The following is a 57492-nucleotide window of genomic DNA, read 5'->3' as shown; positions in this document are numbered from 1 at the left end:
CGTGGTGGGCACACCGGTTGGCCTTGCGTTTAAGTGCCCCAACCATTGCTTTACTACACGAAACTAAGTACACCTCTAATGACCCTGAAGCTGACCAACCGACTCTGACCGTGCCAAGCAGCCCGCGTGAAATTACGGACTTAGGCCAAGCATTCAACGAACTATTAGTTGCTCAAAATCAACGGCTTCAGCACGAACGGCAATTCATTTCGGATGCCTCACACGAATTACGGACACCGATTGCCGCGATTCGTGGCAATCTCAGCTTAATTCGCCGCCGGGGTGACGCCCATCCAGAAGTGATTCCTGAATCACTAAGTTTCATTGATGAAGAATCACTGCGCATGCAACATTTAATTGAGAACTTGCTACACCTATCACGCGCAGATCGGGCCAAAATCGAACTCAGCGATCAAGACTTATCCTATCTAGTCTTGCAACTAGGTGAACATTACCAACCATCGTTAGCACCACAAGCGTTAAAGCTAGCTGTCGACCAAAATATTCATGTTAAGGGCAATGCCGAAATGCTGCAACAAATCATTGTGGCTCTGCTCGACAATGCTCACAAATACTCACCTCATGACCAGCCGATTACGTTGGGTTTGACGCAAACCAAGCAACAGATTCAACTGACAGTAGCGGACTTAGGTGAAGGGATTCCCGACGACCAAAAAGCAGCTGTTTTCCAACGCTTCTATCGCGTCGATCAATCACGCTCACAGGCCATTGAAGGTAGCGGACTCGGCCTAGCCATCGTGCAACAACTCGTTTCATTGAACCAAGCAACCATCAAAATCGTCAATAACCACCCGCAAGGTAGTATTTTTACGATTGTTTGGTCAAAAAACTAAAGCCAGCTAAACAGCACCAAAGCTTGACAAATCAAGCTTTGGTGCTGTTTTTGTCTAAAAATAAATTAGTTTCTAAGAAATTCTTATTTAACGCTTACGAAAACTCGATAGTTGCCAGCTCGTTTTGCCGGTAAACTATAGTCATTCAAGTCAAGCAAGGAGCGATGCAAATGTTATTAGATACCGATCCTAAGATTAAAAACATCACGGCCGTTCACTTGGTCAAGGTCTTCTACCCGATGGTGATCGCCCAGACCGAAGACGGCGACTACTTCCAAGTGAAGCTAAGCAACGATCAACTAAGCGATCCGCTATTCTGGGACACCGCCCGCGACTTATGCCGCAACCAACTTTGGGTGCCAATGGGGCGCAAGTTTCATCAACTACTGTCAAATGACTGGTTAATGCCAGCCACTAACTAAACCTAAAAATAATGACACAACTAAAAGGAGTTCGATTACAATGAAAAACTTATTGACGAAATTAACGATTACCTTAATGGCCGCCGGAACGTTATTTGCCACAACTGGGACAGCCTTAGCCGATACCAAGCCAGCCGCCCCAGCGCAAACCTCAACTACCTTAGTCACCCGCGTCAATCGAGACACCAACTTGGCAACCAAAGCAACCGTTGTCGTGAAACACGACTTAACTCCCAAAGCAACTAAACTAACTGCTAAATCTACCCAGAATTTTGTGTTAGACACCATTGATACCAGCGCTGAAAGTATCAGCAAAGCCAAATACGCCCCAACAAAATAAACCAGCAACGACTATAGTCTAGGAGGTCGCCACCATGTCAACTTTAACTGACCAAATCGAAACCCAACTTCAATTGCATCGCCAAGCTGCCCTGATCAAGAATCAAGCGCAGGGCATTTGGTATACAGGCGGTGATCTGTTAGAAGATATTGCCCTTTGTCGCACCAGCCTGCAACAGCAATCAGTCGGTGCCGGCCAACAATTGCTGATTAGTTTGGATAATACCGCTGTTTTACCAGTCTTATTAATTGCCAGTTGGAAACTAGGCATTAATGTCACCTTAGCTGCCCCAACTAAACAGCGTCCCTCATTAACCCCGGATCACTTCACCGCCATGGTCTACCCGCCGAATCAAATGCACATTCTGGCTGCCCAAGTTGACCCGCAACAAGTTAGTCTGTTAACGCTGCTCTTAAATACCGCGCCTAACTTTGCCTATTTCGTCCAAGACTTGGCCCCAGCCCTCGTTCAAACACCAGAAGCTGGTTTACAATTACCCGGTGAACCGCAAGTCTGGTCACAAGCAGCACTCCTAAAAGCCCTGCAGACCTTGCCTACGAACACGCCAATTACCGATATTTATGATTTAGAGCACGGGATCTTACCGTTACTTGCCAACTTACTGCAGCCGACTCCGTTTGCCCTGGCCTGCGCGGGATAAACAAAAAGAGCCGGTGCTGACACCAACCCCTGATTGATTATTAATAAACAATTTGTTGGACCTTTTCAGTTATTTTAGCAATTTTTGGAAAATCAACAAAGCTGGCACTGTTGCCACCATATTGACGCCAAGTTAGGACCACTAAGATGTAGCGTTGCCCATTTGGTAAGGTCACAATCCCCGCATCGCCGTTGTAATTTTGACCATAATCAGCTAAAAAACCGACTTTATCTTGCACGGTCGTCCCAGCGTTAGCCCGATCTGCTCCCGTTGGAATGCCTTTACGATAGATCTGTTGACCCATTAAGTTTAAAATTCGAGCTCGATCAGTCGCATTTTTAAACGCACGTTTACCCGTTGCTAGGTCCCGTAAGACACGCATTAAGCTATTGGCCGTCGTCACCGAATCATGATTGGCACTAAAGACACCCCCGTAATAGCCTTGTGATGCCAGCCAATGGTTAATATTGGTGCGCCCATAACGCCGTAATATACTGACCGGGTAATCATTCGCACTTTGAACAATCATCCGCTGGATACCCGCAGTATTGGCTTTCGTCCAAGAAAATCGATGTTGCTGCTTCAAGTGCATCAAATATGCCGCAATATAGAGCTTATACGTACTAGCCGAAACCGTCACTTGACTGCCATGCGCACTAACGGCTAATTTACCAGCTTGATAAACTGCCGCTTGCTTAGCTTTAGCAGCTGGACTGTCTTTTTTCGGCGTTAAGTTATAAAATGCAACTGCGGTTGTCCGTTGCTTAGTCACACTATTGAGGTAAGTTTGTAGTTTCTTTTTAATCGCAGCCTGTTGCTTAGCGACATCGTAATAAGTCCCCGCTTTTAAGTACCGATGCCAGACCCAACCCCTAACCCCTTTCTTAGTCGTGACATAAAAGTACAAGTACTTCGTCCCATGTCGATAGAAATAGCGTTGTTTCGTTGCACGATAGGTTTGCTTGGCGCTTAAGGGTTGACTGTTAACTAATTGCAGCGCCGTTGTGGGTCCCGTCATCTGGAAGAGACGGCCTTTTTTTGCTTTAATATAATTTTTAGCTCGCTTAACTTTAATCGTATCGGCTTGATAATGCCGTCCGGGTTTTAAATGATCCGCGGCAATCCAAGTTTGACCGCCATCTTTAGCATTGGTCGCTCGATAATAGCGTGCGGTGGTCCCTGCAACCAACACATCCGTTTGCGCACTCACCATCCAAGTCGTTTTGGAAGTAGTCTTTAAATCATGAGTAGCTGTCAACTGAACATGTTGATCCTGATCAATCAGTCGATACCCATGCCCCGTTCCCACTGAATAGTACGGTTTGGGCGTTAGCGGCACCGTGGCTGTCCGCGTGGTCACTGCTGAACCCGAACTTGCTACCGCTTGGCTAGTCAGTGGTGCTGACAACACCGTCAAGCCACCAATAATCCCGATCATTCCCGCGATAAGTTGTCTTTTCATCATCTACTACTCCTCCTAAGCATTAACCGCTACTCCTCCATAACAGTCGACTAAGGTTCAGTCACTTACTGAACCTTGTTAAGCATAATCTTAAAGTAATCCAGCAATAAAGTAAACGATTTCATTTTTCGATAGTGTTCCCTTAACTGCTCTTGCACAGTCAAGGCCACAAAAAAACACGCTCAAGCAATCGCTTGAACGTGTCACATTAAGTTTAAGTTCAAATTTAAACTAAGCCAACCGTTTGTAAGATTAAGTAGATATTCAAGACAATCAAAATTGCAGTAATGACCCAAGCCGTCCACTTGACCCACTCGCGGTTCTTGAAGTTCCCCATCAGTTTCTTATCACTAGTAAACATAACCAGTGGAATCATCGCAAATGGCAACGCGATACTTAAGAAGACTTGTGAGAACGTTAAGAGACTTTCAATCTTGGCTTCATTACCATGGTAGTAAATCGCGAAAGCCAAAACTGGAGCGACGGAGATTAATCGGGTCAATAACCGTTGTGCCCATAATGGCATCTTCAAACGGATGAACCCTTCCATGATAATCTGTCCGGAAAGCGTCCCAGTAATTGTGGAACTTTGACCGGAAGATAGCAAAGCGACAGCGAATAACATACTCAAGACCGGGCTTGCAATCGAGCCAACAATCTTACTGTTACCTAACGCATTGTATAAATCAACGAACCGGCCTAAATCACCCTTAGTTCCAAAGAATAATGCCGCACCCAAAATCAAGAGTAAACTATTGACCACAAAGGCCACGGATAATTGAATATTAGAATCAATCGTCGTGAACTTAACGGCTTTAGCCACTTCTTTTTCATCATTGCGATCAACTGCCCGTGTTTGCGAGATGGAAGAGCCTAGATACAAGTTATGCGGCATAACCGTTGCCCCAACAATCCCTAATGCTAAGTAAAGCATGGATTGGTTGCTGACAATTTGAGTGGTTGGCACGTAGCCTTTTAACATTTGCGGTACGTTTGGTTGGGAGATAATCACTTCATATAAGAAGACGAAGAGAATCACCGCTACCAGCGTTGCCACAATCGCTTCAATCTTACGGAAGCCTAACTTCATTAAGAGTAATAGGATCAAAACATCCGCGGTCGTAATCAAGATCCCAACAATTAATGGGAACCCAAACAACAGCTTTAACGCAATCCCTGAACCAATAATTTCAGCCACATCGGTCGCCATAATAGCTAATTCAGTAATCACCCATAGGAAAATTCCCATGCGCTTAGATGTCCGCTCGCGGGTCAATTGGGCTAAATCTTTCCCCGTTACAATCCCTAACCGGGCGGCCATCGCTTGCAGTAACATCGCAATCAAACTTGAAAGTAAGATAACCGATAACAGCGCGTACTTATATTGTGAACCCCCGGCAATCGACGTGATCCAGTTCCCTGGGTCCATATAACCGACTGCCACTAGTGCGCCTGGCCCAGTATAGGCCACCAACGTTCGCCAGAAATTGGCATTCTTCGGAACGCGCACACTCCCATTCACTTCGTCCAAGCTTTTACTATCGGTCCCAGTCGAATGGATCCCCGTACTGCCTTTCGTGGCTACCATCGCTGAACGGTCCTTCGTTTTTGCTAGTTTCATTATGAAACCCTCTCTTCTATTGGTTTAGAATTCAGGTTGTGGACTACTGTGTGATCCTCAACAGTAACGCTCAATCACCTTAAATTGAGCAGTCACTTTAATTCCACTTGGTAGTATATCATCAATGAGAAAATAGTCAACTGTTTTCATTTGTTTTATTTGGGTCACCTAAGTTTACAAAGATGCCGACTAATCCACCTGTAACGGCATTCTGCGCGGGCTTAAGCCGTTAACTAAGAAATCACTGAGATAGTGTACCGTTTGTTGATTATCATAAACATCTAAGTCTGCATACAAGACTTTTTCAACTAAATAACCGCCCAATGTTGAAAACAACAATTGTAAAATCATATGATTTGGCCAGTCAACCAGTTCACCGTCCGCTTTTAAGCGATCCATCACCTGATTGGCTTGCGTTAAAACCTCTGGTGACACCATGCCCAGTACGGCAGCACGGTCTTCCGCGTTATTGAAGAATTGGGATAAGATCACTTCCAAAGAAGCCCGATTCCGTTCCACAAAAGCAACGCGATCCGCGACTAAACTAACGATAAACATGTCTAACGTTTGACTATCTTCGTCTAAGGTCGCCTGATCCAAAGTGTTCAACATCATCGGCAAAATATGCTGCACAATTGGCTGCATAATTGCCTTTAAAATCCCGTTCTTATTAGTAAAATTATGAAAAAGTGTCCCCTCTGCAACACCCGCACGGTCTGCAATTTCCCGGGTGCCAACCTCTTCATAACTCTTTTCAGCAAACAGCGCTAACGCGGCCGATAAAATCTTGCGTTGGGTCTTGGTAATTTGGCCATCCTTGCCTAATGAAGCGGCATAATACGCCTGGATGGTTTCAAGTTCACTCATTTTAAAGCTCCTTTTTGAAGTAACTGCTCAATTTATTACCATCATCATAACCGATTTTGTAATAATAAGCAACAAATTTCTTTGAAAAGTTACATGATTATTCGAATTAGCATTAATAATTGCTTTACATATTTAGCTATCGTATAATCACAGTAATTAATATAGTTACAGGAAGTGAGTTTATGCGTGTATCAACCCGTTTGAGTGATTCCATCCATTTACTAGCGTTTCTCAATATCTATGCTGATCAACACTTAACTAGTGACCTGATTGCCAGCAGTATCGAGACCAGTCCGGTGGTGGTCCGACGGTTAATGGGCAAGTTACGGCAGGCCGGGCTTATTACAACGACCCCCGGTTCAGCACAACCAGCATTAGCCAAACCACTAAATCAGATCTCATTACTAACCATTTTTTACGCGGTCGAAGGGGATAAATCACTCTTTGCCGTTGATCTGAAAACCAATCCGGAATGCATCGTTGGCGGCAATATTCAGACCGTCTTGCAGCAATACTATCAAGACGCCCAGACCGCTGCCGAAGCTCGGTTAGCACGTACCAGCATGCAAGATATTGTCGATAACATTTTAGTCGAACAAGCTAAAAAAGACGCTTTATCGCATAACTAACAATAGTCGGAAATCCTTGATAATTTCAGGATCTCCGACTATTTTACTATTCTCGCTCAATCAGCTGATAAAACCAATTAGTTCACTTCGCTTACATAATCTTTACCGAATCCATATATGAGCTTTACATTCGAGGACTATAGTTAAGACATTCTTTTATTGGAGGGGAATCCATTGAGAAAATCAGTTATTGTGGCAATGTTAGCTTTATCGGTAGTAACACCTAGCACCAGTATCGTGACGCCTTTGTTAGCCCATGCGGCAACCAAAAAAGCAACGAAAACGGTCAAACAACCGAAAGTAAAACAGATTAAGCTCCAAGGTGCGATTAACGTCCGCGACTTAGGCGGTTACCGGACTAAAGACGGCAAAACGATTAAGAAACACAAGTTACTCCGGTCAGCAGCGCTCGGAACCTTAACCAAGGCTGATACTAAGAAATTAGTCCAAAAGTACCATCTCGCAACTGATATTGATCTCCGAACTGATGGCGAAGTTAAAAAATCGCCGGATGTTAAAATCAAAGGCGTTAAATACGTCTTTGATCCAGTCATGCATAACTTCTCCAAGATTGGCAAGACGGAATCCGGCGACAAAGTTATGGCACATACTTATAGCCAATTCGTCACAACCAAAGGCGCCCGCAACGCTTATCACAACTTATTCGAGCAACTCTTACACAACCCTAAGAATAAAGCAGTGCTCTGGCATTGCTCCGCAGGCAAAGACCGTGCCGGTATGGGTAGCGTACTGGTTTTGTCAGCGTTAGGCGTTGATCGTAAGACCATCAATCATGACTTCATGCTCTCCAATAAATTCCGCGCTAGCCTCAACAAGCAGAACTTGGCAGCCTTAACTGCCAAAGGTGTTTCGAAAAAATCACTCGACTACAAACGTAAAAAAGCAATGGATGCGGTAAAGATGACTTACATCAACACATCATATAAGTTAATCAAAAAGGACTACGGTTCAATGAACAATTTCTTGCATAAAGGAATTGGCTTGACCAACAGTGACATCACCAAATTGCGGCACATGTATTTAAAATAAGCCTCAACTCCACTTGAACCATCCTAAATCCTAGCAAGAACGCCCATTACCGGCAGTCAATGACTGTTAGTAATGGGCGTTCTATTTATTTTAAGCCTACTTGGGCTGTTCTGTATTGCTGTAATATTCTGGTTGTTGAGCTTGAATCGGATTAGCTTGCAGCCAAGTGATAATTTGTTCACCCAGCGCGGTCGTCATTGGCGCGGCCGCAGCAATCTGAGCTTTTGTAATTTGATTAACGTGAATACCAGCCGTAATCGTACAACTACCAGGTAAATAAGCCTGCAATTGTTGGGCTAGGCGTTCCGAAATAAAGTTATCTTTGTGGAAGCGACCATCATGACTTGGAAATTTGATGGTTTGTGGCGTAGTTGTCGCCGTTAGGGTGGTCACATCGCCAATGTGCGGATGACTACCACCGGTGACGACAATCAACAGGTCAAAGCCGATCACTTGGACAGTGGCCATCATTTGATACCCCGCTTGACGCGTCATAAATGTTGCCATCTAACTAATCCCCTTCCCAACGTCGATCAGTGTCGTTATGAATTTGAAAGGCATCTAAAATCTTCATCGTTTGATGATTGACTAAATCTTGAATCGTTTTTGGCTGATTATAAAACGCTGGAATCGGCGGAATAATCTGGGCACCGAGCTTCGCCAACTTCGTCAAATTTTCCAGATGGATCACACTCAACGGTGTTTCACGTGGAACAATCACTAATTTTCGTTGCTCCTTAATCGTGACATCGGCGGCTCGCGCAATCAGATTGTCACCAAAGCCATAAGCGATTCCGGCTACGGTTTTCATACTAGCGGGAACAATCACCATCCCATCATTTAAGAAAGAACCGCTGGCAATCTTAGCGCCTTGATCGTTGATATTATACGTATAATCAGCTAAGTCTTTTAACTGTTGTAAGGAATAATCCGTTTCAAGTGCTAAGTTCTTCTTAGCCCAAGTACTCATCACCAGATGCGTCTCCACATCCGGCATTGGCTTTAACTTGGCTAATAAATCGACGGCGTATATCGTTCCGGACGCCCCCGTAATCCCAACTACAATCTGTTTCATTTAATCGACCTCTTAATTTCATCTTTAGCTTCAACCTCTATCTTAAACGCCGGCTAGGTCGGGAACAACTCGACTTTTGACTAATTCATATTCCGTTATGGAATAACACAAAAACACGCCCCAAATGAGACGTGTTTCAACCTAGTTAGGATGACCTATCATTTAGCTTAAAGCTTGCTTAATTGACTGCGCATAGTTGGCTAATTGGGCTTGCAAGTCAACCGGTTGGGCGGCCATCAACTTCACAATCGCGCTCCCAATAATGATACCATCCGCTAATTGGCCAAGCTCATGCGCTTGTTGCGGTGAATGAATGCCAAACCCAATGGCGACTGGGACTGTGGTAACCGCCCGAATCTGGGCAATCGTCGTGGCCAACTGCTTCGAAAACTGCTCCCGTTGACCGGTGACGCCCATCGCTGAAACGACGTAAATAAACCCAGTTGCTTGAGCCGCAATCTTGGTGATACGCTTGCCAGAAGTCGGCGCAATCAGTGGCACTAACGCCACATGATGCTTCGTCGCAATCGCTTTTAATTCGGCATTTTCTTCTAGTGGCAGATCTGGAATCACCAAACCACTAATATCGAGTTGCTGACAGCGCTGGCAAAAGGCGTCATAACCATATTTATAAACCAAATTGACATAGGTTAATAACACAATAGGCACGGCCGTTTGTGTGCGAACCTGCTCGACGATTTCAAAGACGGTCGCCGTCTTGACCCCGGCTTTAAATGCGCGTAAGTCAGCCGCCTGAATCACGGGACCATCCGCGACGGGGTCAGAGAATGGTAATCCCAGTTCAACAACATCCGCTCCATTTTCAGCGAGTGTCACGATACTTTTTACTGTGGTCTCAACATCCGGATCATCAGCCACAATAAAAGGCATAAAAACTTTTTGTTGATCAAAAACAGCTTTTAAATTAGTCATGTAAATCAGTCCCCCGATAGCGTGCAATTGCGGCAACATCCTTATCGCCACGGCCTGACAATGTACAAATGATTGTTTGATCCGGTCGCATCGTTGGCGCCACCTTCATCACATAGGCTAAAGCGTGACAACTTTCAATCGCCGCAATAATTCCTTCCGTCTTCGCAATATATTCAAAAGCTTGCACGGCTTCTTCATCCGTAATGCCAACATAGGTCGCGCGTTTTAGCGCTGCTAATTGGGCATGTTCCGGACCAACCCCAGGATAATCCAGGCCGGCTGAGATCGAATAAACTTGATCAATCTGACCATCATCATTTTGTAAGAACAAGGACTTCATGCCGTGGAAAATCCCTGGAGTTCCCTTTTCAATCGTGGCAGCAGTTTGCCCGGTATTGACACCTTTACCCGCAGCTTCACAACCAATCAACTGCACACTAGGATCGTCGATATATTGGGCAAAACTCCCAATGGCATTACTGCCACCGCCAACACACGCCACGACCATATCTGGTAAATGATGTTCAACCGCTTGCAGCTGCGCTTTAGATTCCCGACTGATCACGCTCTGAAAATCATGCACCATCTGTGGAAACGGATAAGGTCCTACGGCTGAACCCATCACATAAAAAGTATCATCGACCCGTTGCGTCCATGCTTGTAGCGCCGCGTTGACCGCATCTTTTAACACCATTGAACCAGTCGTCACTGGATGGACTTTAGCGCCTAGTAATTCCATCCGATAGACATTCAACCGTTGACGATCCGTATCCAACTTACCCATATAGACTTCACAGTCCATGCCGAATAAGGCGGCAATTGTGGCCGTTGCCACGCCATGCTGCCCGGCCCCGGTCTCGGCAATCAGGCGGGTCTTTCCCATCCGTTTAGCAATTAAGGCTTGACCAATCACATTATTAATCTTGTGAGCACCAGTATGATTCAAATCTTCACGTTTTAAATAAATCTTGGCGCCACCCAAATCCTTGGTCATCCGCTCGGCATAGTAGAGCAATGAGGGCCGATTAGCATAGTCGTGTAATAATGTGTGTAGGTCATGCAAGAAATCTGGATCTTGCCGATAACGGTGATACGCCTTAGCCACGGCTTGTAATTCCGTCATTAAGGTTTCTGGGATGAATTGACCACCGAACTGACCGTAATAGCGATCATCGGTTGTCTGAGCTGTTGTTAGTCTTTCTGACATTTTAAAGAACTCCATTTCAGTTGAATTGATGGACTTTAGCCACCATCTGCGCGATTTTATGTGGATCCTTACGGCCAGCCGTTTCCACACCACGCGAGACATCGATAACTGCAGGCCGACTAGTTTGTAGGACAGCCGTAACATTTTTTGGCGTCAATGCGCCGGCTAAAAAGACCGGCTGACTAATCGGTAGGTTAAGCTGTGCTTGCGTTAACGGTTGCTTACTGCCTACCTGACTATCTAGCATGACATAATCCGCTGGCGTTGCCTGATACGGCCGTTCTGGCAAACGAAATGCTTGAATCACTGGGACACCAGTGCGTTGTAAGGCCCGGATGGTCGTTGCCGATTCATGGCCGTGCAGTTGCACGATGCTAATCGCCCCTTGCTGCACGGCCATCAGCATCGTCGCCAATGAGGCATCGACAAAGACTCCTACACTAGGAATCGCTGAATCCAGGTGTCGCCGCAAGTTTAAAGCTTGATCCAAGGTCAGTTGATGTCGACCAGCAGTAAATACAAAGCCGGCATAATCTGGTTTAGCGTGATTAATAGCCGCAATATCAGCGGTCGTCATTAACCCGCAGATTTTAATTTTAGTCATTAGCAATACTTCCTTTTAACTCGGCTAACTTAGCCGCTTTATCAGGGGCACGCATTAAGGTCTCACCAATCAAGACGCCATCCAGCTTAGCTGCCCGTAAGCGCGCCATATCCGTGGCAGTCCGAATCCCGCTTTCAGCAATCACGGGAATCCCCGCTGGCACCATCGGCCGTAAACTAATACTGCGATTTAAGTCAACTTTGAAATCTGTTAAATCCCGGTTATTGATCCCAATCAGCCGCGCGCCAGCTGCCAAGCCACGGGTTAATTCTGTCCGATTATGCACTTCTACAATCGCCGCTAAGCCTAAGTCATCGGCTAACGCCTGCAACTCACGCAATTGTGCATCCGTTAAGATAGCAACAATTAGTAAGACCATGTCGGCCCCTGCTAACTTCGCTCGATACAGCATGCTTGGTGCTAACGTAAAATCTTTTCGTAAGACTGGAACATCAACCTTATTAGCAATCGTTTGCAAATAAGCCAAGTCACCGTGAAAATAATCTGGTTCGGTCAACACGGAAATCGCATCAATTCCGGCTGCGACATAAGCCTGTGCAATTTGTAAATACGGAAAATTCGTTACAATCTGGCCTTTCGATGGCGACGCTTGTTTGACTTCGCCAATCACTTGTAAGCCGGGGTGTCGAAACCGATTCAAGACGGCGTCGACATTACCTTTAGGCCTTGCCAGGGCTTGCTGTCGCAAGATCGCTGTGGGAATCGTCTGCGCCGCTAGTCGGCGTTGGGTATGCTGGACCAGCGTGTCTAAAATCATGCGGCCTGCCCCGCTTTCGTTAAGGCAATCAGTTGCGTCAATTGTTGTAAAGCTGCTCCGTCATCAATGGCGGCTTGGGCCAAGTTAATGCCAGCTTGAATACTCAGTTCGGGTCGCGCCGTGTGAATGGCACAACCGGCGTTGAACACGACCACATCTCGTTGTGGACCCGGTTGTCCATTCAAAATAGCACGCGTAATCGCCGCATTGTCAGCTGGCGAGCCTCCAATAATTGCCGCTTTATCACAACGTTGTAGTCCGAATTGTTCGGGCGTTAACGTGGTCGTGGTTAAGTGGTCACCGTTAATCTCAGCCACTGTGGTTGGTGCGGATAAGGACACTTCATCAAAGCCATCTTGACCATGCACGACCATCGCATGCTTTAGCCCCAACTGCTGCAAGACCTTCGCCATCGGGACGACTAAGGCATCATCGTAGACCCCCAAGACTTGTGCCGTGGCATGTGCCGGATTAGCTAACGGCCCAAGAATGTTGAACAAGGTCCGAATGCCTAATGCCTGACGGACTGGCGCCACATACTTCATCGCTTGATGGTATTCTTGCGCGAATAAGAAACATAACCCAATCTGTCGCAGAATCGTGGCACTCTGTTGCGGATCAACGGTAATGTTGACGCCCAGTGCTTCTAACACATCGGCCGCGCCACTCTTCGATGAAGCCGCGCGATTACCATGCTTGGCCACCGGAATCCCAGTCGCCGAAACAACTAGCGCCGTCGTCGTTGAAATATTAAATGAATTCGAATGATCACCGCCCGTACCGACAATTTCTAAGACGGCTTCATCGGTTGGAAACGCCAACGCATGAGCGCGCATCGCGGCGGCTGCTCCCGCAATTTCTGGTACGGTCGCCATTTTGACTGCTAGCCCAGTTAAAAAGCTGGCAATTTGAATATCGGTCGTGTGTCCGCTCATAATCTCATCAATCACGGCGTGGGTTTGGTCATAAGTTAAATCTTGATTTTCAGTTAAGGTTTTAATCGCAGTTTCAATCATAGGTATTCCTCCAATTTTAAATGCTAAGTAACGCGCCATTAAATTGGGTGATACCATCGTTTACCAGGGTTTAGTTGCATACTGATGACCTCCTTAGAATCCAAAAAATCCGCCCATAAACGCAGTTTACCTACGTTTAAGGACGGATTATTCCGCGGTGCCACCTTAATTTAATTAATCGACGACTGCTCAGACAGTCCCTCAATTAATTACGCTTAGCACAGGGCTAACACCCTGCCGACAATTGACGTATGCCTAACGTTTCCCGGTACTACAGTTTCGCGGGAACCCTCGATGGTCCATTTAATAATCTGCGTTCGACGGCACTCTCAGCAGCGGCCGCTCTCTTTACGTGCACAATTATCTTGATCTCCATCTCATCGGTTTATGGACGAACTTATTTGGTTGTTATTGAGAATAAGGCTGTTTTTGATGAAAGTCAAGCTTTATTTTCATTTAATTTTAATTTTACTCACTAAATTGACAGAAAGTTACGAATGATTTTAGTGCCCACCTTGGGATCAGTCATGATTGATTCCGGATGAAACTGTACCCCATAAACCGCACGGGCTTCATCTGCTACCGCCATAATCGTGCCATCATCAGCCGTCGCCGTTACTTGTAAGTCAGACGGACATTGGGTAATCGCCAGTGAATGATAACGCGCCCCGGTAAAGGTCGTTGGACAACCAGCAAACAGCTGCCCAGCTTGATTAACCGTAATCGAACTGGGACGACCATGCATCAACTCAGGAGCTGGACCGACTTGACCGCCATACGCTAACGCTAGTGCTTGATGACCTAGACATACCCCTAGAATGGGGACCCGGCCAATCAACGCATGTAGTTGAGCCATCATTGCCCCCGCCTGTTCTGGCCGTCCTGGACCGGGCGAAAAAAAGAGTTTACTAGGATGACGCGCAATCAGTTCAGCCGGTGTTAACGCATCATTTTTGATTACCGTAATTGGTTCGGCCGTTAAAGTACCGACTAGTTGGTACAAGTTATACGTGAAGCTGTCATAATTATCAATCAGATAAATCATTGCGCCACCACCTTTAGCGCTTGCACGACCGCGCGCGCTTTATGATTGAACTCTTGAAATTCATGTTTGGCACAACTATCGGCCACAATGCCCGCACCAGAATGTACGACTAGTTGGGCGCCTTGTCGATAGGCCAAACGAATGCCAATACAGAAATCCAAATCACCATTGAAATCTAAGTATCCTAAGCAACCGCCATAAATACCGCGCTTGCGCTGTTCAAGCTCACTAATCAGTTGCATTGCCCGAACTTTAGGGGCGCCCGATAGCGTTCCCGCTGGCATTAGCGACTCGATGATATCAATCGGAGACGTTCCTGCTGCCACCCGACTTTCAACTGTTGATCCCAAGTGCATCACTTGGCTGAACTTCAACAGTTGCCGCGTCCGAGTCACTTGTACACTACCAAACTGACTGACTTTGCCTAAATCATTGCGGCCCAAGTCAATCAGCATATTATGTTCCGCCAATTCTTTCGGACTAGTCATTAATTCACGGGCCAACGCCATATCTTCAGCAGCCGTTCTTCCTCGTCGCCGAGTACCTGCTAACGGATAAGTCACTAGCTTATCCCCTTGTTTTTTAATCAGCGTCTCCGGTGAAGCCCCAACCGTCTCGAAATCACCGTGCCGAAAGTAAAATTGATACGGCGCCGGACTGGCTGGAAATAAGGTTCGGGTTAAGTTGAATAATGGCCCCGTCATCTGTGCCCGTTGTGGGTTTGATAAGATCAACTGAAAAATATCACCTTGGCGAATATGCTGCTTCGTTTGGGCGACCTTGGCGGTAAACGTCGGCAAATCAAAAGCTAGCGTCAACGGTGTCAGTAACCGTAATGTCGGCAGCGCGGGTTCCAGACAAGTGGCAAGTCGCTGTTTAAGGGCCCGCAAATCCGCCATTACCGTGGCATAACGCGTCGCCAAGGTTGCCGTTGAGACTAACTGTGACAAGGTGACTTGATGCGTTTGGTGGTTATAACCAATGACCTGATCCACCACTAATAGATCAGCATCATTCAGATGATCTGGGTCGGCCGGATGTTGCGGTAAGGTGGGATTGGCATAACGCGCATAATCATAACTAAAGTACCCTGCCAAGCCACCAGTAAAAGGCGGTAAGCCAGGAATCTTAGGCGTTTGGTTAACGGTCATTAAGTGCTGCAGGACTGGTTTTAATGCGGTTTTAGTCTGCGTTATTTTGTCAGCTGTCGTCACCGTTAGCTGACCATTGCGATACGTCAAGGTTTGTTGCGGGCGCACACCGATAAAACTATAGCCAGCTTCATTGGGTTTCGGTTGGCCGGTTAATAGAAAACACGGTTGCGTAGGCGTTTGTAGTGCCGCGGTCACGGCCACTGGATCAAATTGATCGACTTGATATTGTAAGGTTACGGGCACCATGGGGTAACTTTGACTTAGTTGTTGTAGCGTTTTTAGATTCATTTTTAATCTCCTTGAACGGCTTCAGTAACCAGCAGCTTTCAAGCATGACCATCGACAAGTTAACATACACAAATTCCTCCAAACTAAAAAATCCGCCCAAAAACGTTTTGCAACGTTTAAGGACGGATTCACTCCGCGGTACCACCTTAATTAACGCGTTAGTTGCGATAACTAACCCGTTCCCTCTAAACAAGGCTAACACCTTGCTGGCAGTGACGTCTGCCTAACGTTTCCCGGTACTCTTATTTCGCGGGAACCCTCAATGGTCCATTTAATGACTGGCATTCGGCAACATTCACAGCAATAGTCGCTCTCTGGGCGGGCCCGGTCATCTTGATCTCCATCTCATCGGTTTTTGGACGAACTTTTTTAATTGCCGTTTAGATTAAACTTTAATGAGAACTTTGTCAACTTCAACTTGTCACTCTGGTTGGCCCAGAATTGGCTGGAACGTGGTGGCCGCGTTTTCGAGCCACAGTGCGGTCTCGAAAGCCGGGCTTTATCTAAGTCGGAAAATCACCGACTAAGATAAACGACACCACTGAGCCAATTCTGGACCGCCCGCCGTTAAATTAACGCTTGGTTATTTTTCACTCAACAATTTAAACTCATTTCTTAAAATGCTCAGCCATGGCGTTTCAGCCTTTCAGAAACTAAGTGGTAGGCCATAATTTCACCTAGCATCAGACGTAATCCAATACAGTATTATTAACCAAAAGCTGACCTTAAAAATAATCGTAGTGACCTGTAGAGCTGATCCACCACGAGCCTGCTAGTCAATAAATCTTACTAAAATTGCTTAGTCGCCTGAATCTGAATGGTCCGACTCGCTTGATCAATCGTCACTTCATCGCCGACTGCGCCAGTCACAGTTAAATCGGCGGGTGTGACAGTGATGGCATAAACAGTACCTCGATACTGTAACTTAAAGGCACATTGCGTCCAGCCGGTTGGTAAGTAAGGGTGCAACGTTGCGTGCTGATCATCAATTTCTAGCCCCATCAGTCCCCAAGCAAATGTGATCCAGCTACCGCCCATCGCAGCCAAATGCAGGCCATCAGCGGTGTTGCCTTGTAAGTTTTCAAGGTCCGTATTAATCGTCCGTTTGAAGAAATCAATCGCCCCTGCATACTTGCCTAACCGCGCCGCCGCAATCGCATAAATGGCCGGTGATAATGACGAGTCATGCGTGGTGATGGGTTCGTAATAATCATAATTGGTCTGGACTTGTTGATCAGTGAATTGTTCCGGCAACAAGACCATCGCTAAGATTAAATCCGCCTGTTTTAAGACTTGTAACCGATATAAAACTAACGGATGGTAGTGGGTCAATAATGGAAATTGATCACGTGGGATCCGACTCAAATCGAGTCGTTTCTTCGATAAAAAACTATCATCCTGCGCAATTAAGTCGCCTTGCGTTTCAAAGTACATTTCGTCAGCGGCTTTTTTAAAGCGGGCCCATTCTTGATTAGACACCTTAAAGTGCCCTACAGTGCGTTGATCATAATGATCCGTTAAGTAGCGCAATTCAAATTGCACTAAATAATTGGTATAGGCATTATTATTGACCAAAGCGGTATATTCATCTGGTCCAGTAACTGTATTTAAAACAAAGCCTTTTTGTGCATCGAAATTCCCATAATCTAAATAAAAACGACTAGTTTCAATGAGGATTTCCAAGCCGTAATCACGCATAAAGGCCGCGTCGTGGGTAATCTGGAAATACCGAATCACTAAATAAGCGACATCAGCATCGATATGAATCGCGGCGGTACTGGCTGGAAAGTAGGCCGACGACTCTTCACCATTAATCGTCCGCCACGGGAACAACGCGCCGGCTAATCCCAGTGACTGTGCATAAGTTTTGGCATGGGGTAACTGTTGATAACGAACGAGCAATAAGCGCCGCGCTAACTCGGGATGATTCCAGTAAAAGAACGGGGCTTCATAGATTTCAGTGTCCCAGAAATAGTGACCATTGTAACCACTGCCAGTTAAGCCTTTCGCCGCAATGCCATGACTACCTTGATGGCCACCGAGTGCTTGGAGTAAGCCAAATTGTGAGAAACGAATGCCTAATTGTGAAGCCTCATCCCCACTAATCTTAATATCACTAGTCGCCCAGAACTGTTGCAAATCAGCCGTTTGTACTTGGGCCAGCGCTTCAAAGCTAGTCTTCAGTCCGTCGGTAGCAGCCTCCGGTAATGACGTTGTCCCTAAAGCAAACCACACCGTCTTTGTCAGGCTAACTTTTCCCTGTTCAAAAGCAAATTCACCGGTCCAATTTCCATCATCGACCCATTGACCCGGCTGATCGTAATGGACAAAGAGACTTAACTGCTGGTCACTGTGCAAGGCGTTTAACGATAGGCCTCGAATATCAGGCGTTGGTTGTGACACCTCCTGATGGTCTAAAATATCATGTGGATCATAATGCGCTAAACGTGGATCAAAGGCAGTACTTTTCGCAGTCGCCGTGGCATGTAACCCGGCCACTACCCGTAACTTACCGATCTTAAAATTTAGCGCCTCAACCGTCAACCGTTGGCCCATCAAGGCAGCCATGTGTAAACTCGTCAAACGGTCAATTTTGATTTTTAGCTGCTGGCCAGTCGCCGTTGCTTCCCAAATTAAGGTATGGGTGAATTGCCCAGTCCGCATATCTAACGCATAGTGCTGATCAATGACCTGACCTTGGTTTAAATCCACGGCCACATCATCTAGCCAGAGTTGTAATTGGGTCGGTGCGGGTAACGGAATCATCGTCTGGTTACGTTGTGGAAAGCCGAACTGAGCTTCCCCGTACTGGATCGGTTCATAATCATAAAAGCCATTCACATACGCTACCGTATCAGTCATCGGAACAGCTTGAAGCTGCGGGATTTCAGCTAAATCCTTAATCCCAATCAAGCCATTACTAACGGTTAACCGCGATGCCAATTCACGTGTCGGCTGTGTCGCTGACAGTGTCCATAAATCCATCTCATGACCTCCCATTTTGTTAACAAACTTCACCTTTTATTGTAACGCTATGCTCAGGCCACAGTTAATATCCGTTCCGAAGCGAATTAGTTAACAAATTGAACTTAATCTGTGTTGCCTCGTTAATTTTGGCTTATACTCAAGGTAGTTTATATAGAGGAAGTGATGGTGATGGCGAATCGACGCACCACTCATAATCCAAATCAATTTGTTAATACGGACGACCATCGCCGGCAACTGCAACTGGCCGTTCAAACGGCGTTACCGACGAACGTCCACGTCTTAGCACGCAACTTCGCCCGTTCTAGTGCCAGCTCCTACTGGCTATTAATGCTGGACCAACCCAATCATGTGACGCCTCGCTTCTTAACGTTGCGGATTGCCGATCATACCCTTTGGCTAGCCAATCACGATCAATTGACCTTGACCTGGCAAGCCGGTAATTTTGACGCGGTTCAACAACAATTACGCGCCCGCTTAACGGCTGAAACCTTGCAGGCATACAGTTACCAGCTAACAATGACCGATATTATCACCCTGAGATTATTGCTACATTTGGAGCAACACCAGTTAATCTGGCTGGTCCAACTCTCACCGGCAATTGCTAAGGCCTATAAGAATCAGCAACTTGATCTCCATGCCGACTTTCCGAGTGCTAAATTATTGCTTGGTAATATGAATAACAGCAGCCTACAATTGGTCCCGGTAAATCAGTCCCAATTTCAGGCACGTATTGGCCGCTACTTCGGTCGCAATTTGTTGTTTTCACAATTTACGAGTCATCAATTACTACGGCTATTGCCGACCAATCAATGGATTCGGCCGCTTTTACAGGTCTTGCCGCCAACGCCACATTTAGAGGCACAATTAGCCGCTACTTACGGAACCAGTTTTGTTCGCGTTTATGTGGAAGCTATTCGACAGCAATCCCGGTTGCAAGCTGTTGGGTCATAAAGTTTACTGAGTTTGGATGATGATCCAAACTCTTTTTTTACACAAAAAACGCCGCATCATCATCGATGCGACGTCACTGCCGGAAAGTAAAATTCCGATTATTATTTTTTAAAATTAGTGATTCAATCCAAAAGCGTGCTGATCAGCCTTTTCCGCATCCGCAGCAGCTTGTTCTTCAGCCATCAAGCGTGCCCGTTCGTGTTTGTTGTACCAAGGCGATACCGTGAAAGCCAAGATATCATTGATCAAGTAAACAGAACTATTGATAAACATCGCCAATGTCGCTGAACCTTGACGGAAAGAAATAAACCATAAGACCATCTGTGCTAAGCCCGAGGCGATCCACCAGAAGTATTGGTTGTTATAACGCAAGAAGCAGATTACACCGGCCGTTAAGCAGATGGCAAAGCTGATCGCGTCAACCCAAGGCCGCGGATCATCAGTAAAGGTGCCAATTAAGTAGCCAGAAATACCATACACGATAATCGTGGAAACAATCGCAATCACCCAAGTGCTACCAGTGAACTTTCGAATCTTTGAAACCATGTTGACATTCCAACTAGCACTCAATAAAACTGGAATATCTAAAGTAACCACGTAAGCTAATTGTTCCCCAATACTTAAATAGTTTTTAGCTGAAAAACCAACGACGATAAAGCAAAAAGCCGAAATAACGCCTAACAACCCATTAACCGATTTAGCGGCATTGATCGCCAAGACACATAAAACACCCAAAGTCGTCCCAATAAATGTTAAGATAGACAGCAGTGTAATTGGGGCACTGACCAAGGTCATTACTTGGCAACCCAAGCTAAAGTAGAATAAATAATAATTCTGTTGTGGCCAACCCTTTAGTTGGTGCGCTAAAAATTTAAAATAATTACTCAAAATCAAATTCCTCTTTCCGTCAATCAATTTATGCCGTGCGTCGTGTTTAGTTGGCCAACTAATCATTAGATACCACTATATATGGTGCATCTGCTCGAAACAACACTATATATTGTATCATTATCTTTGACGATGAAAAGGGCTAATTTTGAATTATTAAACCAGTTGTTCACAATCAATCCGCTTACTTAACCGCCAGACCGGTATTTTTCGGTTGGCGATTTTTTATTATTTTTTTATATCAGCTTTGAGCATTTAAATAGCTAGCCGTGACAGTGCCACAAATTCCATCAGCCGCAAAACAATGCCCTTTGTCGGTAGCAACCAGCTGGAGTATACTAGATACGGAAACTTTTTTACTTACATTATTTAAATTTTGTTGGAGGAAACATGATAACTCTTAAATCAGATCGTGAGATTAAGGGCATGCAAGCAGCCGGCGACATTATGGTCGGCTTGTTCCATGCTTTATCAGATTACATCAAGCCTGGGATTACTACCTGGGATGTGGACCACTTCGCCTACGAATACATTACGGCGCATGACGCCACTCCTGGTGAACTGAATTTTGAAGGCTACAAGTACTCAACTTGTGTCAGTGTTAATGACATGATTTGTCACGGTTGCCCAAGCAAAGACATCTTAGTTAAAGACGGCGACTTATTAAAAGTCGACACGGTCATCAACTACCATGGCTACTTGAGTGATTCTTGCCACGCTTTCGTTGCTGGGACCGCGACTCCAGAAGTCCAAAAGTTAATGGACGTCACGTTAAAGGCTTTATATCTAGGAATCGACCAAGCCGTTGTCGGCAACCGTATCGGTGACATTGGCTGGGCTATTCAAAATTACGCCGAAAACGAAATGGGGTACGGCGTGGTTCGCGAATACATTGGTCATGGAATTGGACCGACGATGCACGAAAAGCCTGACGTCCCACATTACGGTGAAGCTGGTCATGGGACCCGCTTAAAGGCTGGGATGACCATCACCATCGAACCAATGGTCAACATTGGCGACTGGCGCTCTGGCGAAACCGCTGACGACGGCTGGACTGTGCGCACGTTAGACGGCAGCCTTAGCTGCCAATACGAACACACTTTAGTCGTTACCAATGATGGGCCAAAAATCTTATCATCATACGATCATGACTTCGATGCGAAGTATTTACTGAAGTAAATTAAAAAAGAAGGTTATCTGAAATTTTAAAATTTCAGATAACCTTTTTTTTAATCTCAATATTTATAAGTCAAATTACGCTTGGTGCTAGTTGAAATTGTCGCCTGCCGGTTGGTTCCTAAAACGCTGGAACGCCATGGGCCATTTCGAAGCCAAAGTTCGGTCTTCAAAGCTGGCCTTGGCCTAAGTCCGAGCAGGCCACTCGCACTAAGGCCAACGACACGGCTGAGCATTTTAGGAACCAACGGCTCGGCTAAATTTGTTGATTGAACATTTTATAAATATCGACTAACTAACGGCGGGCGGGCCAGAATTGGCTCAGTGGTGTCGTTTGACTTAGCCGGTGATTTTTCCGGGTTAGTCAAAGCCCGGCTTGTGAGACCGCTCTTCGGCTCACAAACGCGGCCACCACGTTCCAGCCGATTCTGGACCAACCAGAGTGGCAACTTACACCAAATAGCACCAAGTATTTCAAACTATTAAATTAAAACGGTCACAGTAGCCGCAACTAAGATTAAGACTAACCCCAAGACCGTGATACGCATTTCTTTACTGGTCTTCTTCTGGCCTAAGAACCAAATACCAGTCAAAGTTGCGAGGACTACAGAAGTTTGTGACAAGATAAAACCAGTTGCTAAACCATTCATGTCTGGTTGGGCAGAGATTAGGTAAGTTAACGCCGCAAATGCGAAGAATAAACCTGAGAAAATATGGCGATACGAAATGCTTTCCGTTAACACTAATTTTTCACCCCGCAACGCGAGGAATATGGCATACACGATCCCAACTAAGACCATCCCAATTGCTTGAGGTAAGAAAGCTTGCATCCCACTCAGCTTGGTCGCTTGAGGAGCGGCGGAATAGGCCCAGTAGCCAATCTCACCGACTGCCAGCCAGAGCACCGCTTGCCGCAGTAATCGGGCGTTACCGGCATCCTTATGTTCTGACCAGACTGTCAAGCTAGCGCCAATAATGATTAACACCAAAGCTACCCCGCCGAAAAGTTTCGCAGCCATCGTTGGCCAATCACCTAGCGCAATCACACCCCATAACGAAGCTCCTAATAATTGAAACGCTGTCGTCACCGGCATTGCCCGTGACGAACCGACCATCGTAAACGCCTTAAACGTGATAATTTGGGCACTGGCCCAACCGATTCCAGAGATAATGGCAAAGATCAAATCATGGCCAGTTGGCAAGGCAATTCCTTGAACCATCGCAAAGACCATGGCAAACAATAACGTCCCAATCGTGGACCCGAGGATCTGATTAACGGGACGACCACCAATCTTAGAAGCAATCGTGGGATATAACCCCCACCCTAACAATGGGCCCAGCCCAATTAACAATGCCGTTGCATTCATACTCTTTCCTCCTATGCGTGCCTATGCCTAGAACGTCACGCCACTTTCCAATAAGATATTTGCATATGGGGTCATTTCCCCCGTCCGGACAAAGGCCCGGCAGTTGTGCAAGTCCTGTTTCATCTCATCATGCGGCATAAACGTTATCGGCGTATCTGGCAACCGCTTTTTAATCGCTGTTAACATCGCCGGATTCTGCGTCTTAATCTCACTGGCTAAGTAAATTCGTTGCACTTCAAGTTCTTCCAATACGTTATTGAGTACCTGCATAAAGCTTGGAATCCCATTATCGACAGCTAAATCGATCTTTTCGGTTCCCATTGGCACTGGCATCCCGGCATCACCAATACTCAATTTGTCAAAATGGCCCATTTGCGCAATCACACGCGATAAATCTGAATTGATCACTTTACTTTTTTTCATTCGGCTAACCCCGCTTCAATTAATTCATGCCGATACGGAATCGATGGTTGCGCACCAAACCGCTGGACGGTTAATGATGACGCACCATTACCATATCGAATCGCTGCTTCTAAATTACTAAAATCAGACTTTAAGACGCTACTCATCGCGCCAATAAAGGTGTCACCAGCCGACGTCGTATCGACAGCATTAACTTTGTATGCTGGAACGATACCGTGCCGACCATCAACATCATAGAAGGCGCCTTTACTCCCAATCGTGATAATCACGGCAGCAATCCCTAAGGCATGCAAATCTGCCGCTGCTTGTAACATGCTAGCTTCATCCGTAATTTTTATACCAGTTAAGATTTCGGTTTCAGTTTCGTTGGGAATAATCATATCCGTCACCGCTAATAACTCAGTTGGAACCTTTGCCATCGCCGGTGCCGGATTCAAGATTGTCCGGACTCCCGCCGCCTGCGCAAGTTTGAAAGCAGCAATCGTACTATCGGTAGCGCTTTCAAACTGAGCAATAATAAAGTCACTGCTTTCAATTAACTGATGTTGTTGGGCAACATAATCCGGATCAAACGCCATATTAGCACCAGCATGAATCATAATCTGATTTTCACCGGCATCATCAACGACAACATACGCTTGACCAGTCGAGGTATTCGTCAAAGTGGTCACACCCGTTAAGTCAATCTCTTCTTGTGTCAGTAATTCAAGCATGGCTTTACCAGCATCATCATCGCCGACCGCCCCAATAAAATGCGTGATGGCTGCTGAGCGCTTGGCGGCAACGGCTTGATTGGCGCCTTTGCCACCTCCGGCTGAGAAAATCTCTTTCGTATGCATGGTCTCACCAGGCTTGGGCATTTGCTTCACCCGAATCGTGCGATCTAAGTTGATGCTACCAATGACAGTGACTGTATTCATAGGAATCCCTCCAGTTAATTAATCGCTAATTTAAGCTTAATTGCTTTTCATTAAAACGTTTTATGAAAACGTTTTAATAGAACAACAAAAATATAGCACATCTGAATCATTAATTCAAATGCGCCGTTGATTTTCTTTCAATTAATTTAACTGGTAAGCGCCGTTCATCCCATGGCTGGTCTGGATTCTTGATTCGAGCCAATAAAATTTCGGCTGTAACTTGACCCAGCTCAAAAATCGGTTGGGCAATTGTCGTCAGTTGCGGGGTGACGTACTCACACATCTCCACATTGTCATAGCCAATCACGCTATAATCACGGGGCACTTGCTTGCCGGCTTCGGCTAACCCAAGATACAACCCAAAAGCAATTTCATCGTTAATCGCAAACAATCCCGTTGCCGCTGTTTTAAGGATAGCTGGGACTGCTTGCCGACCACCTAACTTCGATAGTGGCACGTCAATGCGATCAATGTCCGCATCGGCATAGACGGTCTTAAAACCAGCCAAGCGTTGTTGCACATTGACCGAAGCTTGGGCCGGCATTAAGACTGCCACGTGCTGGTGACCCAATTGCTTTAAATGAGTCGCCGCCAGCCGACCGCCTTCAAAGTCATCCGTCAGTACGGCATCGCTAAAACCTTCCGCCTTTTTTTGGTCCAAGACAATAAAAGGATGTTGTTTCGTACGCAGGATATCATTGATGGCTTGATTTGAGACCGCCGAACTCGCAATAATAAAGCCATCTACGCCCCGATGGCTGAGTTCGGCCAGATACCCCTGTTCTTTGGTTTCATCCAAATCAGCATTACACAGCATCGTGATGTAACTGGCCTGATACAAGACTTGCTCAATCCCCCGAATGAGTTCACCAAAGAACGGATTGGTAATATCTGGTACCAAGACGCCAATCGTTTTACTGGTCTTCATAATCATCCGGCGAGCAAAGTAATCCGGTTCATAGTGTAAGTCGGCTTTGGCCTGCTGAACTTTAGCCACGGTGACCGGACTGAACTTGTCACTTTTGCCATTTAAAATCTGCGATACCGTCGAAATCGACACCCCAGATTGTTTGGCCACGTCCTTGATTGTGATTGCTTTATTCTTCATCTTCAAAATTCCCCTATCACCAAGCTATTCCTTATTGTATAACAGTTCCCCTAATTATGCGCGCCCAAACTAAAACGCGCCCTAGTTTTTAGGACGCGTTTCAGTTGCCGATTATAATTGCCACTCTGGTTGGGCCAGAATTGGCTGGAACGCGGTGACCGCGTTTGGAAGCCAAAGTGTGGTCTCCCAAGCCGGGCTTTATCTAAGTCGGAAAACCACCGACTAAGATAAACGACACCACTTAGCCAAGTCTGACCCGCCCGACGTTAATTAATCAACACTTATAAATGTCTATTTTAACCCATTAGTCTAGCCGAGAGGTTGATTCTTAAATGCTTAGCCGTGGTGTTGGCCTTAGTGCGAGTGATTTTCTCGGACTTAGGCCAAGGTCGGTTTTGAAGACCGAACTTTGGCTTTAAAATGGCCCATGACGTTCCAGCATTTTAGGAATCAACCGGTAGGCAGAAGCCTAATCCAAATCTAAAAAGGTCTGATAGTCATTATCGACTTGTTCGACATAACTAGTTGCCCAGTTAGCCATTGCATCGTCGAACTTGCTGGAATTGCCAACGTAACCGCGAATCATGGCCGCGGTTGGACTTTGAGCATGTGCTTGCGCTAAAATCATCGCACAAGTATTGGCATACGCTTTGAACTGCCCCCAGGATAAAGTCGGAATATCGATGGATTCTTTCATATCCCGGAACTGGCGAACATAAAAACTCTTATCCGCCATCTGGAAATAACCTAAAAAGACATCTGAAGTAGATTGTAGAATTCGCTGTGCGCTCACAATCCGTTGGCCTTCAGTTAGTTCCAACGCTGCCGTTAATTCTGGCCGCGTTTGACTACCGACTTTCCGGGTTGGTAAGGCTTCTTTAATCTGTAAGACCATGTGACTGCCATCGGTACTCGTCAACAAGACCAAGTAACAAAGCGAGCCAAAACTACCGACGCCCACACTGTGCCGAATAATATCGGTGACTTCATATTGGGATAATAGCAAAGCCACATCAGTCCGCACAGTTTGTAAATACTGCGTAATCCCGTGTTTCAACCCCCGATAAGTTTTCTTATTCGGATGGACGGAACGTGGTGCATTTTCTTTAAATTGCCGTTCACCGGCACTGTTAGTCCACGTAAACTTCCGGACAACTTGTTCGGAGTTGCGTTTGGTGGCTTTCTTGACCAAATCCGCAATAAAATCAGCCGTATCAGTCGGTTCACCACCAAAGTTCAAGACTGACTGGACTTCATTATCCCGATAGAAGCGTTGGAGCGTCGTCTGGTCAAACATCCGTTGAATGCCATCCCGATAACTAGCACTGGCTTCACGGATTAATTTATCAACTTTTTTCGGTTTAAAATCAGAATTACGGGCGGCCAGAATAATGCTGACCAGTAGGCGCCGTAAATCCCATTCCCAAGGATGGACGCCGGCTTCGTCAAAGTCATTTAAATCAAAGACCAACCGGCGTTCAGGTGAAGCGTAAAATCCAAAGTTACCTAAGTGAGCATCCCCGCAAACGACGGTGGGAATTTCAGTGGAACCTTGATAATCTAAATCATAATCCATTAATTCGACCGAGCCACGGAAAAAGGCAAAGGCCGAAGTACTCATTCGTTCGCGGCGCAACGGCAATAACTCCGGTACCAACATGGCCCGGACATGCCGTAAATACGCAGCAGCATCCCGTTTGACTGGCTTAAACGTGCCTAATTGGTCAAACGACGTCACTAACCGGCGCGCTTTACCAAGGGCAACGAGTTCAGCGACGGTGTGGTGCTGACGAATGTGTGTTAAATCAAGTGGTGGCATGGACATCAATCCTTTGTATTGAGCTGACTCCATTATACCGATAAATAACAACTAAGTGACAATTTTCACCGTAAATTATTGCGCCACACGGTTGATTGCAGTTGACGCGCCTGCTGAGTTAGGCTACCATCTAAGTAACAGCTAAATGGTAGCGCTTACCAAAATTATGGGAGGTCCAGCATTATGGCAAATTCAGAAAAAACTTTAGTTCTCGTCAAACCCGATGGTGTCGCAGAAGGTCACATCGGTGAGATCATTACCCGGTTCGAACGTAAAAATTACAAAATTTCCGCGTTAAAAGTGGTCAATGCGACTAAGGATCAGTTACATGTTCATTATCGGGATCAAGTGGACAACCCGTATTTCCACGAAATTGAAACGTACATGATGGAAGGCCCATTAGTTGCCATTATCGTCAGTGGGACTGGGGTCGTTAAAGCAGTCCATCACCTAGCCGGCAACACTCGTCCTGGTGACGCCCAAGCTGGGACCATTCGGGGGGACTTTGCCCATGAATATCCCGATGGCATTCTACGTAATATCATCCATACCTCGGACAGTCGTGAAAACGCCCATCATGAAATCGCTATTTGGTTCCCAGAACTAGCCGTCACAGCACGTAAAGATTTAGCTAAAGCTGGCAAAAAATAACTATTAATAAGACTCAAACGCTGACGAAGCAATCGTTGGCGTTTTTTTGATCCTAGTTTAACTTCCGGATACTTCGGCAAGCTTATTAAGTCAACTGTCGAAAAGCTATTTTTTACTGCAAATAAAGTCATTATTTTGGTCGCCAGTTCGTTAACCCCCTATGCTTAAGTTACAGAATTGGGGGGATTCGTTATGGATTTAGTTATGGGGACCGTACCAACCAGCGCACCACATGTACCAACACCAGTGCTACCGTCAATGTTTCGACTGCTCAACCAAGTGGATCAATGCTTAGCCCGCATCACCACTACTGGGGCTCTAGGATTGACACAATCAACCGCCACGTTAAGCTTATTGTTAACTCAACTTTTTGACACCACGATTATTCTCACCAGCGATCGTCACACCTTCAACGTGATCTTTGATGATCCACAGCATAAGTTCAATTTGACTGGTTGTCTCATCGAAAATACGTTCAGTAATATCTTGCATCCTGACTGTCCGACTTACATCATCGCCTTAAATCGCCAGCTGATTAAGAACAGTGATGACCTAGTTGCCACAATTGACGACTATTTATAGCAAAAAAGTGGGGCCAGGCTAACCATGTTAGTCCGACCCCACTCGCTATATGCTTAAAATTTAGTGGCCCGATACTTCTGAATAATAGCAACTGTTAGTGCCACCAAGATAACTGCTGTACCGGCAATTAAGACCCATGCCCAGTTCCAAAGCTGTAACTGTAACCTGGCATAAGGCACTCCTTGATCCAACTGTCTTAAAACCTTTACCAATCGGATACAGCCCCAAACTAAGACAACCACAGCCCCGATTAGGATATTGCCAGCTAATTTCAGCTTTCCAAACATTTAAAAATCGCCCCCACTCGATTTAAATCACTTTCCCAAGCCTAATCAGCCGTTACTTCGGCTAATTTCTGGTCTAAGTACTTCTTTAAAGCGGCCTGTGGATGAAAGCCTACCACCTTTTCAGCTGGCTTACCATGCTTAAAAATAACCAAGGCGGGGATACTCATAATCTGTAACTTCTCCGCTAATTCCTTATTTTGATCAACATCTAAGGAAGCAAATTTGATCTTGCCATCATAATCTTCATCCAAAGCTTCCAACGCTGGCGTCTGCATCTTACAAGGCCCACACCAGTCCGCCCAGAAATCCACGACAGTCAAATCCGTCCCAACACCAACGGTTTCAAATTCAGCGCCTGTAATCGGTTCTAACATAGTCTAAACACCCTCACTTTTACTCGTTACACAGTCATTGGCACTATCTGAACCAACGACCAATCATCTCAATTTTAGTTATAATCATACCACGGTAACCAGCGAACGCCTAAAAGATGACTTGATCATAAAGCTGCACTAACTTAATCAACGTACACCGGCGCCATCTACTGCTAGTTACAATTATTGACTACCAATTAAAAAATAATTTTGGCCACAATGATCCGTTAATTAACGGCGGGCGGCCCAGAATTGGCTCAGTGGTGTCGTTTGACTTAGTTGAGTGACTTTCTCAGCTTAGTCAAAGCCCGGCTTGTGAGACCACACCTCGGTTCACAAACGCGGCCACCACGTTCCAGCCGATTCTGGGCCAACCAGAGTGGCAATTTCAGGCCATCCCAAATGACAACTACCACCAAAAAAAGATCCGGTTACCATGGCGGTTAGTAACCAGATCTTTTATATTCAAAGCTTATTTTTCAGCTAAATGCTTTTCATAAGCCGCTTTAATTTCATTAACTAAATCTTCATCCTTCAAGCCAGTGGTTTCGCGAATCACTTGGTCGATAGGTTCATCCTTAAGCATTTGTTGTAACTTAACGCTTTCAGAATCATTTGGATAATTGAAGAAGAACATCATGCCGGCAGTGTCAACTAAGGCACTGTAATCACGGCCGCGTTCCTTCAATTCACGGATTGGGCGAACAAAGCGTTCGTCAAAGCCGAGCTTCCGGATTGGTGTCCGGCCAACCCGTTCAATATCATCTGAGATATATGGGTTTTCGAACCGGCTCAAGATCTTCTTTTGATAAGCATGGTGAACTTCAGGATCAAAGCCCCACTTTTGAATCAACAAGTCCCCAGTTTCGCCTAAGACATGCTTGGCTTGTTCAACCACGCTATCATCTTTAACGGCTTCACCGATAGTCTTGTAACCCTTCATGTTCCCGGTGTAAGCAACCGTGGCATGACCAGTGTTAACGGAGAACAACTTGCGTTCGATGTATGGTTCCAAATCGTCCGCATAGTCGACACCCTTCAATTGGATTTCAGGATTCTTCATTTGTGACTTATCAATGACCCATTCCTTGAATGGTTCAACAGAAACAAACAATGGATCATCATGCTTTTGTAATGGCACGATCCGGTCAACCGCCGCGTTAGGGAAGCCAATATATTGGTCAGCCCAAGCTTGCTCGTCATCGTTCAAGGCTTCATAAACGGATTTCTTTAATGATTGGCTCCCACCGATCATGTTTTCACAAGCAATCACGTCTAAGGTCTGTGTATCGTTGTTAGCTTGACGTAACTTAATCCCGTCGGCAATGAGTGGGGCAATGAACTTCAAAATCTTAGGACCAATAGCCGTAGTGACCATATCAGCCTTAGCGATTTCTTCAGCAACTGCTTTAGGATCCTTGCCGTTGTTAATGCCTTTAACATCATGAACTTCAATGTGCTTTTGGCCTTCTGCAGCCAATTCAATTGTATAGCCATTGCGTTTGTTCAATTCATCGATCAAAGTTTCATTAACATCGACGAACGTAATCTTAAAGCCGTTGTCAGCCAAGGTTTCGCCAATGAAACCGCGACCGATATTACCTGCACCAAAGTGTACGTCTAACATTCTAATCAACTTCCTTTAATAGATTAATAATTTCATCTTCAGATTGAGCGTCCGCTAACTTGGCAACGTTAGCCACGTCGCTGCAGTATATCGCAATCTGAGACAAGAGGTTCAAGTGTTCACCGTTCAATCCAGCAATTCCGAAGATAACGGTAACGGTCTTATCGTCATCATCATTGGTTGGATCACCCCAGCTCACACCCATTGGTACTTGGACCACGGAAATCCCGGTCTTTTTAATGTACTTCATGCCATCTTCAGTACCATGGGGGATGGCAATGAAATTACCCATATAAACGGATACATCTTGGTTCCGCGCTTGCATCGCGTCGATGTATTCCGGTTCGACACAACCGCCATCGACCAATAATTGACCGGCTAAGCGGATGCCTTCTTCTTGCGTGGCCACTTGCTGGTTCAACGCAATCATCTTTTTATCTAAAGCTTCCATTCTATTCACCTACTCTATTTCGTTAGTTCGTTCAAAAATGCACTGCTAATTAACTGATAAAGTTGTTGGCGACTGCCGGTCATAAAGGTCTGCGTATTGGCATGACTTTCAATGACTAACGCACTCAACTTACCCATCAAGCGATTCTCATAATCACTGATGTCAGCCGGTCCCAGCATTAAGACAACCCGTTGCAACTGAATGCTTTGATCGCCCATGCTCTTAAATGGGACTGGTTTGGCTAATTCAAAGATAGCACAATACGGCGCAGCGACTTGTTCGCTCAAGGTATGCACAAGGGCTAAGTTGGTATTAGGAATGCCAACTGGCGCTAAGCTCAATCGATGGAGCAACTTGCCCGCGACTTCTAGGGGGTCGTGAACAATCGTCGGGGCGATTTGTCGGGTAATTGTCACCAGCGTCTCTGCGATGGTCTGCTCGCCGTTACTAATGGGGGTAATGGCAAACCGGTCAAGAATCCGCTTGGCAACTGTCAGCCGTTGATAGGCGGTGTCAAAGTCCACGGTCGGTGTTGCCACCTTGGGCGCCGGCTTAATGGCCGCTTGTGTGTTAGGAAAATATTGATGAATGTATTCACGAAGCGCACTCACTTCATTTTCTAACAACAATGGACTGACTACCCGATAATTCAATTTGAAACCCGGCAATTGGGTGGTTGAGAGAATCATATCAAATTGTTGTAAGTCAATCTGACCAAGATTACCAATTCGAGCCACCTCAATCGTCGTAATTTCTGGAATCAACCGCGTTAACCGCGTTTTTAAAATGCGCGCGGTCGTCATCCCGTTCGGACATAAAACTAACACTTTCAACGCCTGATGACTCAGCTGTTGCTCATACGTACTCGCAAAGTGAATCAACAAGTAGGTCAGTTCATCAATCTGAAAGTTCTGATCAGGGAATGTGGCTTCAAAGCCACGCACCACCGCCGCATATAACTTCGGGTATTGGCTGCGAACCTCCTGCAATTCAGCACTCGGTGGCACTGGACCAGGAATGCCATTGCGTTGCAAGGCAATCTGCATATGTGCAGTCAAGTTATTCATCAGCTGATCATCGGTTCCAAACGACCACTTGAAGTTAGCCGCCACGGCATCGATCAACTTCTTAACACGATACGTTAACTGTAAATCATAATTCGATAACGACGCATCTTGATCAATCCGAAACGTTAACCCTTTGATCTGTTGCGCTAAGAAATCTATCTCAGCACCCGTGACTTGCGACTTAATGTCTCCCGGCAGCTGCGTCAAAATCGCTAACGCAATCCGCTGGTACTGCAAGAAGTCATCCCGGTTAATCCCTTGGAGATACGTGACCCGTTGGCCATGTTGTAAGCGCATGACCGCCGTCGTCAACGTAATCATCAATTGCTGTAGCTGACCATCTGGCACTGATGAAAAATACTTTTTCTTTAGATTCCGAACTGCTTCGTAGCAATGCAACAGTAATTGCGGTTCTAATTGATTCAAAAAGTAAGATTGTTCATCGGTCGCAGTGACGGTCACACCACGTTTTAACTTGGCAATTGTTTTGAAAAATTCATAATCATTAATGGCATTATTCAAGATGGTGGCAAAGAGGCTCCGAATATTCGCCTCGGTACCGGCCACTTGAATTCCCCGTGACTTCAGCCGCTCAATCGACAAGTCATAGTCCCCAAAGGGTGTGGCTAACGTCGTTAAGTCGTTTGAAATCGTGGCAATACTCACATTGAAATCTAACGCTAATTCTTTTAGTTTCATCGAATCATCAGCCATCAGCACCCGACAAGCCAACGCATTCTGCCGCGTCTGGGTATCGAAAGCCGGTGTTAAGCCTTGACTGCTACTGAGTTCGCCTTGAAAATCCGCCAAAGCGGCCGTCGTTCCACTTAACTGGAAGCGATGGTCTTGATTGACGATTTTCAATTGGGCATTGTCTAAAACTAATTCTAAATTACTGAATTCACGATAGATTGTCCGACGGCTGCTATTGATGGCGGTTTCAATCTGACTCATGGTGAGTCCGGTCGCACTGTCTAGCAATAATTGTAATAAGTCGTCTTGACGTTTTGTGAACTTTACCATGGGGCCACCTCATATGATAACGGTTTATTTTAATCCTGCTACCATTTTATCATATTTAGGTGAGCTCAGAAGATCATCGGTAACGAGCACTTGAACATGCGTGTAACGAGTCTTCAAGTTCTTAGCAGCTTCTGAGGAAGAAACAACTAAGAGACTATTGTTATCTTGTAATTCATCAATCCCTAAGTTCTTAACAACCGCTTGCTTATTAGCTTTCTTCAAGCGACCTTTCATCAAGGATGTCGCCATAGTAGCGGTCCCTAAATGACTGTCATGATGAACAAAGACGACTTCTTTAACCACATCTAAGTCTAAATCACTTGGCAAATCATCTTCAGCGGCACTTTCAGCCGGTGCGGCTTCAGAAGCTGGCGCTGGTTCAGGACTTACTTGATCACGAGCCTTTAAGTTAACGACCACTTGATCGTACTTAGGACTGCTCAAGAAGTTATCGACGGCTAAACGTAACGCATGTGGGGCTTTTTGAGCGGCCCGATCAGCTAATTCGTTTTGCGTAATGACTAATAACCCAGGTTCATCTTTCAAATTACTGATGGCCGTGTTGGTAACTGACATATCAATGCCGGCCTTCTTGACCTTGTCCCGTAGTAAGGAAGCACCCATTGCGGATGACCCCATCCCGGCGTCACAAGCGAAGATAATGTGATCAACATCTTTATAAGAAGCAATCACGTCAGCGGCATCGGCAGCTGGTGTAGCAGTTTCACCACCCTTGTTACCTTTCATATCGTTCATTTGACCTTTAGCCGCAGCTAAGGAATCATCACCCATTGATTTGTCACGCTTCAAGATAATCGCCGCAACAATGAATGAGGCTAACGTTGCTAAGACAACCCCAACAATCAAACCAAGGTAGTTGGCAATACTCCGTGGTGCCATCGCGAATAACATAATGATGGAACCAGGTGAAGGTGTTGAACGTAACCCAACGTTTAAGAGACTGAAAGTTGCAGTCCCAGTAACCCCACCAGCAATAACAGCTAAGAACAAAGCTGGCTTCATCAAAACGTATGGGAAGTAAATTTCATGAATCCCACCAAGGAAATGAATAATCATCGCACTTGGCGCTGAAGCTTTCGCGGTACCTTTACCAAATAAAGCAAAGGCTAACAGAATCCCAAGACCGGGACCTGGATCCGGTTCAAGCAAGAACAGAATTGATTTACCGGCACTCGCCGCAGCTTGAATCCCAAGCGGTGTCAAGATACCTTGGTTAATCGCATTGTTTAAGAACAAAATCTTGGCTGGTTCAATGAAGACATTGGCTAATGGTAAGAGGTTTGCTTTAATGATCCAGTCAACCCCAACGGCCATCGCCGCACTAGCACCGGCAACCAACGGGCCAATCCCGAAGTAACCGAGGATTGCTAATAGCATCCCCATAATCCCAGCGGAGAAGTTGTTAACCAACATTTCAAACCCACTGTGGACTTTATCAGAAATGGCATCGTCCCATTTCTTAATACACCAACCACCTAAAGGCCCCATAATCATGGCCCCAATAAACATTGGGATGGTTGATCCAACAATCACACCCATAGTAGCAATCGCACCAACGACCCCACCACGGTGTCCGGCAAGCATATTCCCACCGGTAAACGCTATCAATAATGGCAATAAATAATGGACCATTGGTTGAATCATCTTGGCTAAGTCAGCATTTGGGAACCAACCACCGGCCATAAAGATCGCGGTAATTAACCCCCAAGCAATAAAGGCCCCGATGTTCGGCATGACCATATTACTCAATGCACTCCCGAACTTTTGCACGCGGGCTTTAATGCCCACTTTTTTCTTCGCAACAGGAGCGGATTGGGTTGCAGAATTATTTTCACTCATCAGATAAAGCTCCTTCCTTTTCTTTACTCTTACATCATAACGAGCTTAGAAAACGGTTTCAAGACATTCTAGGCAGAGCGGTGGCACAGGAAGCTGTGCCAGAATTAAACTCACGGATTCACAATTGGCACAGTTGGCACAATCGACAACAAACGCCGGTACAGTCACAATGACAACCTTTTCTGAAACTGGTAACATTGCTGTAATGATTACGTTTTCACAAGTGGTGTTGACTAATTTATTGTGCTTTTAGCTTGCCACTCTGGTTGGGCCAACCAGAGTGGCAAGTTTAACAAGACAACTACAGAACAAAACCAATTTTGTTTTATGGTTACAAGACTCCTATACTAATAGTACAAAGGGGGCAGAACTAATTATGAAGAAAAGTTCTGATTGTACCGAAATATTAGTAGGAAAAGCCGCCAGTATCGACGGTTCCACGATTGTTGCCCGTAATGAAGACGGTTACGGCCCAATTAATCCCATCAAGTTCGTGGTGCACGCCGCGCATGACCAGACGCAAGCTAGCTTTACATCCGTCACGACCGGTGTGACCGTGCCGCTACCCAAACACGCTTATCGCTATACCGCGACACCACAAGCTGACCAAAGTGATGGTCAATATGAAGAAGCTGGGATCAACGAATTGAACGTTGGGATGAGCGCAACCGAAACAACGGCAACTAACGCCCGCGTACTCGGCTATGACCCATTAGTTAATGATGGGATCAACGAAGAAGCCATGCTAACCTTGGTCTTGCCTTACATTAAGACTGCCAAGGAAGGTGTCCAACGGTTGGGCGCTTTACTTGAAAAGTACGGGACCGGCGAATGTAACAGCATCGCTTTTAATGACCATAATGATATTTGGTTGTTAGAAACTGCTGGTGGACATCATTGGGGGGCTATGCGTTTGCCCGATGACACTTACGCGATTGTGCCGAATCAAACCGTTGTGCAAAACATGGACTTAACGGACAGTGACAACTTCTTAGGTGCGACTGATTTAGTGGCCTTTGTTAATAAATACCATTTGAATCCAACACCGGATACCTTTAACTTCCGGGAAATCTTTGGGACGCACGGTGAAGATGACGCTTACTACAACACCCCACGGACATGGTATGGGCAAAAGTTGTTCAATCCTGAAATTGACCAACAACCAACTGACCAAGAGATGCCAATGGCCCGTAAGCCTAGCAAGCAATTAGCCATTGAAGACGTGCAAACGTTCTTATCCTCCCACTATAATGGGACACCCTATGATCCGTTCGGCACTTACGCTTCCGGTTCTGAAGCCGACCAACGGAAATACCGGCCAATCGCGATGGATCGTAACCAATGCTCCTCAATCTTACAGATTCGAAATGATGTTCCCGCTGACCGCGCGGCGATTCAATGGGTGGCCATGGGCTTCTTTGCTTACGCCCCTTACATGCCATTCTTCACTAATATCAATGACACGCCGACTGATTATCAAAATGCAGGCGCCACGGTCAATGTCGATAATGTCTATTGGTTAAACAAGACACTTTCGGTATTAATTGAACCCCACTGGCACGACTACGCCGAAGCCGTTAATGCTTTCCGCAACGGTTGTCAATCATATGCCCGCGGCCGGGTCGCAGCTACCGATACCGTCGCTAGTGTTGATATGACCACCGCTTTGACTAAAGCCAACGCTGAAACTGCTGGCGAAATTTCAAAGCGGACCCATCAATTATTCGACGAGATCGTTAAACATGGGTTGAACTTATCGAAGACTGCTTGGGAAAAGGGACAAAACCTTTAGTTATTAACGATTTGACCTTATTAATTGGCGATTGTTTCACCTTTAATTAACAAAATGACACCTTCTCCTTTAGCTAGGATTGGGTGTCATTTTGTATTTACTAACGCTTGGTGCTAGTTGGATTAAGTTGCCACTCTGGTTGGCCCAGAATCGGCTGGAACGTGGTGGCCGCGTTTGCGAGCCACAGACCGGTCTCACAAGCCGGGCTTTATCTAAGTCGGAAAATCACCGACTAAGATAAACGACACCACTGAGCCAATTCTGGACCGCCCGGCGTTAACTAACGGAAATTAAAAAATTAACGATTAATTATTTAATTCCCGTTAGTTAGCCAAGAGGTTGGATTCTAAAATGCTCAGCCGTGTCGTTGACTTTAGTGCGAGTGGGTTGCTCGGACTTAGGCCAAGGCCAGTTTTAAAGACCGGGCTTTGGCTTCAAAATGGCCCATGGCGTTCCAGCATTTTAGAATCCAACCGGCAGGCGGCAATTTCAACTAGCACCAAGCGTATTTACTAACGTTCAAGTTCCTTTTAAGGACGTTCATAATCTTTCCAGTAATTATTCAACCAATTATGCTATGTTAAGGTTGTAAAATATCATTTAAATTATCTAATGGTCAAGGAGGTAGTGAACATGTTCGTCATTATTTTAAGCATCATGATTGCCGTCATTGTAGCTTACTTAGATGGTGGAGGGTGGATTACCAATAGTTGGGAATTGTACCAAAATTACCGTCACTCCCATCTCTCAGTCAACCAATTTGTTCAACTGCTGCTTGTTAGACGCTAAGTTCTCGATTGACTAACTAAAAAAGGTTCCATTCAATCGTCATCAAAGACGTTTGAATGGAACCTTTAGCTTTTAATGGTACAGATTAATATTTTTTGCTTAACTTGCTTGCTGCGGCTTCATCAATGATAACCGTAACATCAGGATGGTTTTGTAAGATTGATGCTGGTAAATCAGGGGTATCTGGGCCTTCGATCATACCCTTAACAGCATCGGCTTTGTTTTCACCAAAGGCTTCAAGGATTAAGTGCTTGCTCTTCATGATGGAAGCTAAGCCCATTGAGAAGGCTTGCTTAGGCACATCATTTTCACTAGCAAAGAACCGCGCGTTAGCTTCAATCGTTGATGGTGTTAAGTCAACCACGTGAGTCGTCACATTCCGATCAGTCCCAGGTTCGTTGAAACCGATATGACCATTACGGCCAATTCCTAAGATTTGTAAGTCGATTGGATGTTCGTCGATAACTTTGTCATAACGTTTAACTTCTTCAGCTGGATCAGCAGCTAAACCATTTGGCAAGAATGATTGCTTGAATGGCTTTTCATTAAACAAGTGTGATTGCATGAAGTATTTGTAACTTTGGTCGTTGTCAGGAGCAATCCCAACATATTCATCCAAATTAACAGATGTGCAGTTACTGAAATCTAAATCACTATTTACGATTTCTTGATACGTCGTTACGGGTGTAGAACCAGTCGCCAACCCAAAAACTTTTGCCCCATTGTCTAAAGCATTCTTAAATACTTTAAATCCTTCTTTGCCGCCAGCAGCTTGATCCTTTACTACGATAACTTTCATAATTAACTGACTCCCTCTTTATTTGGTATAGTCCAATTATATATTGGTCTAGACTGAAATTCAAGGGATTTGCTCAAAAAAGTTTGAAAAATTGTTGTAACCGTTACCACCATTAGTTTAAGTCGCCTTTTAAGATAAGCTGGATAGTTGTATTTTTCTTAGCCATTGCCTATACTTAAGCTGTTCGTAACTCCGTGGAACGTGAGAAACTCCACGACTAGCCAAGGCTGTAAAGCTGTTGGCTATTTTTTATGCCAAGAGACATCAGTTTATCCAAAAACAGTTCAGTCACAAAGTGCCCACTTTCAAACGCTTATCCTCAATAACCGTGTTTAAACATGTGCTATCACCATCATCAAACATTCCCAAACCAGCAACAATGTGGTAACCTATTCCCAGAAAAATCCAATAAATATGCGAGGTTTTATCAATGGAACCAACCTTTAATAAAATGACTCCCGCTGGTTATCATGCCATCGAGCAAGAAATCGAAGCCTTAAAACAACAACGTCCACATCGTATCAAGGTTCTAGCCGCGGCGGCCGCACTAGGCGACCGTTCAGAGAATGCTGAATACACGAATGCCAAACGGGATTTAGGCCGCTTGGAAAGTCGGGTACGCTTTTTAAACAAACAACTCCAATACGCGCAAGTCGTTAAACCAGCGGACAATGATAAACTTGATATCGGTAAATCAGTGACTTTGGAATTTATGGATGATCACGATCAAGTCACCTATCAATTAGTTGGTAAACAAGAAGCTAACTTAGAACAACAAAAGATCTCATTCACCTCGCCTATCGGCCAAGCGTTAGATGGGCATACGGTCAATGATATCGTCACAGTCGCTGCACCTAATGGTAGTTACCAAGTTAAAATTATTGAGATTCATCGTAGCTAAAAAAGCCGTTACTAGCTGAACTAGTAGCGGTTTTCATTTACTTAAAATTCCTGATAAACAGCTGGATCCTGATTTTTCAACCGGCCATCCACATGACTGAGCCCATTAATCGTAGCCATATCAGTCGGATTAATTTCAAAATCAAAGAGGTCGATATTTCCTGCTTGCCGGGTCGGTGTTGATGACTTAGGAATCGGCAAAGTACCTAACTGAACTTCCCAACGTAAAATCAATTGACCAACATTCTTATGGTACCGAGCTGCAATTGCTTTTAAGGTTGGATTTTGCAACATCTCACTGGCCCGGCCAATTGGACTCCAATCCTGTGTCAAGATACCATGGGCCGTATCATACTCGCGTTGCGCTTGCTGGTTAAAGTAAGGATGCAATTCAATTTGGTTGATGACTGGTAAGACGCCGGTCGCTTGTTGCAAACGATCCAAATGTTCTGGCAAAAAGTTCGATACGCCGATTGAACGCACCAAGCCTAACTTTTGAGCGTCAATCAAGGCCTGCCAAGCTTCAACATAGTGATCTTCTTTAGGGTTCGGCCAATGAATTAAGTACAAATCATAATAATCCAAGCCAGCGCGGTACAACGATTCTTGAATCGTTGCAATCGCTTCGTCATAATGATGATGCCGCCCCGGTAGCTTCGATGAAATCAATAATTCTGAGCGTGGCACCGATGAACGCCGGACTGCTTCACCGACAGCGCCTTCATTTTCATAATTAAAAGCCGTGTCCAATAAGCGATAACCACGATCAATCGCCGAATCAATCACATTGACGCCATGTGCACCATTCAATTTATAAGTTCCGAAACCAACTTTCGGCAACGTCAACCCGTCACGCAATGTATAAGTTTCCAATTCAAAATTCCTCCTCAAATGGTCATTTAGGTTTAGCTTACCACTATTTAACGATCCGCCAAGGCGTCCCGAATTGCGGCTTCAAAAGTTGCGGGCCGGGTGGTTGGCGCATATCGTTCTAAGACCTGACCGTCACGACCAATTAAAAACTTCGTAAAGTTCCACTTAATCCGACCATGACCCGCCGTTTGCTTCAAATAACCAAACAATGGATCTTCCTGATCACCATTAACCAGTACCCGCTTCGTCATCGGAAATGTCACCCCATAATGCCGCTGACAATAATCGTGCGTTGCGTCATCGTCTGACTTTTCTTGATGGAATTGGTTAGATGGCAGTCCTAAAACCACTAAGCCTTCCCGTTGATACTTTTGATACAGCTCTTCTAAGCCTTTAAATTGTGGCGCTAAACCACAATTACTAGCCGTATTCACAATTAACAAGACTTGCCCGCGATATTGTTCCAGTGGTAAGTCTGCCCCACTCATTTCCGTTTCTTTGAACTCATAGATTGATGTCATTTCAAATCCTCCACTCAATTACACAGTGTTCTTTTCTAAATTTTTCAGACCTCATAACAGCCAAATGATCACTAACATGCAATATCATTATTAACAAAAAAGTATGCTGACCACAATAGTCGTAACCACTAGCGCAGGACGGCCTGGATAATGCTCAGTGGTGTCGTTCATCTTGGCTGACGATTTCCCAGCTTAGATAAAACCCGACTTTTGAGACCGCCATTCGGCTCAAAAACGTGGCCACCACGTTCCAGCATCAGTCCGGAGCAACCGTAGCAGCAATCGTTAAGTTAACCCAACTCGCTAACTAAATTAAAGCACAAAAGCATGACTTTTGAGTAACCTTTGCTCAGATGGTGTGAAATTTGATTGCGCTATCATTTGAATTCCGGTACACTGAACATAATCATTCATAGCAACTGGGGTGCCATACGGCTGAGAGAATACCCATTGAACCTGAATCTGGATAATGCCAGCGCAGGGAGCAATGCTTTTTTGGGGAACCATCAATCAAGACTTAGCCGTCTGGCAGTAGCTGTTAACTACTGTCAGGCGTTTTTTGTCTAACCGATGCGTGGATGAAAAACTTAGGAGGTTTTTGCTAATGAAATGGGCAAAATCATGGTATTTAAGTGACGTGATCTTGATTGCATTAATCGGGATCTTTTTTGGAGCAATCTTTATGGGGACAAACTACGTCTATGATGTGCTGACTGCCGCCTTGGCGCCAGTTGGGCTAGCCGGCTTAGCCAATGAATTGTTGCTAGGATTGTGGTGTATGCCTGGGATGTTAGCCGGTTATCTGCTCCGTCTAAAGGGCTCGGCGACGTTAGGCGAACTCTTAGCCGCAACAGTTGAAATGTTTTTCGGGGGTCAATGGGGTATCTCAACATTGATTTCTGGGGTCTTGCAAGGGTTCGGATCAGAATTAGGTTACATCGCGACCCGCTACAAACACTATGATTGGCTAGGCTTAACCGCCTCAGCCATCACGACGACCTTAGTCACGTTTGCGTGGGATTTAGCTAAAAATGGCTATTTCAAGCTTCAATTCTGGCTACTCGTGCTTTACTTTATTGTCCGTTTCATTTCGATGTTCTTCTTTGGTGGTGTCTTAACCAAACTAATCACCGACTTACTCGATCGCAGTCACGTGTTGAAATCTACCCACAATAACTAAGGAGACTTGTTTATGGCGACCATCACCTTACACAATTTAACGTTCAGTTACCCAGAAGCGGTGGCGCCAATTCTCGACCAAGTCAACTTGACGTTTGCTAGCGGACAATTCACCCTGCTGACAGGGCCTTCTGGAACTGGTAAGTCAACCCTGCTCAAATTAATGACTGGACTGCTAAGCTTACCAGCTAACCAAGGCAGCATTAGCTTCAATCAGACCAACTTAGCCGCTATCGTCCCGACTGACCGGGCAGCTCAAGTGGCGTTAATGTTTCAAAATCCGAATCAACAATTTGCTATGGATACAGTTGAAAATGAATTGATCTTCGCCCTTGAGAATCGGCAATTACCACCGCAACAGATGCCACAGCGACTGACGGCGGCCCTCGACTTTGTCGGCATTAGTCACTTACGGCATCGTCACCTCAACCACCTATCCGGCGGGGAAAAACAAAAAGTCGCCTTAGCAGTTATTGTCGCCATGGATAGCGATGTGATCTTATTAGATGAACCGTTTGCCAGTGTCGATCCCACCGCACGTGCCAGTCTATTACGCCGACTTGTTCGCTTGCGTGATGAGGCTGGCAAAACGATTATTCTGGCCGACCATGATCTGACCGATTATGAACCGTTAATCGACAACGTGGTACGAATCACTGCAGAGCACACCCTTGCCATCGTCCCACAAGTCCAACAGCCGGCCCTTTTCCAAGCCTTTAATCAGCGGGTCTCTACTCATACCACTTGGCCGACACCCACTAGCGGTACACCGTTGTTTCAACTCAAGCAAGTGACCTTGCAACAAGCTCAGCACCAGTTGCTTGAACCGACTGACTTAACGATTTATCAGCATCAAACGACGTTAATCACAGGTCCCAACGGTAGTGGTAAATCGACTTTATTTGAAGCCTTAGTCCGGTTACAAGCTTTTTCTGGACAGCTCACTTATCTGGGCAATGACATTCAAAAACTAAAACGGAAGGCCTATGCCCGCCAAGTGGCTTTATTGTTTCAAGATGCAGAAACACAATTTCTAAATATCACCGTGGCCGAAGAATTGGCACAGTGCCAAAAGTACGCATATGGTGATTACTTTACCCCGGCACACATCGACGCGGCCTTACAGCAGTTAAATTTGGCTGGACATCAAGACCAAGTCATCTATACCTTGAGTGAGGGCCAGAAAAAGAAACTACAGATTTTACTCATGCTAATCATGCAATCACCGGTGCTGCTTTTAGATGAACCGTTAAAGGGCTTGGACTTAGCGTCAATCAACGCTTTAGTTCAACTCCTGCAGACGACATTGGCGGCGACTCAGCAAACGCTGATTATTATTAGTCACCAGTTGACCGGCCTAACCCCTTTGATCGACTGCCACTTACGCTTTGACCAACATCAGTTACAGTATCAGGAGGTGACTTGATGAATCCTAGTATTAAACTCCTCCTATTATTAGTCATTGCCTTAGAAATCTCGTTTACGATGATTATTAGCTTGAACGTGGCATTAGTGGTTTTAGCCATCATCTACTTGGGCTTACATGGGACCAAGCTCAAAACGCTCGCTTGGCTGCTAGTCGTGCCGCTATTGCCCGCAATTGGTCTTTGGAGTACTCAATATATTAACGGCAGTGGCGATAAAACGCTAATGGCTTGGGTATTATTCACCCGTATCTATGCCTTTGTCTTTACTGGTGCCACCTTTACGCTCACGACGAATATCTTACAGTTGGCCGATGCTTTAGAACAAAATTGGCACTTGCCATCAAAATTCGCCTATGGTGTCCTAGCGGCGTATAATTTAGTCCCCAAAATCCAGCACGAAGTTAAAGTCATTCGCGCTGCGGGGTTAATGCGAGGCCAGCAACTGTCCTTTTGGTCACCACAGTTGTACTTTAAAGCCATCTTAGTCTCCATCAATTGGTCACAGAACCTGGCTCAAGCGATGGCGTCACATGGCTTTGTCGAAGATGCGCCCCGAACCCATTACCGCCATTCCGCGGTACATGCACGGGATTGGATTATTTTAGGTTTAGGCATCATTGGCATGCAAATTGGCGTATTCGTGATTCCTTGGCACTAGCCTAACTAAAAAATCGTTGTCTTAAGCACAGTGCTTGCTGGCTTAAAACAACGATTTTTCGTTACTAATACGCTTGGTACTAGTTGACTTAAATTGCCACTCTGGTTGGGCCAGAATCGGCTGGAACGTGGTGGCCACGTTTTCGAGCCATAGTGCGGTCTCGAAAGCCGGGCTTTATCTAAGTCGGAAAATCACCGACTAAGATAAACGACACCACTGAGCCAATTCTGACCCGCCCGGCGTTAATTAACAGGAGTTAATGACTATCTATTGTCGACCACTAATTTAGCCGAGAGGTTGGTTCCTAAAATGCTCAACCGGGTCGTTGGCCTTAGCGTGAGTGTTTTGCTCGGACTTAGACCAAGGTCAGTTTTGAAGACCTCATTTTTGGCTTCAAAATGGCCCATAGCGTTCCAGCATTTTAGAAACCGACCGGCAGGCGGTAATTTCAACTAGCACCAAGCGTATTACTGATAATTAACGACAGATCAGCCCAAGTACCAACGAAACCGTCCCTTAGTTGCGTGCCACTTCTATCTGGGCCCGCAACGCTTGCATCGTGGCTGTGTCAGCGTTGGGGTCAGCCATCATCTGATCATACTTGAATTGCAATAATGGTAAGTCCGATGGGGCCGCAGCTTTAACTGCAACCCGTTGTGGATCAATCAACTGCTGATCGTCAAACGTTAACTGGCGCGTAACGACTTGTTTACGAAAAACCGCATCATGTGACACAAAGATGACAGTCCCAGGATAATGCTGTAGATAATCTGCTAAGGCGTCCAACGCATCGACATCCAGATAATTAGTCGGTTCATCTAACATCAACACATTATAATTACCGACCAAGATAGCCACTAATTGTAACTTTACCAATTCACCGCCACTTAGTTCACCAACCAGCTGGTCATAAAAGCGCGCGGGTAAGCCTAACGCCCCCATGACATTGCGCACCGTTTGATCTGGCAACTGGCTGGCATCGCGCACCGTCTGCCAAACCGTTCTCTTGCCATCTAACGCGGTCATATCTTGTTGAAAGACCCCAATCTTAGCGGCGGGCGAAACCGACAAGCCGGCTTGATGCTCTAAAATAGCCGTTAATAGCGTGGTTTTCCCACTCCCATTCGGCCCAACCAACGCAACTCGTTCACCGGGCTTAATCTGAAACGTCACTCGTTTTAACAATGTTTTGTTATGACGACGCAACGTAAAGTTAGCCGCTGAAGCCACTGTTTTACCTTTAAATGGTGGAAAATCAGTCGCGACTAACTTGAATCCTGTCGTGGTAAACGGCTTAGTTACTTGGGCCTCCCGTTCGCCACGTTCTACTAACTTTTTCGCACTACGATCCATCTTAGCTGCGGTCGCTTCGCGTAATGATTTGGAATTCGCCCGTTCCCCCGCGGTCATCCGGCGACTGCCTTTACGAATCTGTTGCGCCTTTTCATGACGGGCTTGCATCGCAACTTTTAAGTCATGTTGATGCCGATTCTGCCGAACGTAAGCAGCTTGTTGACTCGTTAATTGTTGGTCTAATTGGGCTTGATAATCAGCATAATTGCCGGCATAGGCCGTAAATTCACCATGGCGTACCGCCCACGTCTGCGTAGTGACAGCATTCAGCAACTGCCGGTCATGTGAAATCAGCAGTAGTAACCCATGATAATGCTGCAATTGCTTGATAAGCCAAGCTTGATGCGGTTCATCTAAATTCGATGAGGGCTCGTCTAAGATCAAAATTTCTGGACGACTACTCAACGCGACCCGAACCCGATCCATCATTGCTTGACCCCCACTACGGTCATGGGTTGCCGCAATCTGAGGCACATAGGTGACATCTCCAGCCACAATCAATTGACCTTGATAATCCTGATCATCACCGGTCAACAGATGGGCTAGCGTTGATTTTCCAGCACCATTGCGACCCACGATACCGATGCGGTCGCCCGTATTCGCTAACAAATGCGGCACCGTAAAGAGACCGCGACCATTCACCATTTTTTCAATCTTCGTTAATTTTATTTCAGACATTTAAAAATCCCCCTTAGAATCAGGGATCAATTCAGCGCACAAAAAAAGCGACCTCGACATGGCGAGACCGCTGGCTACGTATTCGCCAGCGCCACTAATTAATCCCAAAAACGACAGTCCACCCCTTAGAAGAAGTGATCCTGTTCAATTACTGGCATTAATTAGTTGCGCATTGGCTGAATACCCCGTGTTTTCATAAGTTGTTTAATAGGTTAGCATGCTTTAATTTATTTTGCAAGCCGGGTTGTTTTTCTGTAAACTAAATTCATCTTACTGAAAAGAGCAACTTCATTCATGCAAAAATTATGTTATATCGCGGGCTTTGCCGTTATCGGTGGTGGCCTGCGCGAGTGGCTCAGCTTACTCATCAGCTGGCCGCAACACTTCTGGATCACCGTCATTATTAATGTTAGCGGGGCCTTTCTACTCAGCTTAATCACCACGTTATTGCCAGCCCGGTTGCCAGTCTCCGAAGCAATCGTCACTGGCATGAGTGTCGGTTTAATTGGTAGCTTCACAACCTTTTCAACTTTCACTTACGAAACGATCCAACTCTGGCAACAAGGTCAGACTGGCCTCGTGCTCGCTTATGTTGGTGCCAGTCTGGGACTTGGCTTATTAGCGGGTCTCGCTGGCAACTTACTCAGCGACCATTGGCTGCCACGGGGGAATGCCTAAATGTTGACTTTAATTGGTATCGTGGGCGGTGGTGCAGCGATTGGTGCCTTGATCCGCTATACGACGATGCAACTCTCTAAACCGCTCAATCAGCGCTGGTCACTGCCAGTCGCCACATTAGGGCTTAATCTGATTGGGGCTTTACTGCTGGGATGGGACTTAACTAGTTCGTTATCCCCAAGTTGGCAACTCTTTTTAGGCACCGGCATCATGGGCGGCTTGACCACTTTTTCAACGATGATCAATGAAATCATCATCTTAGCCCGGCACCACCAACAAAAAACGGCGCTCATTTATTTAATGCTCAGCTTAGGTGGCGGCTTACTTTTTGGCTGGCTAGGCACCTTATTTTAGAATAAGCAACCGATTACACTTGTGATATACTGGAAATGGTCATCAAATTTTTCATTATAAGAAGGGTTGTTTTTATGTTACATTATTTTGACCTGAAACGACCTAAAAAACTTGGCCTTTCAATTGCGGATCAACGGCAACGTTGGTTACGTGAATTTTTGAAAGCGTTTTTGGTCGTCTTCTTTGTTTATTTCAGTATGTACCTGATCCGCAATAACCTCTCCGCGGCACAACCGTTATTAGTTAAAGACGGGATCTCCACGACTGAGTTAGGCTGGATCGGTTACGGCTTCTCATTGGCTTATGGGATTGGGAAGACCGTCTTAGGTTATGTGGTCGATGGTAAGAATACCAAGCGTTTCATGTCATTCTTACTCATCTTGGCAGCGTTGATGACGTTAATCATCGGGGTCGCTTTATTGATGAACCATGCGCCGGTTGGTTTAATCTTAGTCCTCTGGTCATTGAACGGGGTCTTCCAATCGCCAGGCGGTTCAGCATCACTCTCCACGATTTCACGCTGGACAACTACAACGACACGGGGCCGTTACATCGGGATTTGGAACATCTCCCATGAATTCGGTGGTGCCGTTGCTGGGGTTATTGCACTCTGGGGTGCGAATCATTTATTTGCGGGCAATGTCGGCGGGATGTTTATTTTTCCTGCTATTATTGGGCTCATCATTGGTTTTTGGGGCCTCTTCTTCGGCGCCGACGATCCGCAAGAACTTGGTTGGGATTCCAGTGAAGTGATCTTCGGTGAAGAAGTCTCACAAGCTGATCAAACTGCCGCGAAAATGAGTAAATGGACCATCTTCAAGACCTTCGTCATGAAGAGTCCTTGGGTTTGGTTACTCTGTATCGCCAACGTCTTCGTCTACGTGGTCCGAATTGGGATCGTTAACTGGGCACCACTCTACACGGTTCAACAACTCCACTTTACGGTGGCTCAAGGCGCTAATACCTTGTTGCTCTTCCAACTCGGTGGGATTATTGGTAGTGTTGTTTGGGGCTGGTTCTCAGATGTCTTAAAGGGTCGTCGTGCGGTTGTTTCAATTATTTGCCTAGCCTTAACGGCGTTTGTCGTGTTAGGTTACCGCTACGGAACCACGCCGATGATGATCAACACGTCCTTGTTCTTCTTAGGGATGTTAATCTATGGGCCACAACTCTTAATCGGGGTCGCTGTCATCAGCTTCGTGCCTAAGAACGCCTTAAACGTTTCTGATGGTTTGACCGGGACCTTTGCGTATATCTTTGGGGACTTGATGGCTCAAGTTGGATTTGCCGCTATCGCCGATCCTAAAGCTAACGGGTTGTCACTCTTAGGAATGAACTTACATGGTTGGAACGATACGTTTATCGTTTTCTATATCGCGGTGGTTTTGAGTATTATCATGCTCGCGATTATTGCGGTTGGGGAAGAAAAACGGATTCGCCAACAATTGAAAACAAACTAAAGCATTTTAAAAAGCCCCAACTAGATTTTGAATCAAAATCTAGTTGGGACTTTATTTTAGTTTTAATTACCAAACGGACTCGCAAATAGCGCCATGCCCCCAAGGACGATGACCGCTAAACCAATCCACAAAGCGACCCGAATTAAAATCAGGCCCGCAATAATCATAAAAAATAGGCCCAGAATTTTAAAGCCAATCTTAAAGAAGATCTTTAAGAGCCACAAGCCAATCACTAACGCAATCAAAAAACCGATCATGTTGCCGCTCGACTAACGAGCTTCCCTCCTTACGGTCGTCGCGACCGCTGGTTGAACAAGTTATGTTCTTGACCGTTAGTGTAGCATGTCACCTACGAAATATCGACTGCGCCGTTTCAAATTATTAAAAGCTTAACTTACTGTAGTGCCGCGACCTGACGCACCATCGCCAACTCTTCGTTAGTCGGAATCAACATGACTTTAATCGCCGAATCAGCACTACTAATGACCCCTTCTTGACCAGCCGCATTTAAGTCAGCGTCCAACTTCACGCCAAAGATTGCCAATTCATCGGTAATTTGTTGCCGTAATTGGACATTATGCTCACCAATTCCACCAGCAAAAATAATTGCATCGGCACCGTGGAGTTCGGTTAAATAGCTCCCGGCATACTTCGCAATCCGGTTAACAAAAATATCGACGGCTAATTTAGCCTGCGGATTGGTTTGTTCTTGCGCTTTGATTTCACGCATATCTGGCGAAATCTCAGACACGCCTAACAATCCAGACTTATTATTGAGCATCATCATGATTTCATTAGGATCACTAATATTGAGCTTATCCATCAAGAATGGGACGACTGCTGGATCAACATCACCAGCCCGTGTCCCCATCGTCACTCCAGTTAACGGTGTAAAGCCCATTGAGGTATCAAAGGCTTTCCCATTTTTGACGGCGGCTAATGATGCACCACTCCCTAAGTGTAGGGTGACTAAATTCACGTCATCTTTGGGCTTGTTCAATAATTCGGCGGCCCGACCAGTCAAATACCCATGGGAAATCCCATGTTCACCATAGCGACGAATATGGTACTTCTTCGTCAAGTCATATGGCAAGCTGTAAATGGCGTTCATTTCAGGTAAGTCCGTGAAGAATTGACTGTCAAAAACGGCGTATTGCGTCACGTTTGGCAACGTTTTAGCCATGGTCGCAATGCCTTGCGCTTCCATTGGATTATGCAATGGGGCAAAGCTGCTCAACCCTTTGATTTGTTCCAAAACAGTTGGGGTTACTTCAACGGCATGTTTAAACGTTTCCCCACCGGCAACTACCCGGTGCGCAACGGCCGTAATTTCACTCAATGATTGAATAATATCTAATCGTTGCAATTCATCAAAGACGAGCTGGGCCGCATGCTCTTGGTCCAAATTATCGACCGTTGTTTCAAATTTTTGATGATCACCGTACTTAATCGTAAAGATTGAGCCTGGCATACTGATTCGTTCAACTAACCCACTGGCAAGTACCGTTTCAGCGGGCATTTCAAATAATTGCCACTTCAACGATGAACTCCCAGCGTTAATAATTAATGTTTTTTGCATCGAAAATCACACTCCCACTATCTAGAATACCGAATTTTCAGAAAATATGCTGAATTATTTTCGTAGCGTTACAATATAAGTATCAAAATTCTTAAATTAAGGACGGCTTAGCATGTCAACTCAAGCAGAATTATCCGCAGCAACCGAAGTCAGTCAAGCCATGGAACGTCAGCTGTTTCGGACGAATAAACAAATCGAAGCTTTAACACGCGCAGTCAATCGCGTCGATGATTTCACCGAGCTCCAAGTTAAAGGCACGTTACTGAAAACCTATGCCAGTCAAATCGAAGGTCACCACCATTACGTCGAACTGCCTGACTACCGACAACCTGGGCAAACCCTCACGATTCAACTCGACGTGACCAAGTCAATCATGGCGAATGCCGAGACTTATTTCCACCATTATCGCAAGGATAAACGCGGCTTGCAAACCGTTGAAGCTAATTTGGCCGCTGCCAAACAAACGCTCGCACAACAACAAGCTCGGCAGGCGGCCTTTAAACCATTAGACCCTGCCAGTGTCGCTGCGGTCAAAGCCCAATTAATTGCAGAAGGCGCCCTAAAGACCAAAGTCCTGCACTCGTCAAAGTTACCTGAACCAGCGCATCCACGCCGCTTCTACACGAGCGATCACGTCCTCGTCGAAGTTGGCAAGAACAGTGACCAAAATGACCACCTAACGTTAACGGCACGCAAAGACTATTACTGGATGCACGTCAGCGAATTGGCCGGCTCACACGTGGTAATTCACAGTAACCATCCTAGCGAGCAGACCTTAACTGAAGCGGCCGTCTTAACTGCCTATTACAGTAAAGGTCGCAAGTACCCTCGCGTGCCCGTCGACGTCTTAAAAGTCAGCCAATTACACAAACCTAAAGGGGCTAAGTCTGGGCTAGTGACATTCACTGGGAAAGCGGATACAATTACGGTACGACCAGACGCTGAGCTGGTTAAAAAATTACGAACTGAGGACTAACCAATAACGCCGATTGAAAGCTATATCCAAACCGCACCGCTGGCCGTTCAACCACAATTAACTGACCTCCGCACAACGATTTTAGCCGTCTTACCGGATGCTGAAGAACAATTGAAATATCAAATGCCGACCTTTTACTGGCACGAAAATGTGATTCATTTTGCCTGGTTTAAGCACCATATTGGGTTATACCCAACACCTAGTGGGGTCAAGGCTTTTCAAGCGGAATTAACGGCTTATAAGACGAGTAAGGGCGCCATTCAATTGCCGCTGGATCAACCGTTGCCCTTGGAGTTAGTACGGCGGATTACTGATTATCGAAAACAAGAAGTTATTGAGAAATTTAGGTTAACTGAATAGATAGGAATCGCGTCATCAGTGTTTGGACTGGTGGCGCGATTTTTTATGTAGCGGAAACGTGTTCGGCAAAGCTGGGGACTCCGCTTAGCTTCAACCCGTCGGACCTCACACTCTAACGTTGCCACCAACTCTCCTTCAAAAAGGTAATCTCAACAATCTCACTAATCTTCAATCGTTCGACCACCCCAGCTTGTTGATTCAACAACAAACTCGTCCCATCAACCGCGGCGATTAACCCACTCGGCGTCGCACCATTAACCAATGTTAAACGAACGACACAGTTTAGTTCATACGCTTGCAACAACGACGCTTCAATTGTTTTTAGTTGTTCCATTTTGATCACCTCATCGTAAATAAGTACTCCTATCATAGCACATTTTCAGAACGTGTGTTCGATATTTTTAAAATAAATTTTGCCCACTAAAAAAACGTTTGGGGACTATCCCAAACGCCTATTCTAGCCTAACGTTGCCGTCAAGTAAGCCGTTAACTCACGCTTTGTTTGTGCCACAATCGCCGGCTTATCATTTTCAATTAAATCCAAGCCCTCCGCTCGAATTAACGTCATCTTAGTGATCCCCATGAAGTTTAAAATCGTCCGTAAATAATGTGGTGCAAAGTCGGCGTTCACATAGCGTAAATCATGTTCATAGTCACTGCCACTCGATTGAATATAGGCCACTTTTTGATGACCATCTAGCAAGCCAACTGAGCCATCCGCAGTGTACTTAAAGGTTTGTTTGGCAACAAAAATATTATCAATATAATCCTTTAACTTGCTGACAACGTTGAAATTATGCAACGGCATCATAATCAAAATAACATCGGCCCGTTTCCATTGTTCAATCAACGCCTGCTGAGTGTCAGCCACCCGTTCTGGATGGTTCATCACATCTGCGGTAATAGGTGGAATCGTATTTTTAGGATTATACAAGGTCAACTGTTCAACATCCGCAGTGGGAGCCACGCGAGCTATTGTCTGCAAACTAACTTGGACCAGTTGATTAATCGTTCGGTCTGTATTTTGATAGTCGGGATGCGCATTAATCAATAAAATTTTCATATTTGAAAAGTCCTTTCTGGTACAATTTAATTAAAAGAGGTGGGTAACGTGTTAGTTATTGATCGTGAGAGTCAGGAACAAATCTATCATCAGCTTTATCGCCAGCTTCGGGCCGAAATCGAGACCGGGATTCGGCAACCCGGGCAAGCGGTCGCCAGTACCCGTTTTTTAGCACAAACGCTAGCCGTTAGCCGCAATACTGTCGATCACGCCTACCAAAACTTGGTTGCGGAGGGCTACTTAATCAGCAAACCTGGCGCTGGATATCACGTCGCTCAACAGTTACCCAGTCTAGCCGCCACAGTAACGCCGCTCACACCAATCAGTCAGCCGCGCTTTGAATTCGACTTCACCGAAGATTATGATCATCTGCAGCTATTTCCCAAAAATGCTTGGCAAACAGCCGAACAAGCTGTGATGTTTAGCGGCTTATCCCATATTCAGCCAGCCAATGGCGATCCCCAATATCGGCAGCAACTGACCCACTACCTAGCCCGACTCAAGGGTATTCATGCCAACGCTAATCAAATCGTTGTTACTAGCGGGTTCAATGAAGCAGCTGGCATTATCGCGAACTTGATTCCTGATCTTTCAACCAATCAATTAGCAATTGCGGAACCGATTGCGCCGAATGCCCGTGAAGTGTGGTCACGCTTAGGCGTTGCAACCATTAACTTTCAGGACCTCACGTCATTGCCATCAGCGTTAGGTTACGTTTTAGCCCCTACCCATAATTTTCCAGATGGTCAAGGGCTATCTCAACAGCAACGTCAACAATTGGCGGCGCAACTCAACGCTCACCAACGTTATCTAATTGAACTAGATACTGATGGCACTTTGACCTACGACGGCCAACCGGCACCCGCCATCCATCACTATTTGCAGGGACAACGCAGCTTTTACTACACTAACTACGACGATACCCTCGGCTCAGCTTTGTGTATGGGTATCTTAGTCTTGCCAGCTGAACTGGTGCCACGCTACCAAGCTAAGTACGGTCAACTGCCGAATCGCAATTCACAATGGCAACAATTGATTTTAAGTCGGCTCATTGCTAACGATGCTTTAGAACGCTACATTCGACAACTTACCATCGTTTACCACAACCGCCGTCAACTCTTACAACAAACCTGTGCCACTTATTTCGGTGATCAAGTCCAACTCATCGGCGCATCAGCTGGCACCTTCGTCGTGTTACAGTTGCAAACCAAGCAGTCCATATCCGACTTAATCGATCAAGCGGCCCAAGCGGGTATCGGGTTAGTCAATCCGGATCGTTGCTGGCACGATAATCGACCGCACCATCAACAAGTCGTTTTAAGCTTTCGGCAAGTCACTGACGACCAACTCGTTGCTGGCATTCAAAAGCTCGCAACGGTCTGGCGGCTAGTGAACTAACTTACAAAGACTAGTTTACGGCAGTTGAACCGTTAACCAAGGGCCAGTCCGACTAAAAAACAAGGGACCAGTTTGTCCGGCTGACGATACTCGATAAAAAACTAGCGGCTTGGAAATCATTAAGATTTCCAAGCCGCTAATTTCAGCCCCAACTGAGCTTAATTCAAGATTTTTTTAATCGCCGCAACCTCATCATTGCTAAAGGCTAACTGATTAGTCGCCGCTAAATCATCATGCAAATGTTCAACGCTGGTGGTCCCAATAATCACACTGGCAACCGTCTCCGAACGTAATAACCAAGCCAACGCCATTTGTGCCAAGCTTTGGCCCCGTTGCTGAGCAATCCCGTTTAAAGCGTTTAGTTGCTTAACTACCGCGTCAGTCCCCTGGTCAAACAAATATTTATTGGTCCGATGAATAGGGAAGTCCGCTGGAATGCCACCTAAATAATGGTCCGTCAATAACCCTTCTGCTAATGGACCGTAAGCCACCAAGCCAGCCTGATGCTGACCAAGATAATCTAACAACCCGTTCGTTTCAGCTTGCCGGTTCAACATATTGTATGAATATTGATTAACAGTGAACGGTGTGTGCATATCTTCAAAATAGCTCACCATTTCAGCCGTCTGCGCTTGATCATAGTTTGAAATACCGACATATAACGCTTTACCTTGACGGACTAACAAGTCTAAAGCTTGCGCTGTTTCTTGCAGATCGATATTTGGATCAGGCCGATGAGAATAGAAAATATCAACATAATCTAAATTCATCCGCTTTAAGCTACGGTCCAAGGCCCCAATCAACGTCTTGCGAGAGCCAAATGCCCCGTAAGGCCCTGGCCAAGCTGGATACCCGGCTTTCGTTGTAATGACTAATTCATTCCGATACGGCATCAAATCACTTTTTAGAATCTGGGCAAAGGTTTGTTCTGCTGAGCCTTTCGATGGCCCATAATTATCGGCCAAGTCAAAACTAAAAATGCCATGGTCAAATGCATCCAAAACAACTTTTCTGGAATTGGCTAACGGTGCTTCATCACCAAAGTTACGCCACAATCCTAACGAAATCGCTGGTAACTGTAGCCCTGTCTTACCAACTCGCCGAATTGGCAAGTTGTCATAACGCGTGTCTGCTGCGGTAAATGTCATTTAGAATCACCCTTCTAAAGTTATTGTTTCCGCTTTCATTATAATACAAACGAAAAGAGCAGTCCTCACGAAAAGGATTGCTCTACTTAGGAGACCCAGAATTATGCCATCTGGCTGTTGCTGTCTAACGTTGTGTCACACCTTGGACCTGAGAGCAGCAGTGACTAGCGAAGTCCAAGTTTTACTGCGATTTGATTAGCAATAGTTCTATTGTAGTCGCCTGACTGAATTGGTCAAGTCAAAATCCCGTCAACTGTCAGTTAGCAGCCATCTTAAGACGGTCTTGCGTTTGGCTGCGACTGTCCGCCGTGGATCCGACAAATAAATTTCTTTGTGGGCTAAGGTCCGCCGTTTTAAATGATGAGCTTCTGCATAAGCCGCTAACTGCTGGAAACTGGCTGGTTCCGTATCAAAAGAGCCCACATGTAACATTTGGAGACAATGGCCATCAGTCAACGCTTCAAAATGCACTTCCGGCAGATATGGATTGGGCTTTTTAGCCTGAACAGCGGTGAGATTAGCCGCCGCCAAAGCGGGTGTCACAAAATCCGGTTGCCGCAACATGATCTGATAGTCTAAATCGGCCTTATCAAAACTGCCGTCAGCCCGAACGTCATCAGGCGCTAACGTCCAGAGCCCTTCTAACGGGAAGACCGTATATTCATAGTACCCCGCCGGCAGGGTCCCCGACTTAGGCATCATGCGAATACCATAAGCTGCCGCATATAAAGCTGCGGTCCGTTCACCGAATTCGGATTCATTCGGATCGCCATGCCCGGTGATCGTGTAATAATTGAAGGTCGGCACGGTCACTAAAGTTGGCACTGCTTTGGGTAGATACAAGGCTTTATCTTGTTTTCGCCATTCATATTTTGTCATCAGGCGCCCCCCTTAAAACCCACTTTTTCGATTGTAATAACTTAAGTACTGGCGGTTAGTCGCCGCATCAACCGTAATTTTGGTCACACTCGTATTATCTGGTTCGGGTATCGTCATCGGGTCAGCCGGTTTTAAAACCGCCAACGCCATGGCTTTGACGGTAAACCCATGCGTGACAACAATAATCTGGTCAGTCGGATAATCAGCGGCTGTCGTTGTTAAAAAGTCCGTGACGCGCGCCACCACGTGATCAAACGTTTCGCCTTGCGTTGCCGCCTCAACATATGTTGGCAAGACATCATTTAGCGCGGGATCAAAATACTGTGGATAGGTTTGTTTTAGCACATCATTTTGCTGGCCATCCCACTGACCATAGGAGATTTCTAACAACCGGTCATCCGTTGTGACCGGTAACTCTCGGCCCAAATTCAATAACGCAGCCGTCTCTTTAGTTCGCACTAATGGACTGCAAATCAATCGATCCGCAAAGCTAATGTCAAAGCTCGCATGCAGCGCTTGGGCCTGCTGTTCACCCGTCGCATTTAACTGTGTAATGGCCGTATTAATCGTACCTTGCTTCAAATTCTGCGCATTCGCTGTTGTCTGACCATGCCGGACAATGTAAAAAGTTGTCAAAAAAATCACTCCTCATGTTAATAATCTACGCTTAGTGATAGTTAGCTTAAATTGCCACTCTGGTTGGTCCAGAATCGGCTGGAACGTGGTGGCCGCGTTTTCGAGCCATCGTGCGGTCTCGAAAGCCGGACTTTATCTAAGTCGAAACCCGTGACTAAGATAAACGACACCACTGAACCAATTCTGGCCCACCCGACGTTAATTATTGATTGTTTATAAACTAACGTTAAGCCACTGAAACTAACACTAATCGATTACTTATTATTAAATTTATTAAAAACCAAGCAGAAAACCTGCGATTTTAATCGCGGGATGAATGCCAGGATTTAATAATTTTTCTTGAAACATACGTTCCCCAAGAAGGCTAAATATGGTATACTAAATCCAATCTACAGGGGAGGTATCCATTGGTTAAATTAGGGCG

General features: G+C 45.7%; 58 protein-coding genes, 1 riboswitch and 1 other annotated feature (1 of these 60 only partly in view). Of the genes, 22 read left to right on the top strand and 36 right to left on the bottom strand.

Annotation, left to right across the window (positions count from 1 at the left end):
* The 4 genes from FFM77_RS08415 to FFM77_RS08400 all read left to right on the top strand — a co-directional run.
* A protein-coding gene (locus FFM77_RS08415) for a sensor histidine kinase (RefSeq protein WP_137635328.1) crosses the window boundary here: on the top strand, nt 1–854 show its 3' portion. 532 nt of this gene lie to the left of the window's left edge; the window shows 854 of its 1386 coding nt (coding positions 533–1386); the start codon falls outside the window, past its left edge; the stop codon is at nt 852–854.
* Between the two features lie 170 nt (nt 855–1024).
* Complete coding sequence (locus tag FFM77_RS08410; protein WP_137635327.1) at nt 1025–1276, top strand: hypothetical protein; 252 nt, start codon at nt 1025–1027, stop codon at nt 1274–1276.
* A 40-nt stretch (nt 1277–1316) separates the two neighbouring features.
* On the top strand, nt 1317–1616 hold the full coding sequence (locus FFM77_RS08405) for a hypothetical protein (protein ID WP_137635326.1): 300 nt from the start codon (nt 1317–1319) through the stop codon (nt 1614–1616).
* 34 nt (nt 1617–1650) lie between these two features.
* Nucleotides 1651–2277 carry a hypothetical protein gene (locus tag FFM77_RS08400; RefSeq protein ID WP_137635325.1) on the top strand — a complete coding sequence of 209 codons (627 nt, stop codon included), beginning with the start codon at nt 1651–1653 and terminating at the stop codon, nt 2275–2277.
* A gap of 40 nt (nt 2278–2317) precedes the next feature.
* On the opposite strand, the gene FFM77_RS08395 is transcribed toward FFM77_RS08400, so the two are convergent.
* From FFM77_RS08395 to FFM77_RS08385, 3 genes are all read right to left on the bottom strand, one after another.
* Nucleotides 2318–3742 (bottom strand): serine hydrolase, encoded by a 1425-nt coding sequence (locus tag FFM77_RS08395; protein WP_137635324.1) that lies wholly within the window; start codon nt 3740–3742, stop codon nt 2318–2320.
* A 223-nt stretch (nt 3743–3965) separates the two neighbouring features.
* Nucleotides 3966–5360 (bottom strand): Nramp family divalent metal transporter, encoded by a 1395-nt coding sequence (locus tag FFM77_RS08390; RefSeq protein WP_137635323.1) that lies wholly within the window; start codon nt 5358–5360, stop codon nt 3966–3968.
* Nucleotides 5361–5549: 189 nt separating this feature from the next.
* The gene (locus tag FFM77_RS08385) at nt 5550–6227 is read right to left on the bottom strand and encodes a TetR/AcrR family transcriptional regulator (protein ID WP_137635322.1); all 678 of its coding nucleotides are present in this window, start codon (nt 6225–6227) and stop codon (nt 5550–5552) included.
* Nucleotides 6228–6409: 182 nt separating this feature from the next.
* Between FFM77_RS08385 and FFM77_RS08380 the strand changes: the two genes are divergently transcribed.
* Both FFM77_RS08380 and FFM77_RS08375 read left to right on the top strand, forming a co-directional pair.
* A complete protein-coding gene (locus tag FFM77_RS08380; RefSeq protein WP_137635321.1) occupies nt 6410–6856 on the top strand; it encodes an Rrf2 family transcriptional regulator in 447 nt (148 codons plus the stop codon).
* 174 nt (nt 6857–7030) lie between these two features.
* Nucleotides 7031–7906 (top strand): tyrosine-protein phosphatase, encoded by an 876-nt coding sequence (locus FFM77_RS08375; protein WP_137635320.1) that lies wholly within the window; start codon nt 7031–7033, stop codon nt 7904–7906.
* Between the two features lie 96 nt (nt 7907–8002).
* On the opposite strand, the gene lpdD is transcribed toward FFM77_RS08375, so the two are convergent.
* The 10 genes from lpdD to FFM77_RS08325 all read right to left on the bottom strand — a co-directional run bounded on the left by lpdD (nt 8003) and on the right by FFM77_RS08325 (nt 18991).
* Nucleotides 8003–8413, bottom strand: a complete 411-nt coding sequence (gene lpdD, locus FFM77_RS08370) for a prenylated flavin chaperone LpdD (protein WP_137635319.1) — start codon at nt 8411–8413, stop codon at nt 8003–8005.
* Nucleotides 8414–8417: 4 nt separating this feature from the next.
* A complete protein-coding gene (locus tag FFM77_RS08365) occupies nt 8418–8981 on the bottom strand; it encodes a UbiX family flavin prenyltransferase (RefSeq protein WP_137635318.1) in 564 nt (187 codons plus the stop codon).
* A gap of 162 nt (nt 8982–9143) precedes the next feature.
* The gene (gene trpA / locus FFM77_RS08360; protein WP_137635317.1) at nt 9144–9914 is read right to left on the bottom strand and encodes a tryptophan synthase subunit alpha; all 771 of its coding nucleotides are present in this window, start codon (nt 9912–9914) and stop codon (nt 9144–9146) included.
* On the bottom strand, nt 9907–11121 hold the full coding sequence (gene trpB, locus FFM77_RS08355) for a tryptophan synthase subunit beta (protein ID WP_137635316.1): 1215 nt from the start codon (nt 11119–11121) through the stop codon (nt 9907–9909). Before trpB ends, trpA begins: the two co-directional genes overlap by 8 nt.
* Before the next feature lie 16 nt (nt 11122–11137).
* A complete protein-coding gene (locus FFM77_RS08350; RefSeq protein ID WP_137635315.1) occupies nt 11138–11725 on the bottom strand; it encodes a phosphoribosylanthranilate isomerase in 588 nt (195 codons plus the stop codon).
* Nucleotides 11718–12503, bottom strand: coding sequence for an indole-3-glycerol phosphate synthase TrpC (gene trpC / locus FFM77_RS08345; protein ID WP_137635314.1), 786 nt, complete (start codon nt 12501–12503; stop codon nt 11718–11720). Before trpC ends, FFM77_RS08350 begins: the two co-directional genes overlap by 8 nt.
* Entirely contained in the window at nt 12500–13519 is a 1020-nt protein-coding gene (trpD, locus tag FFM77_RS08340) for an anthranilate phosphoribosyltransferase (RefSeq protein WP_137635313.1), read from the bottom strand. Before trpD ends, trpC begins: the two co-directional genes overlap by 4 nt.
* 135 nt (nt 13520–13654) lie before the next feature.
* Nucleotides 13655–13909, bottom strand: a binding site (T-box leader).
* Nucleotides 13910–13994: 85 nt separating this feature from the next.
* Nucleotides 13995–14564 carry an anthranilate synthase component II gene (locus FFM77_RS08335; RefSeq protein WP_137635312.1) on the bottom strand — a complete coding sequence of 190 codons (570 nt, stop codon included), beginning with the start codon at nt 14562–14564 and terminating at the stop codon, nt 13995–13997.
* On the bottom strand, nt 14561–16006 hold the full coding sequence (locus FFM77_RS08330; protein WP_137635311.1) for an anthranilate synthase component I family protein: 1446 nt from the start codon (nt 16004–16006) through the stop codon (nt 14561–14563). The genes FFM77_RS08335 and FFM77_RS08330 overlap by 4 nt, the downstream gene beginning before the upstream one ends.
* A 789-nt stretch (nt 16007–16795) precedes the next feature.
* Entirely contained in the window at nt 16796–18991 is a 2196-nt protein-coding gene (locus FFM77_RS08325; protein ID WP_171001584.1) for a glycoside hydrolase family 65 protein, read from the bottom strand.
* A gap of 171 nt (nt 18992–19162) precedes the next feature.
* On the opposite strand from FFM77_RS08325, the gene FFM77_RS08320 reads away from it, so the two are divergent.
* Nucleotides 19163–19945, top strand: coding sequence for a hypothetical protein (locus FFM77_RS08320; protein ID WP_137635309.1), 783 nt, complete (start codon nt 19163–19165; stop codon nt 19943–19945).
* Between the two features lie 114 nt (nt 19946–20059).
* Here the strand turns inward: FFM77_RS08320 and pnuC are convergent, their stop codons facing one another.
* Nucleotides 20060–20839, bottom strand: a complete 780-nt coding sequence (gene pnuC, locus FFM77_RS08315; RefSeq protein WP_137635308.1) for a nicotinamide riboside transporter PnuC — start codon at nt 20837–20839, stop codon at nt 20060–20062.
* Nucleotides 20840–21223: 384 nt separating this feature from the next.
* Here pnuC and map point away from each other — a divergent pair, with 384 nt between their 5' ends.
* The gene (map, locus tag FFM77_RS08310; RefSeq protein WP_137635307.1) at nt 21224–22012 is read left to right on the top strand and encodes a type I methionyl aminopeptidase; all 789 of its coding nucleotides are present in this window, start codon (nt 21224–21226) and stop codon (nt 22010–22012) included.
* A gap of 479 nt (nt 22013–22491) precedes the next feature.
* Here the strand turns inward: map and rbsU are convergent, their stop codons facing one another.
* The 5 genes from rbsU to FFM77_RS08285 form a co-directional block, all read right to left on the bottom strand.
* Nucleotides 22492–23376, bottom strand: coding sequence for a ribose/proton symporter RbsU (rbsU, locus tag FFM77_RS08305; protein ID WP_137635306.1), 885 nt, complete (start codon nt 23374–23376; stop codon nt 22492–22494).
* A 27-nt stretch (nt 23377–23403) separates the two neighbouring features.
* Nucleotides 23404–23799 carry a D-ribose pyranase gene (gene rbsD / locus FFM77_RS08300; protein ID WP_137635305.1) on the bottom strand — a complete coding sequence of 132 codons (396 nt, stop codon included), beginning with the start codon at nt 23797–23799 and terminating at the stop codon, nt 23404–23406.
* Nucleotides 23796–24719: a ribokinase gene (rbsK, locus tag FFM77_RS08295; RefSeq protein ID WP_137635304.1), complete on the bottom strand. Its 924-nt coding sequence runs from the start codon at nt 24717–24719 to the stop codon at nt 23796–23798. The genes rbsD and rbsK overlap by 4 nt, the downstream gene beginning before the upstream one ends.
* A 109-nt stretch (nt 24720–24828) precedes the next feature.
* Entirely contained in the window at nt 24829–25827 is a 999-nt protein-coding gene (gene rbsR / locus FFM77_RS08290; protein ID WP_137635303.1) for a ribose utilization transcriptional repressor RbsR, read from the bottom strand.
* 469 nt (nt 25828–26296) lie between these two features.
* Entirely contained in the window at nt 26297–27646 is a 1350-nt protein-coding gene (locus tag FFM77_RS08285) for a DUF2252 domain-containing protein (RefSeq protein WP_137635302.1), read from the bottom strand.
* Nucleotides 27647–27829: 183 nt separating this feature from the next.
* On the opposite strand from FFM77_RS08285, the gene FFM77_RS08280 reads away from it, so the two are divergent.
* Together FFM77_RS08280 and FFM77_RS08275 are read left to right on the top strand one after the other, a co-directional pair.
* The gene (locus FFM77_RS08280; protein WP_137635301.1) at nt 27830–28297 is read left to right on the top strand and encodes a nucleoside-diphosphate kinase; all 468 of its coding nucleotides are present in this window, start codon (nt 27830–27832) and stop codon (nt 28295–28297) included.
* A gap of 192 nt (nt 28298–28489) precedes the next feature.
* Nucleotides 28490–28879 carry a hypothetical protein gene (locus FFM77_RS08275; protein WP_137635300.1) on the top strand — a complete coding sequence of 130 codons (390 nt, stop codon included), beginning with the start codon at nt 28490–28492 and terminating at the stop codon, nt 28877–28879.
* 53 nt (nt 28880–28932) lie between these two features.
* Here the strand turns inward: FFM77_RS08275 and FFM77_RS08270 are convergent, their stop codons facing one another.
* The 6 genes from FFM77_RS08270 to FFM77_RS08245 form a co-directional block, all read right to left on the bottom strand.
* Nucleotides 28933–29166 (bottom strand): hypothetical protein, encoded by a 234-nt coding sequence (locus tag FFM77_RS08270; protein WP_137635299.1) that lies wholly within the window; start codon nt 29164–29166, stop codon nt 28933–28935.
* Between the two features lie 41 nt (nt 29167–29207).
* Entirely contained in the window at nt 29208–29540 is a 333-nt protein-coding gene (trxA, locus tag FFM77_RS08265) for a thioredoxin (RefSeq protein WP_137635298.1), read from the bottom strand.
* 472 nt (nt 29541–30012) lie between these two features.
* Nucleotides 30013–31167: a mannitol-1-phosphate 5-dehydrogenase gene (locus tag FFM77_RS08260; RefSeq protein WP_137635297.1), complete on the bottom strand. Its 1155-nt coding sequence runs from the start codon at nt 31165–31167 to the stop codon at nt 30013–30015.
* A gap of 1 nt (nt 31168) precedes the next feature.
* Nucleotides 31169–31618, bottom strand: a complete 450-nt coding sequence (locus FFM77_RS08255; protein WP_137635296.1) for a PTS mannitol transporter subunit IIA — start codon at nt 31616–31618, stop codon at nt 31169–31171.
* Nucleotides 31619–31632: 14 nt separating this feature from the next.
* Nucleotides 31633–33708 (bottom strand): BglG family transcription antiterminator, encoded by a 2076-nt coding sequence (locus FFM77_RS08250; RefSeq protein ID WP_137635295.1) that lies wholly within the window; start codon nt 33706–33708, stop codon nt 31633–31635.
* A 24-nt stretch (nt 33709–33732) separates the two neighbouring features.
* Nucleotides 33733–35568: a PTS mannitol transporter subunit IIBC gene (locus FFM77_RS08245; RefSeq protein WP_137635294.1), complete on the bottom strand. Its 1836-nt coding sequence runs from the start codon at nt 35566–35568 to the stop codon at nt 33733–33735.
* Nucleotides 35569–35944: 376 nt separating this feature from the next.
* Here FFM77_RS08245 and FFM77_RS08240 point away from each other — a divergent pair, with 376 nt between their 5' ends.
* Nucleotides 35945–37360 (top strand): C69 family dipeptidase, encoded by a 1416-nt coding sequence (locus FFM77_RS08240; RefSeq protein ID WP_137635293.1) that lies wholly within the window; start codon nt 35945–35947, stop codon nt 37358–37360.
* A 633-nt stretch (nt 37361–37993) separates the two neighbouring features.
* Complete coding sequence (locus tag FFM77_RS13975; RefSeq protein ID WP_171001583.1) at nt 37994–38149, top strand: hypothetical protein; 156 nt, start codon at nt 37994–37996, stop codon at nt 38147–38149.
* Between the two features lie 85 nt (nt 38150–38234).
* On the opposite strand, the gene FFM77_RS08235 is transcribed toward FFM77_RS13975, so the two are convergent.
* Nucleotides 38235–38948 carry a glucosamine-6-phosphate deaminase gene (locus FFM77_RS08235; RefSeq protein WP_137635292.1) on the bottom strand — a complete coding sequence of 238 codons (714 nt, stop codon included), beginning with the start codon at nt 38946–38948 and terminating at the stop codon, nt 38235–38237.
* Nucleotides 38949–39378: 430 nt separating this feature from the next.
* Between FFM77_RS08235 and greA the strand changes: the two genes are divergently transcribed.
* The gene (gene greA / locus FFM77_RS08230; protein WP_137635291.1) at nt 39379–39849 is read left to right on the top strand and encodes a transcription elongation factor GreA; all 471 of its coding nucleotides are present in this window, start codon (nt 39379–39381) and stop codon (nt 39847–39849) included.
* Between the two features lie 41 nt (nt 39850–39890).
* On the opposite strand, the gene FFM77_RS08225 is transcribed toward greA, so the two are convergent.
* Both FFM77_RS08225 and FFM77_RS08220 read right to left on the bottom strand, forming a co-directional pair.
* On the bottom strand, nt 39891–40721 hold the full coding sequence (locus FFM77_RS08225) for an aldo/keto reductase (protein WP_137635290.1): 831 nt from the start codon (nt 40719–40721) through the stop codon (nt 39891–39893).
* Between the two features lie 47 nt (nt 40722–40768).
* Nucleotides 40769–41242 carry a glutathione peroxidase gene (locus FFM77_RS08220; protein ID WP_137635289.1) on the bottom strand — a complete coding sequence of 158 codons (474 nt, stop codon included), beginning with the start codon at nt 41240–41242 and terminating at the stop codon, nt 40769–40771.
* 410 nt (nt 41243–41652) lie between these two features.
* A riboswitch (TPP riboswitch) is annotated at nt 41653–41745 on the top strand.
* A gap of 101 nt (nt 41746–41846) precedes the next feature.
* Between FFM77_RS08220 and FFM77_RS08215 the strand changes: the two genes are divergently transcribed.
* From FFM77_RS08215 to FFM77_RS08205, 3 genes are read left to right on the top strand one after another with little or no spacing between them, the layout of a single operon-like run.
* The gene (locus FFM77_RS08215) at nt 41847–42422 is read left to right on the top strand and encodes an ECF transporter S component (RefSeq protein WP_137635288.1); all 576 of its coding nucleotides are present in this window, start codon (nt 41847–41849) and stop codon (nt 42420–42422) included.
* 12 nt (nt 42423–42434) lie between these two features.
* Nucleotides 42435–43847, top strand: coding sequence for an ABC transporter ATP-binding protein (locus FFM77_RS08210; protein WP_137635287.1), 1413 nt, complete (start codon nt 42435–42437; stop codon nt 43845–43847).
* On the top strand, nt 43847–44506 hold the full coding sequence (locus tag FFM77_RS08205; RefSeq protein WP_137635286.1) for an energy-coupling factor transporter transmembrane component T family protein: 660 nt from the start codon (nt 43847–43849) through the stop codon (nt 44504–44506). Before FFM77_RS08210 ends, FFM77_RS08205 begins: the two co-directional genes overlap by 1 nt.
* Nucleotides 44507–45022: 516 nt before the next feature.
* On the opposite strand, the gene FFM77_RS08200 is transcribed toward FFM77_RS08205, so the two are convergent.
* Complete coding sequence (locus tag FFM77_RS08200; protein ID WP_137635285.1) at nt 45023–46537, bottom strand: ABC-F family ATP-binding cassette domain-containing protein; 1515 nt, start codon at nt 46535–46537, stop codon at nt 45023–45025.
* 294 nt (nt 46538–46831) lie between these two features.
* Here FFM77_RS08200 and FFM77_RS08195 point away from each other — a divergent pair, with 294 nt between their 5' ends.
* From FFM77_RS08195 to uhpT, 3 genes are all read left to right on the top strand, one after another.
* Entirely contained in the window at nt 46832–47215 is a 384-nt protein-coding gene (locus tag FFM77_RS08195) for a fluoride efflux transporter FluC (protein ID WP_137635284.1), read from the top strand.
* On the top strand, nt 47216–47569 hold the full coding sequence (locus FFM77_RS08190; RefSeq protein ID WP_137635283.1) for a fluoride efflux transporter FluC: 354 nt from the start codon (nt 47216–47218) through the stop codon (nt 47567–47569).
* 74 nt (nt 47570–47643) lie between these two features.
* Nucleotides 47644–49029 (top strand): hexose-6-phosphate:phosphate antiporter, encoded by a 1386-nt coding sequence (gene uhpT / locus FFM77_RS08185; RefSeq protein WP_137635282.1) that lies wholly within the window; start codon nt 47644–47646, stop codon nt 49027–49029.
* A 62-nt stretch (nt 49030–49091) separates the two neighbouring features.
* On the opposite strand, the gene FFM77_RS08180 is transcribed toward uhpT, so the two are convergent.
* Both FFM77_RS08180 and FFM77_RS08175 read right to left on the bottom strand, forming a co-directional pair.
* The gene (locus FFM77_RS08180; protein ID WP_137635281.1) at nt 49092–49286 is read right to left on the bottom strand and encodes a small multidrug resistance protein; all 195 of its coding nucleotides are present in this window, start codon (nt 49284–49286) and stop codon (nt 49092–49094) included.
* A 137-nt stretch (nt 49287–49423) separates the two neighbouring features.
* Nucleotides 49424–50608: an acetate/propionate family kinase gene (locus FFM77_RS08175; RefSeq protein ID WP_137635280.1), complete on the bottom strand. Its 1185-nt coding sequence runs from the start codon at nt 50606–50608 to the stop codon at nt 49424–49426.
* Between the two features lie 112 nt (nt 50609–50720).
* Here FFM77_RS08175 and FFM77_RS08170 point away from each other — a divergent pair, with 112 nt between their 5' ends.
* Both FFM77_RS08170 and FFM77_RS08165 read left to right on the top strand, forming a co-directional pair.
* Entirely contained in the window at nt 50721–51584 is an 864-nt protein-coding gene (locus FFM77_RS08170) for an NFACT RNA binding domain-containing protein (protein ID WP_137635279.1), read from the top strand.
* Between the two features lie 3 nt (nt 51585–51587).
* Entirely contained in the window at nt 51588–51944 is a 357-nt protein-coding gene (locus FFM77_RS08165; RefSeq protein ID WP_137635278.1) for an iron chaperone, read from the top strand.
* Nucleotides 51945–52056: 112 nt separating this feature from the next.
* Here FFM77_RS08165 and FFM77_RS08160 read toward each other — a convergent pair whose 3' ends face one another.
* Nucleotides 52057–52278, bottom strand: coding sequence for a hypothetical protein (locus FFM77_RS08160; protein WP_137635277.1), 222 nt, complete (start codon nt 52276–52278; stop codon nt 52057–52059).
* 123 nt (nt 52279–52401) lie between these two features.
* Nucleotides 52402–53007: an FMN-dependent NADH-azoreductase gene (locus tag FFM77_RS08155; protein ID WP_137635276.1), complete on the bottom strand. Its 606-nt coding sequence runs from the start codon at nt 53005–53007 to the stop codon at nt 52402–52404.
* A 48-nt stretch (nt 53008–53055) separates the two neighbouring features.
* On the opposite strand from FFM77_RS08155, the gene FFM77_RS08150 reads away from it, so the two are divergent.
* A complete protein-coding gene (locus FFM77_RS08150; RefSeq protein WP_171001582.1) occupies nt 53056–54405 on the top strand; it encodes an aminotransferase-like domain-containing protein in 1350 nt (449 codons plus the stop codon).
* Between the two features lie 158 nt (nt 54406–54563).
* On the opposite strand, the gene FFM77_RS08145 is transcribed toward FFM77_RS08150, so the two are convergent.
* From FFM77_RS08145 to FFM77_RS08135, 3 genes are all read right to left on the bottom strand, one after another.
* A complete protein-coding gene (locus FFM77_RS08145) occupies nt 54564–55553 on the bottom strand; it encodes an aldo/keto reductase (RefSeq protein WP_137635274.1) in 990 nt (329 codons plus the stop codon).
* A 249-nt stretch (nt 55554–55802) separates the two neighbouring features.
* Nucleotides 55803–56432: a GyrI-like domain-containing protein gene (locus FFM77_RS08140; protein WP_137635273.1), complete on the bottom strand. Its 630-nt coding sequence runs from the start codon at nt 56430–56432 to the stop codon at nt 55803–55805.
* 12 nt (nt 56433–56444) lie between these two features.
* Nucleotides 56445–57068 carry a histidine phosphatase family protein gene (locus FFM77_RS08135; protein WP_137635272.1) on the bottom strand — a complete coding sequence of 208 codons (624 nt, stop codon included), beginning with the start codon at nt 57066–57068 and terminating at the stop codon, nt 56445–56447.
* Nucleotides 57069–57492: the final 424 nt, after the last annotated feature.

Origin of the sequence: Lactiplantibacillus songbeiensis, assembly GCF_005405125.1 — a bacterium.
GTDB lineage: Bacteria > Bacillota > Bacilli > Lactobacillales > Lactobacillaceae > Lactiplantibacillus > Lactiplantibacillus songbeiensis.
This window is presented reverse-complemented; position numbering and strand designations above follow the sequence as displayed.

What these genes read in the sequence shown, in the direction of transcription:
- FFM77_RS13975 (WP_171001583.1), top strand. Translation starts at nt 37,994, where the DNA reads ATGTTCGTCATTATTTTAAGCATCATGATTGCCGTCATTGTAGCTTAC.
- lpdD (WP_137635319.1), bottom strand. Translation starts at nt 8,413, where the DNA reads ATGGCAACATTTATGACGCGTCAAGCGGGGTATCAAATGATGGCCACT.
- FFM77_RS08200 (WP_137635285.1), bottom strand. Translation starts at nt 46,537, where the DNA reads ATGTCTGAAATAAAATTAACGAAGATTGAAAAAATGGTGAATGGTCGC.
- FFM77_RS08155 (WP_137635276.1), bottom strand. Translation starts at nt 53,007, where the DNA reads ATGAAAATTTTATTGATTAATGCGCATCCCGACTATCAAAATACAGAC.
- trxA (WP_137635298.1), bottom strand. Translation starts at nt 29,540, where the DNA reads ATGTTAGAACCGATTACAGGCGCTGAATTTGAAACCGTTGGTGTTGGG.
- FFM77_RS08275 (WP_137635300.1), top strand. Translation starts at nt 28,490, where the DNA reads ATGGATTTAGTTATGGGGACCGTACCAACCAGCGCACCACATGTACCA.
- FFM77_RS08220 (WP_137635289.1), bottom strand. Translation starts at nt 41,242, where the DNA reads ATGACATCAATCTATGAGTTCAAAGAAACGGAAATGAGTGGGGCAGAC.
- rbsR (WP_137635303.1), bottom strand. Translation starts at nt 25,827, where the DNA reads ATGAAGAATAAAGCAATCACAATCAAGGACGTGGCCAAACAATCTGGG.
- FFM77_RS08175 (WP_137635280.1), bottom strand. Translation starts at nt 50,608, where the DNA reads ATGCAAAAAACATTAATTATTAACGCTGGGAGTTCATCGTTGAAGTGG.
- FFM77_RS08285 (WP_137635302.1), bottom strand. Translation starts at nt 27,646, where the DNA reads ATGCCACCACTTGATTTAACACACATTCGTCAGCACCACACCGTCGCT.
- FFM77_RS08385 (WP_137635322.1), bottom strand. Translation starts at nt 6,227, where the DNA reads ATGAGTGAACTTGAAACCATCCAGGCGTATTATGCCGCTTCATTAGGC.
- FFM77_RS08245 (WP_137635294.1), bottom strand. Translation starts at nt 35,568, where the DNA reads ATGAGTGAAAATAATTCTGCAACCCAATCCGCTCCTGTTGCGAAGAAA.
- FFM77_RS08210 (WP_137635287.1), top strand. Translation starts at nt 42,435, where the DNA reads ATGGCGACCATCACCTTACACAATTTAACGTTCAGTTACCCAGAAGCG.
- FFM77_RS08180 (WP_137635281.1), bottom strand. Translation starts at nt 49,286, where the DNA reads ATGATCGGTTTTTTGATTGCGTTAGTGATTGGCTTGTGGCTCTTAAAG.
- FFM77_RS08390 (WP_137635323.1), bottom strand. Translation starts at nt 5,360, where the DNA reads ATGAAACTAGCAAAAACGAAGGACCGTTCAGCGATGGTAGCCACGAAA.
- FFM77_RS08140 (WP_137635273.1), bottom strand. Translation starts at nt 56,432, where the DNA reads ATGACAAAATATGAATGGCGAAAACAAGATAAAGCCTTGTATCTACCC.
- map (WP_137635307.1), top strand. Translation starts at nt 21,224, where the DNA reads ATGATAACTCTTAAATCAGATCGTGAGATTAAGGGCATGCAAGCAGCC.
- FFM77_RS08240 (WP_137635293.1), top strand. Translation starts at nt 35,945, where the DNA reads ATGAAGAAAAGTTCTGATTGTACCGAAATATTAGTAGGAAAAGCCGCC.
- FFM77_RS08320 (WP_137635309.1), top strand. Translation starts at nt 19,163, where the DNA reads ATGGCGAATCGACGCACCACTCATAATCCAAATCAATTTGTTAATACG.
- FFM77_RS08335 (WP_137635312.1), bottom strand. Translation starts at nt 14,564, where the DNA reads ATGATTTATCTGATTGATAATTATGACAGCTTCACGTATAACTTGTAC.
- FFM77_RS08325 (WP_171001584.1), bottom strand. Translation starts at nt 18,991, where the DNA reads ATGGATTTATGGACACTGTCAGCGACACAGCCGACACGTGAATTGGCA.
- rbsK (WP_137635304.1), bottom strand. Translation starts at nt 24,719, where the DNA reads ATGAATACAGTCACTGTCATTGGTAGCATCAACTTAGATCGCACGATT.
- uhpT (WP_137635282.1), top strand. Translation starts at nt 47,644, where the DNA reads ATGTTACATTATTTTGACCTGAAACGACCTAAAAAACTTGGCCTTTCA.
- rbsD (WP_137635305.1), bottom strand. Translation starts at nt 23,799, where the DNA reads ATGAAAAAAAGTAAAGTGATCAATTCAGATTTATCGCGTGTGATTGCG.
- FFM77_RS08250 (WP_137635295.1), bottom strand. Translation starts at nt 33,708, where the DNA reads ATGGTAAAGTTCACAAAACGTCAAGACGACTTATTACAATTATTGCTA.
- FFM77_RS08215 (WP_137635288.1), top strand. Translation starts at nt 41,847, where the DNA reads ATGAAATGGGCAAAATCATGGTATTTAAGTGACGTGATCTTGATTGCA.
- FFM77_RS08160 (WP_137635277.1), bottom strand. Translation starts at nt 52,278, where the DNA reads ATGGAACAACTAAAAACAATTGAAGCGTCGTTGTTGCAAGCGTATGAA.
- FFM77_RS08365 (WP_137635318.1), bottom strand. Translation starts at nt 8,981, where the DNA reads ATGAAACAGATTGTAGTTGGGATTACGGGGGCGTCCGGAACGATATAC.
- FFM77_RS08330 (WP_137635311.1), bottom strand. Translation starts at nt 16,006, where the DNA reads ATGAATCTAAAAACGCTACAACAACTAAGTCAAAGTTACCCCATGGTG.
- FFM77_RS08195 (WP_137635284.1), top strand. Translation starts at nt 46,832, where the DNA reads ATGCAAAAATTATGTTATATCGCGGGCTTTGCCGTTATCGGTGGTGGC.
- FFM77_RS08270 (WP_137635299.1), bottom strand. Translation starts at nt 29,166, where the DNA reads ATGTTTGGAAAGCTGAAATTAGCTGGCAATATCCTAATCGGGGCTGTG.
- trpB (WP_137635316.1), bottom strand. Translation starts at nt 11,121, where the DNA reads ATGTCAGAAAGACTAACAACAGCTCAGACAACCGATGATCGCTATTAC.
- FFM77_RS08280 (WP_137635301.1), top strand. Translation starts at nt 27,830, where the DNA reads ATGGCAAATTCAGAAAAAACTTTAGTTCTCGTCAAACCCGATGGTGTC.
- FFM77_RS08260 (WP_137635297.1), bottom strand. Translation starts at nt 31,167, where the DNA reads ATGTTAGACGTACACTTTGGTGCAGGTAATATCGGTCGCGGTTTCATT.
- FFM77_RS08145 (WP_137635274.1), bottom strand. Translation starts at nt 55,553, where the DNA reads ATGACATTTACCGCAGCAGACACGCGTTATGACAACTTGCCAATTCGG.
- FFM77_RS08380 (WP_137635321.1), top strand. Translation starts at nt 6,410, where the DNA reads ATGCGTGTATCAACCCGTTTGAGTGATTCCATCCATTTACTAGCGTTT.
- FFM77_RS08205 (WP_137635286.1), top strand. Translation starts at nt 43,847, where the DNA reads ATGAATCCTAGTATTAAACTCCTCCTATTATTAGTCATTGCCTTAGAA.
- trpC (WP_137635314.1), bottom strand. Translation starts at nt 12,503, where the DNA reads ATGATTTTAGACACGCTGGTCCAGCATACCCAACGCCGACTAGCGGCG.
- FFM77_RS08395 (WP_137635324.1), bottom strand. Translation starts at nt 3,742, where the DNA reads ATGATGAAAAGACAACTTATCGCGGGAATGATCGGGATTATTGGTGGC.
- FFM77_RS08410 (WP_137635327.1), top strand. Translation starts at nt 1,025, where the DNA reads ATGTTATTAGATACCGATCCTAAGATTAAAAACATCACGGCCGTTCAC.
- trpD (WP_137635313.1), bottom strand. Translation starts at nt 13,519, where the DNA reads ATGATTGAAACTGCGATTAAAACCTTAACTGAAAATCAAGATTTAACT.
- rbsU (WP_137635306.1), bottom strand. Translation starts at nt 23,376, where the DNA reads ATGAATGCAACGGCATTGTTAATTGGGCTGGGCCCATTGTTAGGGTGG.
- FFM77_RS08255 (WP_137635296.1), bottom strand. Translation starts at nt 31,618, where the DNA reads ATGGAAGCTTTAGATAAAAAGATGATTGCGTTGAACCAGCAAGTGGCC.
- trpA (WP_137635317.1), bottom strand. Translation starts at nt 9,914, where the DNA reads ATGACTAATTTAAAAGCTGTTTTTGATCAACAAAAAGTTTTTATGCCT.
- FFM77_RS08400 (WP_137635325.1), top strand. Translation starts at nt 1,651, where the DNA reads ATGTCAACTTTAACTGACCAAATCGAAACCCAACTTCAATTGCATCGC.
- greA (WP_137635291.1), top strand. Translation starts at nt 39,379, where the DNA reads ATGGAACCAACCTTTAATAAAATGACTCCCGCTGGTTATCATGCCATC.
- FFM77_RS08350 (WP_137635315.1), bottom strand. Translation starts at nt 11,725, where the DNA reads ATGACTAAAATTAAAATCTGCGGGTTAATGACGACCGCTGATATTGCG.
- FFM77_RS08405 (WP_137635326.1), top strand. Translation starts at nt 1,317, where the DNA reads ATGAAAAACTTATTGACGAAATTAACGATTACCTTAATGGCCGCCGGA.
- FFM77_RS08190 (WP_137635283.1), top strand. Translation starts at nt 47,216, where the DNA reads ATGTTGACTTTAATTGGTATCGTGGGCGGTGGTGCAGCGATTGGTGCC.
- FFM77_RS08235 (WP_137635292.1), bottom strand. Translation starts at nt 38,948, where the DNA reads ATGAAAGTTATCGTAGTAAAGGATCAAGCTGCTGGCGGCAAAGAAGGA.
- FFM77_RS08170 (WP_137635279.1), top strand. Translation starts at nt 50,721, where the DNA reads ATGTCAACTCAAGCAGAATTATCCGCAGCAACCGAAGTCAGTCAAGCC.